The organism is Curtobacterium sp. Leaf154 (genome assembly GCF_001424595.1).
Lineage (GTDB): Bacteria > Actinomycetota > Actinomycetes > Actinomycetales > Microbacteriaceae > Curtobacterium > Curtobacterium poinsettiae.
The window spans coordinates 56619-111802 of the sequence record NZ_LMOS01000004.1; the positions used below are offsets into that span (position 1 = coordinate 56619).

The 55184-nt window shown below is 70.8% G+C and carries 60 protein-coding genes and 2 pseudogenes (2 of these 62 cut by a window edge); 19 read left to right on the plus strand and 43 right to left on the minus strand.

Annotated elements, in window-relative coordinates; all coding sequences use genetic code 11:
• Positions 1–74: the end of a hypothetical protein gene (locus ASF75_RS06740; RefSeq protein ID WP_156463815.1), read on the plus strand. It extends 388 nt beyond the left edge of the window; the window shows 74 of its 462 coding nt (coding positions 389–462); the start codon falls outside the window, past its left edge; the stop codon is at positions 72–74.
• 136 nt (positions 75–210) lie between these two features.
• Here ASF75_RS06740 and ASF75_RS06745 read toward each other — a convergent pair whose 3' ends face one another.
• From ASF75_RS06745 to ASF75_RS06760, 4 genes are all read right to left on the minus strand, one after another.
• Positions 211–1446: an acyl-CoA dehydrogenase family protein gene (locus ASF75_RS06745; protein ID WP_056069917.1), complete on the minus strand. Its 1236-nt coding sequence runs from the start codon at positions 1444–1446 to the stop codon at positions 211–213.
• Positions 1447–1865: 419 nt separating this feature from the next.
• Positions 1866–2303 carry a hypothetical protein gene (locus tag ASF75_RS06750; protein WP_156463816.1) on the minus strand — a complete coding sequence of 146 codons (438 nt, stop codon included), beginning with the start codon at positions 2301–2303 and terminating at the stop codon, positions 1866–1868.
• 235 nt (positions 2304–2538) lie between these two features.
• Positions 2539–3588: a methionine synthase gene (locus tag ASF75_RS06755; RefSeq protein ID WP_056069923.1), complete on the minus strand. Its 1050-nt coding sequence runs from the start codon at positions 3586–3588 to the stop codon at positions 2539–2541.
• A 37-nt stretch (positions 3589–3625) separates the two neighbouring features.
• The gene (locus ASF75_RS06760) at positions 3626–4582 is read right to left on the minus strand and encodes a putative oxygenase MesX (protein ID WP_056069925.1); all 957 of its coding nucleotides are present in this window, start codon (positions 4580–4582) and stop codon (positions 3626–3628) included.
• Between the two features lie 120 nt (positions 4583–4702).
• Here ASF75_RS06760 and ASF75_RS06765 point away from each other — a divergent pair, with 120 nt between their 5' ends.
• The gene (locus tag ASF75_RS06765) at positions 4703–5644 is read left to right on the plus strand and encodes a LysR family transcriptional regulator (protein ID WP_056069929.1); all 942 of its coding nucleotides are present in this window, start codon (positions 4703–4705) and stop codon (positions 5642–5644) included.
• Positions 5645–5718: 74 nt separating this feature from the next.
• On the opposite strand, the gene ASF75_RS06770 is transcribed toward ASF75_RS06765, so the two are convergent.
• Together ASF75_RS06770 and ASF75_RS06775 are read right to left on the minus strand one after the other, a co-directional pair.
• Entirely contained in the window at positions 5719–7146 is a 1428-nt protein-coding gene (locus ASF75_RS06770; RefSeq protein WP_056069931.1) for a family 20 glycosylhydrolase, read from the minus strand.
• A 224-nt stretch (positions 7147–7370) separates the two neighbouring features.
• Positions 7371–7949 carry a hypothetical protein gene (locus ASF75_RS06775; RefSeq protein WP_071251287.1) on the minus strand — a complete coding sequence of 193 codons (579 nt, stop codon included), beginning with the start codon at positions 7947–7949 and terminating at the stop codon, positions 7371–7373.
• A 207-nt stretch (positions 7950–8156) separates the two neighbouring features.
• Between ASF75_RS06775 and ASF75_RS06780 the strand changes: the two genes are divergently transcribed.
• Positions 8157–8672, plus strand: coding sequence for a GNAT family N-acetyltransferase (locus ASF75_RS06780; protein ID WP_056069936.1), 516 nt, complete (start codon positions 8157–8159; stop codon positions 8670–8672).
• Between the two features lie 94 nt (positions 8673–8766).
• Here ASF75_RS06780 and ASF75_RS17620 read toward each other — a convergent pair whose 3' ends face one another.
• Complete coding sequence (locus tag ASF75_RS17620; RefSeq protein ID WP_156463817.1) at positions 8767–8907, minus strand: hypothetical protein; 141 nt, start codon at positions 8905–8907, stop codon at positions 8767–8769.
• Positions 8908–8916: 9 nt separating this feature from the next.
• The gene (locus ASF75_RS06785) at positions 8917–9750 is read right to left on the minus strand and encodes an ornithine carbamoyltransferase (RefSeq protein ID WP_056069939.1); all 834 of its coding nucleotides are present in this window, start codon (positions 9748–9750) and stop codon (positions 8917–8919) included.
• A gap of 271 nt (positions 9751–10021) precedes the next feature.
• On the opposite strand from ASF75_RS06785, the gene ASF75_RS06790 reads away from it, so the two are divergent.
• Entirely contained in the window at positions 10022–11290 is a 1269-nt protein-coding gene (locus ASF75_RS06790) for a hypothetical protein (protein ID WP_056069942.1), read from the plus strand.
• A 16-nt stretch (positions 11291–11306) separates the two neighbouring features.
• Here the strand turns inward: ASF75_RS06790 and ASF75_RS06795 are convergent, their stop codons facing one another.
• From ASF75_RS06795 to ASF75_RS06830, 7 genes are all read right to left on the minus strand, one after another.
• Entirely contained in the window at positions 11307–13040 is a 1734-nt protein-coding gene (locus tag ASF75_RS06795) for a glycosyltransferase (protein ID WP_082509523.1), read from the minus strand.
• A gap of 3 nt (positions 13041–13043) precedes the next feature.
• Positions 13044–14231, minus strand: coding sequence for a hypothetical protein (locus ASF75_RS06800; RefSeq protein WP_056069948.1), 1188 nt, complete (start codon positions 14229–14231; stop codon positions 13044–13046).
• Positions 14232–14512: 281 nt separating this feature from the next.
• Positions 14513–15319, minus strand: a complete 807-nt coding sequence (locus ASF75_RS17625; protein ID WP_152427234.1) for a hypothetical protein — start codon at positions 15317–15319, stop codon at positions 14513–14515.
• Between the two features lie 56 nt (positions 15320–15375).
• On the minus strand, positions 15376–15690 hold the full coding sequence (locus ASF75_RS06810) for an SdpI family protein (RefSeq protein ID WP_017886875.1): 315 nt from the start codon (positions 15688–15690) through the stop codon (positions 15376–15378).
• Positions 15691–16351: 661 nt separating this feature from the next.
• A complete protein-coding gene (locus ASF75_RS06820) occupies positions 16352–16780 on the minus strand; it encodes a hypothetical protein (RefSeq protein WP_042540680.1) in 429 nt (142 codons plus the stop codon).
• Positions 16777–17439, minus strand: coding sequence for a response regulator (locus ASF75_RS06825; RefSeq protein ID WP_056069957.1), 663 nt, complete (start codon positions 17437–17439; stop codon positions 16777–16779). The genes ASF75_RS06820 and ASF75_RS06825 overlap by 4 nt, the downstream gene beginning before the upstream one ends.
• Entirely contained in the window at positions 17436–19142 is a 1707-nt protein-coding gene (locus ASF75_RS06830) for a sensor histidine kinase (protein ID WP_056069960.1), read from the minus strand. Before ASF75_RS06830 ends, ASF75_RS06825 begins: the two co-directional genes overlap by 4 nt.
• Before the next feature lie 153 nt (positions 19143–19295).
• Between ASF75_RS06830 and ASF75_RS06835 the strand changes: the two genes are divergently transcribed.
• On the plus strand, positions 19296–20789 hold the full coding sequence (locus ASF75_RS06835; protein WP_056069962.1) for a CitMHS family transporter: 1494 nt from the start codon (positions 19296–19298) through the stop codon (positions 20787–20789).
• A 33-nt stretch (positions 20790–20822) separates the two neighbouring features.
• On the opposite strand, the gene ASF75_RS06840 is transcribed toward ASF75_RS06835, so the two are convergent.
• Positions 20823–21896 carry a threonine aldolase family protein gene (locus ASF75_RS06840; protein WP_056069965.1) on the minus strand — a complete coding sequence of 358 codons (1074 nt, stop codon included), beginning with the start codon at positions 21894–21896 and terminating at the stop codon, positions 20823–20825.
• 86 nt (positions 21897–21982) lie between these two features.
• Here ASF75_RS06840 and ASF75_RS06845 point away from each other — a divergent pair, with 86 nt between their 5' ends.
• Entirely contained in the window at positions 21983–22561 is a 579-nt protein-coding gene (locus tag ASF75_RS06845) for a TetR family transcriptional regulator (protein ID WP_156463819.1), read from the plus strand.
• Between the two features lie 82 nt (positions 22562–22643).
• On the opposite strand, the gene ASF75_RS06850 is transcribed toward ASF75_RS06845, so the two are convergent.
• Positions 22644–23288 (minus strand): GntR family transcriptional regulator, encoded by a 645-nt coding sequence (locus tag ASF75_RS06850; protein WP_056069971.1) that lies wholly within the window; start codon positions 23286–23288, stop codon positions 22644–22646.
• 97 nt (positions 23289–23385) lie between these two features.
• Between ASF75_RS06850 and ASF75_RS06855 the strand changes: the two genes are divergently transcribed.
• From ASF75_RS06855 to ASF75_RS06870, 4 genes are all read left to right on the plus strand, one after another.
• The gene (locus ASF75_RS06855; RefSeq protein WP_017886865.1) at positions 23386–24093 is read left to right on the plus strand and encodes a DUF969 domain-containing protein; all 708 of its coding nucleotides are present in this window, start codon (positions 23386–23388) and stop codon (positions 24091–24093) included.
• On the plus strand, positions 24090–25172 hold the full coding sequence (locus tag ASF75_RS06860) for a DUF979 domain-containing protein (protein ID WP_056069974.1): 1083 nt from the start codon (positions 24090–24092) through the stop codon (positions 25170–25172). Before ASF75_RS06855 ends, ASF75_RS06860 begins: the two co-directional genes overlap by 4 nt.
• On the plus strand, positions 25159–26214 hold the full coding sequence (locus tag ASF75_RS06865; protein ID WP_056069977.1) for a DUF2891 family protein: 1056 nt from the start codon (positions 25159–25161) through the stop codon (positions 26212–26214). The genes ASF75_RS06860 and ASF75_RS06865 overlap by 14 nt, the downstream gene beginning before the upstream one ends.
• A gap of 61 nt (positions 26215–26275) precedes the next feature.
• Entirely contained in the window at positions 26276–26458 is a 183-nt protein-coding gene (locus ASF75_RS06870; protein WP_017886862.1) for a hypothetical protein, read from the plus strand.
• Between the two features lie 52 nt (positions 26459–26510).
• Here the strand turns inward: ASF75_RS06870 and ASF75_RS06875 are convergent, their stop codons facing one another.
• The 4 genes from ASF75_RS06875 to ASF75_RS06890 form a co-directional block, all read right to left on the minus strand.
• Positions 26511–26813, minus strand: a complete 303-nt coding sequence (locus ASF75_RS06875; protein ID WP_017886861.1) for a putative quinol monooxygenase — start codon at positions 26811–26813, stop codon at positions 26511–26513.
• Between the two features lie 63 nt (positions 26814–26876).
• Positions 26877–27761 (minus strand): biotin-dependent carboxyltransferase family protein, encoded by an 885-nt coding sequence (locus tag ASF75_RS06880; protein WP_056069979.1) that lies wholly within the window; start codon positions 27759–27761, stop codon positions 26877–26879.
• Positions 27758–28390: a 5-oxoprolinase subunit B family protein gene (locus ASF75_RS06885; RefSeq protein ID WP_056069982.1), complete on the minus strand. Its 633-nt coding sequence runs from the start codon at positions 28388–28390 to the stop codon at positions 27758–27760. The genes ASF75_RS06880 and ASF75_RS06885 overlap by 4 nt, the downstream gene beginning before the upstream one ends.
• The gene (locus tag ASF75_RS06890) at positions 28387–29166 is read right to left on the minus strand and encodes a LamB/YcsF family protein (protein ID WP_056069985.1); all 780 of its coding nucleotides are present in this window, start codon (positions 29164–29166) and stop codon (positions 28387–28389) included. The genes ASF75_RS06885 and ASF75_RS06890 overlap by 4 nt, the downstream gene beginning before the upstream one ends.
• 168 nt (positions 29167–29334) lie before the next feature.
• Between ASF75_RS06890 and ASF75_RS17975 the strand changes: the two genes are divergently transcribed.
• Both ASF75_RS17975 and ASF75_RS06895 read left to right on the plus strand, forming a co-directional pair.
• A complete protein-coding gene (locus ASF75_RS17975) occupies positions 29335–29505 on the plus strand; it encodes a hypothetical protein (protein ID WP_017886857.1) in 171 nt (56 codons plus the stop codon).
• A 211-nt stretch (positions 29506–29716) separates the two neighbouring features.
• Positions 29717–31081 (plus strand): MFS transporter, encoded by a 1365-nt coding sequence (locus ASF75_RS06895; protein WP_056069988.1) that lies wholly within the window; start codon positions 29717–29719, stop codon positions 31079–31081.
• Between the two features lie 99 nt (positions 31082–31180).
• Here ASF75_RS06895 and ASF75_RS18235 read toward each other — a convergent pair.
• The 4 genes and pseudogenes from ASF75_RS18235 to ASF75_RS06910 all read right to left on the minus strand — a co-directional run.
• A pseudogene (locus ASF75_RS18235) lies at positions 31181–31330 on the minus strand (DivIVA domain-containing protein); the annotation flags it as partial.
• A 9-nt stretch (positions 31331–31339) separates the two neighbouring features.
• Positions 31340–31435 (minus strand): annotated as a pseudogene (locus ASF75_RS18105) (DivIVA domain-containing protein); the annotation flags it as partial.
• Positions 31436–31488: 53 nt separating this feature from the next.
• Positions 31489–31833 carry a hypothetical protein gene (locus tag ASF75_RS06905; RefSeq protein ID WP_056069993.1) on the minus strand — a complete coding sequence of 115 codons (345 nt, stop codon included), beginning with the start codon at positions 31831–31833 and terminating at the stop codon, positions 31489–31491.
• A 147-nt stretch (positions 31834–31980) separates the two neighbouring features.
• A complete protein-coding gene (locus ASF75_RS06910) occupies positions 31981–32838 on the minus strand; it encodes an alpha/beta hydrolase (RefSeq protein ID WP_162243011.1) in 858 nt (285 codons plus the stop codon).
• Positions 32839–32963: 125 nt separating this feature from the next.
• On the opposite strand from ASF75_RS06910, the gene ASF75_RS06915 reads away from it, so the two are divergent.
• Positions 32964–33551, plus strand: a complete 588-nt coding sequence (locus ASF75_RS06915) for an LppP/LprE family lipoprotein (RefSeq protein ID WP_017886852.1) — start codon at positions 32964–32966, stop codon at positions 33549–33551.
• Positions 33552–33624: 73 nt separating this feature from the next.
• On the plus strand, positions 33625–34656 hold the full coding sequence (locus tag ASF75_RS06920; RefSeq protein WP_056069999.1) for a YeiH family protein: 1032 nt from the start codon (positions 33625–33627) through the stop codon (positions 34654–34656).
• A 15-nt stretch (positions 34657–34671) separates the two neighbouring features.
• Here ASF75_RS06920 and ASF75_RS17630 read toward each other — a convergent pair whose 3' ends face one another.
• Positions 34672–35370, minus strand: coding sequence for a hypothetical protein (locus ASF75_RS17630; RefSeq protein ID WP_156463820.1), 699 nt, complete (start codon positions 35368–35370; stop codon positions 34672–34674).
• Between ASF75_RS17630 and ASF75_RS06930 the strand changes: the two genes are divergently transcribed.
• Entirely contained in the window at positions 35361–35972 is a 612-nt protein-coding gene (locus ASF75_RS06930) for a hypothetical protein (RefSeq protein WP_056070005.1), read from the plus strand. The two genes, ASF75_RS17630 and ASF75_RS06930, sit on opposite strands and share 10 nt — an antisense overlap.
• Positions 35972–36202: a helix-turn-helix domain-containing protein gene (locus ASF75_RS06935; protein ID WP_056070008.1), complete on the plus strand. Its 231-nt coding sequence runs from the start codon at positions 35972–35974 to the stop codon at positions 36200–36202. Before ASF75_RS06930 ends, ASF75_RS06935 begins: the two co-directional genes overlap by 1 nt.
• Positions 36203–36219: 17 nt before the next feature.
• Here ASF75_RS06935 and ASF75_RS06940 read toward each other — a convergent pair whose 3' ends face one another.
• Genes ASF75_RS06940 through ASF75_RS06985 form a run of 10 tightly spaced genes read right to left on the minus strand, consistent with a single transcriptional unit; the run spans position 36220 to position 47430 of the window.
• Positions 36220–37038: a GntR family transcriptional regulator gene (locus ASF75_RS06940; protein ID WP_056070010.1), complete on the minus strand. Its 819-nt coding sequence runs from the start codon at positions 37036–37038 to the stop codon at positions 36220–36222.
• Positions 37035–37667 carry a TetR/AcrR family transcriptional regulator gene (locus ASF75_RS06945; RefSeq protein ID WP_056070013.1) on the minus strand — a complete coding sequence of 211 codons (633 nt, stop codon included), beginning with the start codon at positions 37665–37667 and terminating at the stop codon, positions 37035–37037. Before ASF75_RS06945 ends, ASF75_RS06940 begins: the two co-directional genes overlap by 4 nt.
• Positions 37664–38287 (minus strand): isochorismatase family protein, encoded by a 624-nt coding sequence (locus ASF75_RS06950; RefSeq protein WP_056070016.1) that lies wholly within the window; start codon positions 38285–38287, stop codon positions 37664–37666. The genes ASF75_RS06945 and ASF75_RS06950 overlap by 4 nt, the downstream gene beginning before the upstream one ends.
• 46 nt (positions 38288–38333) lie before the next feature.
• Positions 38334–39791, minus strand: a complete 1458-nt coding sequence (locus ASF75_RS06955) for an MFS transporter (RefSeq protein ID WP_017886845.1) — start codon at positions 39789–39791, stop codon at positions 38334–38336.
• A 43-nt stretch (positions 39792–39834) separates the two neighbouring features.
• Positions 39835–41478 carry an amidase gene (locus ASF75_RS06960; RefSeq protein WP_056070019.1) on the minus strand — a complete coding sequence of 548 codons (1644 nt, stop codon included), beginning with the start codon at positions 41476–41478 and terminating at the stop codon, positions 39835–39837.
• Positions 41475–42386, minus strand: coding sequence for a carbon-nitrogen hydrolase family protein (locus tag ASF75_RS06965; RefSeq protein ID WP_056070022.1), 912 nt, complete (start codon positions 42384–42386; stop codon positions 41475–41477). Before ASF75_RS06965 ends, ASF75_RS06960 begins: the two co-directional genes overlap by 4 nt.
• The gene (rutA, locus tag ASF75_RS06970) at positions 42383–43483 is read right to left on the minus strand and encodes a pyrimidine utilization protein A (RefSeq protein WP_042540642.1); all 1101 of its coding nucleotides are present in this window, start codon (positions 43481–43483) and stop codon (positions 42383–42385) included. Before rutA ends, ASF75_RS06965 begins: the two co-directional genes overlap by 4 nt.
• Positions 43484–43526: 43 nt before the next feature.
• Positions 43527–44564 (minus strand): ABC transporter permease, encoded by a 1038-nt coding sequence (locus ASF75_RS06975; RefSeq protein ID WP_017886841.1) that lies wholly within the window; start codon positions 44562–44564, stop codon positions 43527–43529.
• Positions 44564–46252, minus strand: a complete 1689-nt coding sequence (locus ASF75_RS06980) for a sugar ABC transporter ATP-binding protein (protein ID WP_017886840.1) — start codon at positions 46250–46252, stop codon at positions 44564–44566. The genes ASF75_RS06975 and ASF75_RS06980 overlap by 1 nt, the downstream gene beginning before the upstream one ends.
• A complete protein-coding gene (locus ASF75_RS06985; protein ID WP_056070025.1) occupies positions 46249–47430 on the minus strand; it encodes a sugar ABC transporter substrate-binding protein in 1182 nt (393 codons plus the stop codon). The genes ASF75_RS06980 and ASF75_RS06985 overlap by 4 nt, the downstream gene beginning before the upstream one ends.
• 659 nt (positions 47431–48089) lie before the next feature.
• Between ASF75_RS06985 and ASF75_RS06990 the strand changes: the two genes are divergently transcribed.
• Both ASF75_RS06990 and ASF75_RS06995 read left to right on the plus strand, forming a co-directional pair.
• On the plus strand, positions 48090–48602 hold the full coding sequence (locus ASF75_RS06990) for an NADPH-dependent FMN reductase (protein WP_017886838.1): 513 nt from the start codon (positions 48090–48092) through the stop codon (positions 48600–48602).
• Positions 48599–49102: a flavin reductase family protein gene (locus tag ASF75_RS06995; protein WP_017886837.1), complete on the plus strand. Its 504-nt coding sequence runs from the start codon at positions 48599–48601 to the stop codon at positions 49100–49102. Before ASF75_RS06990 ends, ASF75_RS06995 begins: the two co-directional genes overlap by 4 nt.
• A gap of 148 nt (positions 49103–49250) precedes the next feature.
• Here the strand turns inward: ASF75_RS06995 and ASF75_RS07000 are convergent, their stop codons facing one another.
• The 6 genes from ASF75_RS07000 to ASF75_RS07025 form a co-directional block, all read right to left on the minus strand.
• On the minus strand, positions 49251–50327 hold the full coding sequence (locus tag ASF75_RS07000; protein ID WP_056070027.1) for an ABC transporter permease: 1077 nt from the start codon (positions 50325–50327) through the stop codon (positions 49251–49253).
• Complete coding sequence (locus ASF75_RS07005) at positions 50324–51205, minus strand: ABC transporter ATP-binding protein (protein ID WP_056070990.1); 882 nt, start codon at positions 51203–51205, stop codon at positions 50324–50326. The genes ASF75_RS07000 and ASF75_RS07005 overlap by 4 nt, the downstream gene beginning before the upstream one ends.
• Before the next feature lie 462 nt (positions 51206–51667).
• The gene (locus ASF75_RS07010) at positions 51668–52387 is read right to left on the minus strand and encodes a response regulator (RefSeq protein WP_017886834.1); all 720 of its coding nucleotides are present in this window, start codon (positions 52385–52387) and stop codon (positions 51668–51670) included.
• Positions 52369–53643: a sensor histidine kinase gene (locus ASF75_RS07015; protein ID WP_235517568.1), complete on the minus strand. Its 1275-nt coding sequence runs from the start codon at positions 53641–53643 to the stop codon at positions 52369–52371. The genes ASF75_RS07010 and ASF75_RS07015 overlap by 19 nt, the downstream gene beginning before the upstream one ends.
• Positions 53644–53725: 82 nt before the next feature.
• Entirely contained in the window at positions 53726–54034 is a 309-nt protein-coding gene (locus ASF75_RS07020) for a transcriptional regulator (RefSeq protein ID WP_056070030.1), read from the minus strand.
• Positions 54031–54441, minus strand: a complete 411-nt coding sequence (locus tag ASF75_RS07025) for a hypothetical protein (RefSeq protein WP_156463821.1) — start codon at positions 54439–54441, stop codon at positions 54031–54033. The genes ASF75_RS07020 and ASF75_RS07025 overlap by 4 nt, the downstream gene beginning before the upstream one ends.
• A 126-nt stretch (positions 54442–54567) precedes the next feature.
• Between ASF75_RS07025 and ASF75_RS07030 the strand changes: the two genes are divergently transcribed.
• On the plus strand, positions 54568–54936 hold the full coding sequence (locus ASF75_RS07030) for a YciI family protein (protein WP_056070036.1): 369 nt from the start codon (positions 54568–54570) through the stop codon (positions 54934–54936).
• On the opposite strand, the gene ASF75_RS07035 is transcribed toward ASF75_RS07030, so the two are convergent.
• On the minus strand, positions 54842–55184 hold the 3' portion of the coding sequence (locus ASF75_RS07035; protein ID WP_056070039.1) for an MFS transporter. It continues 860 nt past the right edge of the window; 343 of the gene's 1203 nt are visible here — the last part of the coding sequence; its start codon lies off the right edge, out of view; the stop codon is at positions 54842–54844. The two genes, ASF75_RS07030 and ASF75_RS07035, sit on opposite strands and share 95 nt — an antisense overlap.

The window sequence follows — 55184 nt, forward strand, 5'->3', positions numbered from 1 at the left end:
CGGTGTTCATGCACTACGTCGAACACCAGACGGTGCCAGACGGCTACACGCTCCGTCTCATCGCCGACATGTAGAAGGTGGCGACGCCACCGTCGTGTGTTCGCGACCGTGTACCGGACGGGAGGCGCGGTGCCAGCTGGCACCGCGCCTCCCGTCCGTCGTCTGTCACGAGATCGCGTGCACTCACGCGGCCAGCTTCCGGTGCAGGCGTCACGAGGTGCGGGTCGCACCGATCGCCCAGACGCGGGGCGGTTCGGCACCGTTGACCGCGTGGTCGCCGATGATCCGCGCCTTGAACACCCACGGGTTGTGGCTGCCAGCGGTGCGGGCGTTCCGCCAGTGCCGGTCGAGGTTCTTCGTCGTGCTCACCCCGGACGCCGCGAGCGCGTCGAACAGGTGCGACGTCGCCGTCGTCGCCAGCGTGGTCAGCGCAACCTGCGCCTGCGCGGTCGCGAGTTCGGCGCGGTCGTTGCGGCGCTCGTCCTCGGCGGTGTCGAGCCCCGCTCCCTCGTACGCTTCCTGCAGGGCTGCGGCGGCCCGGTCGACGATCGCGGTGGCGGCGAACCCGGCCGCCGACACCTCACCGACGACCTGCAGGATCTGCGGGTCTGCCGCGAACGTGTCGGCGTTGCCGTGTGAGAAGACGCGGGTGCGGTTGCGGACCTCGCGCGCGATCTCCCGTTCGGCTGCGAGGACGGACCCGGCGAGGACGCTCAACAGCACGCCCTGGTAGAACGCCGTCTGGTACTTGAACCGCTCGTCGAAGGGGATCACCGCGTCGGCCTGCACGACGGCGTCGTCGAAGGTGCTGGTGCCGGAGCCGGTGGTGCGCTGCCCGAACCCGTCCCAGTCATCGGTGTGCGTGACCCCGGGCTGGTGCGCGTCGACGATCGCGATGACCCGCTCGCCGGTGTCCGTGCGCTCAGCGTAGGTGTCGATCCAGTCGGCGAAGATGCTGCCGGTCGAGTAGTACTTCTGGCCGGTGATCCGGAACGTCCCGTCCGGCTGCGGGGTCACCTTCGTGACCACATCGCCGACCTGCACTGACCCGACCTCGGTCCACGAGTTGCCGGCGATCTCACCGCGGCCGAAGCGGTCCAGCCACCCTTCGCGTTCCCCGGACCGGGCGACCAGCCGGTCTTCCACCAGCGCGAAGTGACCGCGGAGCGCCTGGGGGATGTTGCTGTCAGCAGCGGCGAGTTCGGTCAGCAGGCGGAACAGCTGGGGCAGGGTCGCCCCGGCTCCGCCGCGGGCGACGGGGACGCGGACGGCGCCGAATCCGGCGGCGGCCAGTTCGCGGATCTCGTCGAACGGGAGGCGGTGGTCGCGTTCGCGCTCAGAGGCGCCGGCAGCGATGCGGTCGAAGATCGGACGGAAGCGGGCGAGGAGCTCGTCGTCGGCGCCCTCGTCGATCGTGCGGTCGGCGGTCTGGTTGCTGATGGTCACGAGGACTCCTTCGTGCTCTGGGTTGCTACCTGTCGCGTGGTGTGGCGCCGTGTGGTGTCGATTCGTCCGGTGTGGGCGGACAGCCCGACCAGATGTGCGCCATCGCGAGACTGTGGCATCGCCGAACGCCCGCGAGAAGGGGTGTGTCGATGTGTGTCGGAGGGTGACTTCCCATGACGCGTGACCACGCTGCGACGCCGTGTGCGTTCGCAGCAGCCCCCTTCGCGGTTCCGTGCGGGTGTGATGGCTGGGGAGCCGACGTTGGACGACAACGGGCATGCTCCTCAGAGGGACCCGCCTATGCCGCCCTCAGCGCAGCGCGCATCAACGAGGGAGCAAGCACCCGTCAACGGACTGGCCACTGCCTGGCCGGGTGTGGGCGAGGGCCTCGGTCCCGGCGTCGTTCACCCCGGTGACGTTCAGGCCGGCGGTGTCGTCCCTGCGCCTTCGGTGTCGTCCGCGCCCGCAAGACCTGTCCCGGCCTGGTCGAGGTTCTCGTGTGGGTCGCCCATGTCGCCGGTCGCAGCGCCGGTGCGGGACAGCCCGAAGTGTCCGCGGACGGCGTTCGCCTCGGCGGGGGACAAGGTGCGTCCGGCTCCGAGGGACGGCGCGCCCTTGATCGCGTCCTTCGTGTACCCGACGTGCACGTCCGTGCCGTCGAACGTGGCGTCGTCGGCGGGGACGAGCGCCTGGTGACGCCCGAGCAGTCCGGTCGCGACACAGACGTAGGCCGCACTGCCGTCCTCGTCGGAGGGGAACACCTGCACGACCTTGCCCACTGATACCCCGTTGCGATCGCGGACAGTCGCACTCTCGACCTTGTGGATGACGCCCTTGGTGATCATGAACGTAGTCAACGCCCCGAGTCTGACGCTTCGCAGACGCCGTCCCCCTGGTGGGCGGTCAGGACCCGAGCGCCGATGGTGACGGAGAGACGCCCTGTCGTGGTCGGCACCCCGGTGCCAACGTGCCTCGTCGGCGCAACCGCAGCCGCGCCTCCAGGCCGGACCGAAAGCCGCCCACGCGGCGGACGCAACACGAACGGCGGCTCTCCTCCTTCCGGAAGAGAGCCGCCGTGGTGTCTCGCAGCGGTCAGCGCGCCGACGGGACCGCCGTGCCGACGAGCTCAGCCCGTACGATGTCCGCACCAGCGGACAGCGCACCGAGCTTGTCCAGCGCCGCACCCCGCGCCAGGGGCGCCATCCCGCAGTTGGAGCTCGGGATGAGCTTGTCGGCATCGACGAACTCGAGCGCTCGACGCAGGACCTCCGCGACCTCTTCCGGGGTCTCCACGGTCTCGGTCGCCACGTCGATCGCCCCGAGCATGACCTTCTTGCCGCGGATCAGCTCGACGAGTTCAAGCGGAACGTGCGAGTGGATGCACTCGAGCGAGACGATGTCGATCGACGACTGCTGCAGCAGCGGGAAGGACTGCTCGTACTGCCGCCACTCCGCGCCGAGGGTCTCCTTCCACTTGTTGTTCGCCTCGATGCCGTAGCCGTAACAGATGTGCACGACGGTCTCGGCGCGCAGGCCCTCGGCTGCGCGCTCGAGCGCGGCCACGCCCCAGTCCTGCACCTCGTCGTGGAAGACGGTGAAGGCGGGCTCGTCGAACTGGATGATGTCGACGCCGGCATCCTGCAGTTCCCGGGCCTCTTGGTTGAGGATCGTGGCGAACTCCCACGCCAGCTTCTCGCGGCTCTTGTAGTGCTGGTCGGACAGCGTGTCGATCATCGTCATCGGGCCGGGGAGCGCCCACTTGATGGGGCGATCGGTCTGAGCCCGCAGGAACTTCGCGTCCTCGACGAAGACCGGCGCCCGGCGGCTCACGGCACCGACGACGGTCGGGACGGCCGCGTCGTAGCGGTCGCGGATGCGGACGGTCTCCTTGCGCTCCAGGTCGACGCCGTCCAGGTGCTCGATGAACGTCGTGACGAAGTGCTGGCGGGTCTGCTCACCGTCGCTGACGATGTCGATGCCGCGGCGTTCCTGCTCGTGGACGGCGGACCGGAGGGCGTCCTGCTTGCCCTCGGTCAGTGCCGCACCCTGCAGCTCCCAGGGGGACCAGAGCCGTTCGGGCTCGGCGAGCCAGGACGGTTTCGGCAGGCTGCCGACGATCGAGGTGGGGAGGAGAGAACGCATGGGTGTGATGGTCCAGTCAGTCGAAGGGCAGAGGAAGTCAGTGCGCGAGGGCGAGGTCAGCCCACCGGGCGAGGAGTGCGCGGTGCGGCCGCACCAGGTGCTCCTCGGTCCACCGGCCCTGCGTGATCCCGAGGCGGCTGCGCTCCTCGCGGTCGTACGTCACCGGGGTCGGCGTGAAGTCGGTGTGGTCGAGGGTGGGGCGGTAGGTGCTGCCGGCCGGGGTGTTCGCGGCGTAGACCTCCGGGCGGTAGATCTTCTGGAACGTCTCCATGGTTGCGATCGTGCCGATGAGCTGGAGGTCCGTGTAGTCGCCGGTCAGGTCGCCGCGCGTGTAGAACGCGAGCGGAGCAGCCGCCCCGGCTGGCTGGAAGTACCGGACCCGCATGCCCATCCGGCCGAAGTAGTCGTCGGTGAGCGAGGAGTGCTCGTGCTCGTACTCGGCGCCGAGGACGGGGTGGACGTACCCGTTCCGGCGGTAGGTCTGGCTCGTCGAGACGCTGATGCAGACGACGGGCTCGGCACTGAAATTCGAGTGGAACGCGGAGGACTCCAGGAAGCGCTGGAAGAGTGCCCCGTGCAGCGCCCCGAAGTCAGACGGCAAGCCCGGGGACGACGGCAGCAGCACCGAGAAGTCGTAGTCGCGCAAGTACGACGAGAAGTTGTTGCCGAGGATCCCCTGGTGGCGCTCGCCGGTGTGCTGGTCGACGATCGTGACGTCGAGCATCTCGAGCAACGGGAACTCGGCGTCCGAACCACCGTCTGAGAACTCCAGCGCCACCGAGACGATGTCGAGCTGCAGACGGTAGCGGTCGTGCGCCGCGGCCAGCTCGTTCGCGCGCCCGTCGATCATCTCCAGCGCAGCACGGAGGTTCTGCTGACGGCGCTCGCCGCGCGCCAGGTTGGCGAAGTTCGTGGTCAGCCGGGAGCTGTCGGCGGGGGAGTAGTCCTCGTCGAACCGGGTCCGGGTGATGCTGAAGGTGAGGTCGTTCGCCATGGTCGGCAATCTGTTCGTCGAGCGGCCCGTGGGCGCGGTGGGAAGGATGCATCGATCATGGCGGGAATGGTGAGCCATCAGGTAATACCGAGACGCTATGCACCGGTATAGCCTCGGCCTATGGCCCGGGTCTCGAACGACATCACCCTGCAGCAGCTCCGGTACTTCATCGAGGTCGCGACGGAGGGCTCGATCAGCGCCGCGGCCGACCTGCTCTACGTGTCGCAGCCGACGATGTCCGCGGCGATGAAGGACCTGGAGACGCGCATCGGGCGCCCGCTGTTCACCCGGTCGGCCCGAGGGGTCGTGCTCACCGTCGACGGCGTCGAGTTCCTCGGGTACGCCCGGCAGGTCGTCGAGCAGGTCTCCCTGCTCGAGCAGCGGTACGTCGGCGGCCAGCGGTCGCGTCGGCTGCTCGGGGTGTCCGCCCAGCACTACTCGTTCGCGGTGGAGGCCTTCGTCCGGATGGTCGAAGCGGCGGCTGCGGACGAGTACGAGTTCTCGCTGCGTGAGACGCGCACCTGGGACATCATCGAGGACGTCCGCACCCTGCGCAGCGAGGTGGGCATCCTCTACCGCAACGACTTCAACAAGCAGGTGCTCGGCAAGCTGCTACGGGACGCCGGGGTCGTGTTCACGCCGCTCTTCGTCGCGCAGCCGCACATCTTCGTGGCCCGGCGGAACCCGCTCGCGTCACGGGAGCGCGCGACCCTCGAGGACCTCGCCGACCTGCCTCGGCTCACCTTCGACCAGGGTGCCAACAACTCCTTCTACCTGGCCGAGGAGATCCTGTCGACGATGTCGAGCAAGCGGGAGATCCGCGTCTCGGACCGGGCGACGATCTTCAACCTCATGATCGGCCTGGGCGGGTACACGATCTCCACCGGACTCATCAGCGACGACCTCGACCCCGAGATCGTCGCCATCCCCCTCGACGTCGACGAACGCATCGAGATCGGCTGGATCGCGCATGCCTCGGTTCCCCTCACCGTGCAGGCGCAGGCGTACCTGGACGAGTTGCGTGCGGTGGTCACCAGCTACGGCGTCGAGCCGCTCGGGTAGGCAGGCGGCGAGTCCGGCGAGTCCGGCGAGTCCGGCGGTTCCAGCGATCGGCCTGGAGGCCCGACATGCGTCCGTCAGGAGGCTGCGGTCTCGATCATCGCCGTCACGTGCGGTGCGCTCCACCGCAGGAGCGCGTCAGATGGCGGGTCTTCGAGGTCCTCACCCCAGATCGCGACGGCGGCGCCCGACATCGGAGCCGCGAGCAGCGAACCGGAGTCGCCGTCCCACGTCCGGAGTGACCAGTTCTCGCGGAGATCGGCGACGGTGTACTCGCTGTCGGCCGGGTCGAGGTCGGTCGGTACCTCGTACAGGTAGTACGAGTTGTAGTTGAGCATGTCGATCCCGGCCTGCTGCAGGTCGACCGCACTCGCCCGTCGCGCTCGCCGTTCGCGCCGCTCGGCTGCGTCCTCGGTGTCGCCGTCGAAGCTCCAGTACGTGACGTGGATGCGCGGGTCCAGTCGCCCGACCGCGACCCGATCGATCCCGTCGTTCCAGGCCCAGACCTCGCGGTTGCCGAGAGCGGCCGCCATCGCGTTCATCCACGCGACCCGTTCGGCGGCCGAGACGTCGTCGCCCCACTCATCACCGCCGATGTGCACGGTTCGGCTGGCGGGGAAGGTCCGCTGCACCTCTGCGTACAGCTTCTTCGCCAGCGCGAGGCTCCCGGGCGTCGACGTGTCGAGTTCGTTCTCGCCCGAACGGATGCGGTCGACCCACTTCGTGCCGTGCTGCGCCTCGAGCAGGTCGAATGCCGCAGTCATGTGGCCCGGAGTGTCGATCTCGGGCACGATCGCGACACCCCGCCTCGCTGCGTAGTCGGAGATGGTGCGTGCCTGCGCGGCGCTCAGGAACGGACGACGGGTCACACGGCTCGTGTACACGCCTTCGTCGAGATCAGCGTTGGCGAGGGTCTGGCCGAGCACCGTGCTCTCGATCCCGACGTTCTGGTCATCGGTGAGGTGCAGGTGCAGGAAGCGCCCACCGTCGTCGGCGAGCAGGTCGATGTACCGCTTGATCAGCGCCACGGGGTAGTAGGCGCGAGCGACGTCGAGCATCACGCCCGTCTCCGGACGCGCGCGCTTCGTCGGCTTGGTGGTGACGGTCGCGGTCGACGTGCGGCACTGCTTCGCCGAGTACGCACCGGCGCAGGCGAGGACCGAGTACTCGCCGGCCGTGGCACGGGAGGGCGTCCCGCGGACTGCGGTGACGGACGTGCTCGAACCAGCGGCGAGTGCCTTCACCGCGACCCGGCCGAGTGTGTACTTCTTCGTGCCGGCGGACAGGTACAGCCAAGCGGAGGAAGCCGGCTTCCGCACGGCGGCAGTGTTCTTGATCTTGAGGGTGGTGCGAACGGCGGTGCCGGTGGAGCTGGCGGTGGTCGTCGCGGTGACCTGGGTGACCGTCACCGTCGAGGTGGTCGACCCGGCAGCTGACCCGGCGATCACATCGATGCCGATCAGGGCTGCCGCAGACACCGCGATCGCCAGACCGGCTGCGACCATTCGTCTGACGTGGTGTGGCGCAGGCGCTGTGGACGATCGGGACGAGGTCCTGTTCTGACGTGCCATCACGCGCTCCCTCTCAGCCCTGCACGTCGTCGACCCGCGAGACGGCGCCATCTTTCTACCGCAGGTGGATCACACGGCGCAGGTTCGTATCCGAACCACGTCGAAGGCGCATCGCGGCCCACCGACATCGCGGTCAAGCGGAGCCGTGAGCCGACCCCTCAACGCACCTCCGCGCTCGACCACAGCTCACGCGCAAGACCCCGGACCCGGCGAAGAACGGATTCCAGGCTGAGGACGGCCGCGACGAGCAGTGTGCCCGCCTGCACGACCAAGAACGCCACGAGCGCCACCGGGACGAACGCAGTGACGATCCAGGCGGCGGCGAGCCCCAGGAGCATCACCGTCAGGGCTCGAACCGCGGCGAACTCCCGCTGGCTGTGGAGGGCGAGCAACCCGCCCGCGGCGAACGCCAACGGGACGAGGGCCTGCATCGCGATCGACACGGGGAGCCACATATGGCTCTCGGTCGCTGGTGACAGCGCGGCCACGAAACCGACGACGGCGACGGCGAGGAGTGCGCGTGCCCCGTCGCGAGTGAGCGCGGCGCCCGCAGCGGCTCCCACCCCGGCCGACACGGAGACCACCGCGACGGTCGTGACGAAGCCCGCCGCGATGAGGTGTGCACTGACGAATCCGAGCAGGTTGTCGATCGCGAGCAAGGCGGCACCGATGGTCGCCATCATCAGGGCGACGGTGGTGGCTCTGCGCACCGAGAGCCCGAATCGTGGCGTGCTCATCGCTCGTCCCCGTTGAGCGGCCTTCGTCATGTTCTTCCTCCACGCGTCGTCGCCGAGATCACGGCGAACCCAGCCAGAGTGCTGCATATCAATACGAAGCACAACCTTGCAGGTGCGATCTGCACCTCGAGCAACTATCGCCATCAGACCACGAGCGCGCGGCGCTTCAGCACCTCTCCGGCGAGGCCGCTCCCGTAGCGTCGTTCCATGGATCGAGACGTACTGACGGTCGAAACAGCCACGTCCGCGGATGTCTCCGCGGCTCAGGCGCTCATCGACGGCGCACGGCAGTGGCTCCGCGCGCGAGGGATCGACCAGTGGCAGGACCCAGTTCCCGACGCCGTTCTCCTGCGCGACGCAGAGCAGGGGCGTCTCTTCGTGGTGCGCCAGGACCAGGTGATCGTGGCGATGGTCACGGTGTCCGACTCCGACCCGGAGACATGGGGAGCGGACAGCAGTCCCGCGGTGTACTTGCACCGGCTGGCTGTTGCTCAGACGCACCGGGGCAGCAGGCTCGGGCAACGACTGCTGGCGTGGGTCGAGGCACGAGCTGCCGACCGTGGGGCTGCCTGCGTTCGTCTCGACTGCGCGACGGACAACGCGGGTTTGCGGCGCTTCTACGACCAGCTCGGGTTCCGGCACGTTCGCGATGTGACGGTGACCTCCCTCGACGGCGGGCGCCAACTCGCTTCCAGCCTCTACGAACGCGGGTTGGCCCGGTAGCCGATGTTGAGCCGGACGCGAGTCCGACGGCCGCACCGGCGGGTTGTCCCGCCCAACCGGCCCGATGCCGACACGGCCATGACGGCCGCGTGCATCAGTAGTCGGGGTCCTGACGGTCCTGGTCCTGCCAGGGGAGCATCCGACCGGCGACGAGCGCGAGCACGCCCCCGAACAGGTACACGAGCGCGACGGCCCAGCACGGGTTGCGTCGGACAGGCTTCGGCTTCGGCTTCACGCCGCCAACCTACGGCGTCGCGGACGGCAGTTCGAGGCAGTGTGCCATGACGGCTTGCTGGACCGGCAGCAGCGCGGCCTTGAAGGCGTGCCCGACGAAGGCAGGGTGTTCGAGCGCATCGGTGCTGAACTCCCGACCGCGCACGAAGGGTGGACACGGGTCGAGCAGCACCCCTGTCGGCGCGAGGTCGAGCAGGGCCGCGGTGATCCGGAACGGTTCGAGGGCTCGGGCGTGCTGACCGGGGCCGTCGGTGAGGACCACGTCCGCTGACCGGACGGCGGTCTCCAGGTCGTCCGTCCACACCGCACCCGGGGAAGCGAGCTCGGCGGGGCTGCACTGGACCAGATCGAGCTGCAGGACCCGAGCCGCTTCCTGCCACGCCCGAGCGATGTTGCCGTCAGCACCCACGAACAGGTACCGGAGCGACGAGATGTCGCCTCGCTGCCGCAGCGCGTACAGGTCAGACAGCACCTCGCAGGGGTGGTTCTCGTCGGTCATCGCGTTCACCACGGGCAGTGCCGCTGCTGCGGCCAGACCCTCGATGACGGCGAGGTCGTGATGGCGCACGACGAGGATGTCCGCCCACGCCGCCAGGTACTGCGCGACGTCCGTCAACGCTTCCGGCTTGTCCAGCGTGGTGTCGGGGAACACGATCGGCTGCAGGCCCATCAGGGACGCGCCCCGTTCGAACGTGACCCGGGTCCGCAGGCTCGTGGACGGGAAGAACATCACCGCGGTGCCCGCCATCGTTGGTCCTCGGCGGTCGCGGTAGTCGTCGGCCAGGTCGAAGACGGCGTCGACGTCGGACCTGCTCCAGTCATCGAGCTTGGTGAGCGATCGCACCCCACCACCCTAGGGACGCGCCGGCGCGCCCCCGACGTGACCGGATGACGGCCTGGAGGCGCGTGGCGGCGCCGCCACGCGCCTCCAGACCGCCGTGTGGTCGGTCCGACAACGCATCAGCGCCGTCGGCACCGCTTGGGTGGTTCCCTTTCCACTCCCTCATGGGAAGGCGCGAGCAGGCGTCCTACTGTCGTCTCAACCCGAGGTGCCCCAACGCCGGCTGGGACGTCGGCGGCGGCTGCGGGGCTCGGCGGAGGTGAGGAGGAGAGCGATGCCCCTGCGCGTCTTCTTCCCCCTCGTGTCGCTGACGTACGGGATCGGGAACTGGTTCACCTACCTGGCGCTGATCGTCTACGTGCAGACCCAGGCCGGGTCGACCGCGAGCGCGGGGCTGTTCCTGGCGCAGACGGTCCCGGCACTGCTCGTCGCCGGTCACATCGCTCGAGCTGTTCCGATCGAGAGCGTCCGCACGGCGTGGATCGGTTGCCAGGTCACCCTGGCCGTGATGACGGTCGGCGCGGCGTTCTTCGTCGAGCACCTGTGGGTGGTCTACGTGTACGCGGGGTCGAGCATGATCGTCCGTGCGGTTGCGAATCCGCTCCTGCTGTCGCTCGTGAGCTCGTCGGTCACTGCCACTGAGCGTCCGGTGGTGCTCCGCTCGGTGAGCGCGACGTCGGCAGTGACCCTCGCCGTCGCGCCGGCCGTGGGAGGTTCACTGCTCCCAGTGATCGGGCCGACGTGGTTGCTGCTCCTGAATGCGCTGATGTTCGTCGGCGTCGGAGCAGCCATGTGGGCTCACGGCGGTGTCGGACGTGCGTTGCGAGCGGCTCGCGATCATGGCGGGAGGACGGCGACCGAACTGCGCACGGGGAGCTGGTTCCGCTTGCCGGGGTTCGCCGCCCTCGTTCGCGTGGAAGGGTCCGATCTGTGGGCCTGGCGACAGCCCTACACACGGCTGTGGATGCTCCTGCTCATCGCGGGCGCGGTCCTCAACATCATCGAGACGCCGCTCGTGTTCGAGGTCGTGAAGCTCGGTGAAGCCGCGTACGGATGGATGCTCGCCGCCTACGGATGCGGCGGCCTCGTCGTGCTGCTCAGTAACCTGCGCCGTGGTCGCGCTCAGGACCTGTCCCCCGGGAACGACCGTGTGCCCACGTCGATCTCAGCAGTGGCGCTGGCCGCAGGCTTCCTGGCGGTTTCGGTGCTCGCCGTGGCGAGACCGTCGGACGTCACCACGGTGGTGACGGCGGTCGGCGCGTTCTTCCTCCTCGGGTACGGATCGAGCTGGCTCTCGGGAACGTCGCGGGCGTGGCTGAACTCGTCGTTCCAGGATCAGGGCGACACCGTCACGAAAGCGATGTGGACCTGGGCTTCGCAGGTCACGCTCGCGATCAACCTCGTCGTCTACCTGGCGTTCTTCGTCGTCTACTCGATGGTCCCGACCGGAGCGTGGATGCTCGTGCCTGCCCTGGTCGCCTACGGCGCGCTCCTGGTCACCCTTGCGCGGACCCGATCGCCACGAACGCTCGTCGTGGGCTGAGCCGAGGGCCTGCGCGTCAGCTCGTCGTGTCCGCCGCAGGCCCCTGTGTCGTCAGCCCGTGCTCCGTCTTCTCCCAGTAGTGCGGCCGGGTCAGGAGCTGCCAGAGCGCCTTGTAGGCGGCGATGGAGTGCAGCGTCCAGTACACGGGGTTCAGGAGCGACCAGAGGATCAGGTGGAAGGTCCCGCGCTTGAACGGGCCCATCATCGACAGGTAGATCATGATCGCGTTGCCGACCAGGAAGTTGAACAGGCACAGCCACAGCACCCACACCGGGAACAGTGCGTCCACGGTCTCCCGTGGCAGGAAGAACGTGACGGCGGTGAGCGCGTAGAACGGCAACACGCAGAGGAACGTCGCCGGGGTGCCCGCGATGAGCAGGACGAACGCCGCGAACCGGACGATTCCGATCTCACGGACGAGTGCGAGCGGCCGACGGGCGTGGACCAAGCTGGTCTGCATGTAACCCTTGATCCAGCGGGACCGCTGCCGGATGAAGTTCGGCACCGAGGTGTTGGCCTCCTCCATGGTGGTGGAGTTGATGACGCCCACGCGGTACCCGACGGCGCTCGCCCGGATGCCGAGGTCGGCATCCTCGGTCACGTTGTAGGGGTCCCAGCCGCCGAGCTCGATGAGCGATGCCGTGCGGAAGTGGTTCGACGTGCCGCCCAGGGGGATCGGCAGGGACGCGTGGTCCAGACCGGCCAGCATGTAGTCGAACCAGTACGAGTACTCCAGCGTGAACATGCGGGTGAGGACGTTCTCGCGGGCGTTGAAGTAGTTCAGCGCCGCCTGCACGCACACCGTGGCCTCGCCACCGCGCTCGAACGCGATCAGTGCCTTCTTCAGCTGGTCGGGGTCGGGGGTGTCCTCGGCGTCGTAGATCACGAGGAAGTCGCCGGTCGCGACGTAGAGCCCGACGTTGCACGCACGTGGCTTCGTCTGCGGGTGCCCCTTCGGCACGCTGATGACGCGGAAGTGCGGCGGTGGGTTCGCCGCGGCGATCGCGTCCCGTGTCTCCTGGTCCTCTTCCTCGGTCAGGATGATGACCTCGAGCTTGTGTACCGGGTAGTCCAGGCCGCCGAGGTTGTCGATCAGCTGGGCGACGATGTTCGCCTCGCGGAACACCGGGACCAGGACCGTGTAGCCGGGGAGATCTGCGTCGTCCAGAGCGGCGACCTCGGTGTCGGTGATCCGTTCGACGACGTCGTAGCGGGCTCCCTGCGTGGCGACGACGAACTTGAACCCCGTCCCCGCGAGGAACACGAGGCTCGCTGCGATCAGTGCTGCGATGGCGGTCTGGACGGGCCAGACGATCCCGCACGCCACGGCGATCACGGCGAGGACGATGCCCGAGGCCTTCTGTGACCGTGAGAAGACGACGCGGGCGGAGAGCGTCGGGTTCCGGTCGTGGAGTTCGTTCGCGGCAGCGTCGGCGACGGCGCCGTGGAACTGGCTCAGCACGGCACGGCGGAGCGTCCAGCTGTCGACCGAGACGAACGTGACCGGAGCCCCGAGCTCCTCGGACAGCGCATCGCCGAGGGTGGCGTCGTCGGCTCGGCCGGAGGTGAGGACGAGGATGCTCCCGTCCTGCAGCACGCGCACCGGCATCCAGTCCTCGGCGAGGTACCGCTGTCCGGATCCGGGGCGCTGCAACGCCGGGTCGATCCCGGAGGCCTCGAGTTCGGTGAGTTCGTCGGGTCGGGACGTGGCCATGTGCCGGCCGAGCCCGGAGTGATGCGGGGTCGTCACGCGTCACCACCACCCGAGCGATGCACCGATGGCGGCCATCCACTGCAGCGTGATCGGCCGGTTGAACGCAGCCGCCCACGCGATCACGATCTGCGCTGCGCCCACTGCGGCGATCAGGCCGCTCACCCGGGTGGTCCGGGCGGCAGGGACCACGGCGATGCCCATCATCGTCATGATGAGGAACACGTTGCCCGCGGAGTTCACCGGGATGAGGCCGCCCACGTAGCCGATGATCAGTGCCCCGAAGACGAACACCGAGATCAGGACCGAACCGGGCCGCCGGCTCAGCAGCGCCAGGGCGCAACCGCTCACGACCGGGGCGAGGATGAGCAGCCCGTTGAGTGTCGTGACGAGCTCCGGGACGAGCGCCCAGAGCGCGGGGTCGTAGTGGACGGCGTTCTGGAACACCAGCAACGGGTTCCGTCCGAACAGCGCCTCGAGGAACATCACCGCCCCGAAGACCGCGATCGTCGGGAACAGCACGATGAGCACGTTCGACCATCGCGCCCCCGACTCGCTCCGCCGGGCGACGGAGAGCAGTGGGGCGGTGATCGCCGCCGCGACCACGAGGACGAGCCCCGAAGCATCCGCCAACGCCGCGAGCATGAAGAGGATCCCGGACTCGAAGCCCGCCTTGGTGTTCCGGCTGGAGACGAAGCGGACCATGTTGATCGCGCCGATCCCGAACAGTGTGATGCCGAGGAGCGCTTCGAAGTTGCCCGTGGCGGTGTACGCGAAGAGCGGGTTCGCGCCGATCGCGACGAGGAAGACCGTGCTCTTCCACCACGGGAAGCGTCGCTGGACCATGGCCTCGAGCAACTGCTGCAGCAGGATCCCGGCGACCAGGGCCCCGGCCGCCGCGAGGCCGGCGGCGCCACCGGGGATGAGCCGCACCAGGACCGTGCCCAGCGGCGGGTACAGCTCACCGAGCCACGAGACGTCCGCCCGGTCCCAACTCAGTGTCGCGACGTGGTCCACGACGGAGCGGTTGACGGTGACGTCGGCCACGGTGGGGTCGGCGCTGACGACGGCGAGGATCAGGAACGGGACGGCGAACGCGAGCCGGAGCAGCCACCGTGCGCCCGCGCGACTCGGGAACGGTTCCAGCCGTGTGCGCGCGTGGCCGTCCGCACGGGCGGCTTCCAGCTCGCGCCGCAGGGAGCCTGCACGTTCCGCTTCCAACAAGACCACTGGGGCCACCTCACAGCAAGGCCGACTCGGTCTTGTTTGACATCGATATCCGCGCACGACACGCAAGTCGTGGACGCCGCGGCAGTGCGGACGCGAGCGAATCCTCTCACCTCCAGCCGATCGCCGACCCGGGCCTCGGTCTGTCTGACCGCACGTGACGTCGAGCACGCGGCTGTCGGGTGCTCGTACCGGCCGGTCGAGGCGGTTCGACCGCGTCGTCGAGGCGATCGACGTGTTCGCCTCCCGCCCAGAGGCCGCCCGTGCGGGCATGCGTTCCGCGGCTATCGTCGAGGTCGCCCGACGGTCGTTCCGTCAGGCCTGACGAGTTCATTCACATCGGTCACTGACGACGGCTCGGGCACCGGATCGAACATCGCCACGCGGAGCGGAACACGACCATCGCAGTTCGGGAGCCCGGCGATCGAATCGACTCGCACCACTCCGTTGCCATCACGCTCGAGCCGGTACTCGACTCCGTACCCGGCATCGAGGCTGCCGAGCGATCGCCCCGGGGTCATGGTCCAGTTGCGCGCCTTGCAGCCGCGGACAGCTGCCACGTCCTCACCGTTGTTCCCGTTGCCCAGTTCGACCTCTGTGGGTGCGAACGGCCAGGGGCCGGCGAAGAGGTCGGTGTCGTGGTTCTGGCGGAGCGTCTCCATCGCCACGCTGGCGAGGCGATCGATGTAGGAAGGCGTCGCGCTGTGAGCGAGTTCGGGGATGCTGAAGTCGTTCCGGTTGCGCGCCACAGCCTCCGCTTCGAGCTCTGCGCGGACTGCTCGTACCCAGGGGTCCTTCTCGAGCGGCCCCGATGGTGCTGCGCCAACCCACCGGACGTCTGGGTAGACGGCCGGGGGCTCGTCTTCGGCGCATCCTGCGAGCGTGAGGACTGCGCAGCCGATCGCAAGCGGCACCCACACCACACGCCGCAGCCGACGACGTCTTCCGCGGCTCGAACTCCCCGATGCCACTGCTGCGAAGCGCTGTGTCCCCGACTTCCCCCAGGTCGCCATGGAGTCGAATCTACACACCGGGGTGTCCGGCCCGACGGTGCTGCGCCCCGAGATGCCCGCGCGGGTGCAGATCGTCACGGGACCACCTGACGGTCTGGAGGCCGCTTGCGGCGCCGCCCCGTGCCTCCTGTCCGTCATCTGGTCGCGCGGCCTGCGGCGACCACGCTCCAAAGCGCCCCGCCGACGAGGGTGACGGCGCAGGCGACGAACGCGGGAACGTCGTCGGCGCGTCCGAGTCCGACGGAGACCAGGCCCACGACCACCGTCGCGCCACCGGCGATGCTCGTCGGGACGACCGCTGCGCGGTGGCCGAGGAGCCAGTTCTCGTCGCTGCGCATGGTTGCCCTGGTGCGGATGCCGGCGATCCCGTTCCTGCCGATGACGCCGCGCGCCGGCAAGGCGACTAGGACGACGGTTAGCGCGGCGGCGACGATCTCGATGGCGATCATGTGCGGTCTCCTTCCGGGGTCGTTGCGCGCTCAAGCGGACTTGCAATGCACCCGCTGCGTCGCACGAGTCCAACCTGCCGGTATCCGGTGAAATACGCAAGGGGTTGAGTCGGCGAGAATTGGGCAGCGCGGCTGTGGGGGTACTCATTGCGCTGGTGCGAGGTCGTGCGCTTCGCTTGCCGAGACCGCCGGACCGTCGGACCGTCGGCGGCAGTGTGAGGGGTGCAGGTGCGGACGAGCAGGCTGCCGGGGCGTTCGCCGCTCCTGACGCGCACCCTCGCTACGACCATCGTGGTGACAGCTGGGCTGGCGCTGATGACCGGGTGCAGCTCGCCCGACCTGCCGCCGTCGTCAGCGTCTCCGGTCGAGGTGACGAAGGCGTACCTCGCTGCGGCCGAGGCGCAACGGTGTGACGTGACGAAGGCGTTGACGCTCGACAGCACGTGGGCGTGGTGCCGGAACCCGACGCTGCGGAATACACCGTCGCGGACAAGGCGGAATCGGTGCCGTTCAACCCTGGCCACACGACAGAGTCCTGCGTCGACACGACGGTGACGAGTCGAGCGTCGGAGGAATCGGAGCCGATGAACGGGACGCGCACCTGGAGCTTCTGCTTCACGAAGACGGCGTCCGGATGGCGCCTCACGGACCAGGGACAGGGCTAGGGCGTCCGCCCCTCCCGTGTCGGCCGGAAGGGCCAGGCGTCAGCGTGCGTGTGTGGCACCGCGACGACCTGGACCGCGTCCCGGTAGACGATCCGACCCGGCGAGCGGGTCACGAGCTGCATCCACGGGATCCCGTGGCGGTCGAGGAGTTCCAGGTACGGGCCGACCATCTCGAGCAGCTCGACGGCGTCGGCGGCGAACCAGGCCCGGGCCCCGGGGTTGCGGGTCTCGTCGTAGCAGTCGGGCTGCACCGTGGTCGGGTCCGTGTACATCGCGGTCGCGTGCAGGTTCGCTTCTCGGAGCCACCTGGTCTCGGCGTCGCTGAGCCTGCCGTCCCGCTGCAGACCGTTGGCGAGGGCGAAGACCCCCGGGAACCGCCCGCGACGGTTGGGAACGGCGCTCTGGTACCGGACGAACTCGCTCACCGCCGCACGTACCGGTGCTCCGGCCGCCCCGCGGCCCCGTACCGCAACTGCATCGCCACCGTCCCGTCGGCCGTCAGCTGCGCCAGGTACCGCTGCGCCGTCGCCCGCGAGACCCCGATCGCCGCAGCGACCTCGGCGGCCGATCGTTCTTCACCGGCGACGAGCTGCTCGAGCACCAGCGCAGCAGTGGCCGCCCGGGACGGGGATGCCCCACCGCTGTCCCCGGCGTGCAGGATCCGGAACGCCCGCTCGACGGCCTCCTGGTCGAGCGTCGACCGCTCGTCGAGCACGTTCCGCGACCGCGCGTACGCCTGCAGCCGCTCGGCCAGCACCCCGGCTGCGAAGGGCTTGATCAGGTAGGCGAGCGCTCCGCTCCGCATCGCCCGGCGCACGGTGCCGGAGTCCGAGGCCGCGCTCAGCACGAAGGCGTCGGCGCCGGTGTCGATCGACCGCAGCAGGTCGAGGCCGCTGCCGTCGGGCAGGTACACGTCGACGAGCACCAGGTCCACGGCTCCGCCCGACAGCGCGGAGCGAGCACCCGCGAGGGTCCCGACGGGTTCGAGCGCCCGGAAGCCCGGTACCTGGTCGACCTGCCGCCGGTGCAGGTCTGCGACGTGGAAGTCGTCGTCGACCACCAGCACGGTGAACACGGAACTCACGACACCACTCCTTCCAGTCGGGCGCAGAACACCGCGCCGTGGTCGTCGCCGCCGGGGGAGGCGAGCCACACGTCGCCACCGTGCCGCCGGGCGATCTCCCGCGACAACGGCAGTCCGATCCCGAGCCCGTGCACCTGCGCGACGTCACCGGACGCGGCGGTCGCCGCACTTCGGACGAACAGCGAGTCCGCGGCACCGTCCGGCACCCCCGGCCCGGAGTCCATCACCGACAGGTGCAGGGTCGTGCCGTCGTCGAGCACCTCGACCTCCACCCACGGGGAGCCCCCGTCCCGCGTGCGCTCGTCCCCGCGGAGGGCCGCCGTCACCGCGTTGTCCACCAGGTTGCCGAGCACGGTCGTGACGTCGCCCGGCTCGGTGATCGTCCCCTGCACGAGCGTCTCCGCCCCGATCCGCAGCAGCACCCCGCGCTCGGCGGCCTCGACGCCCTTCGCCCCGAGGAACGCCTGCAGGTACGGCTCGGTCAACCGGTCGGCGTGCTGCACCGGGTAGCGCAGCGGCCCGCGCTCCTGCACGTCCGCCAGGTACGCCCGCGCCCGTGCGGTCTCGCCGATGTCGAGCAGCCCCGAGATCGCGTGCAGTCGGTTCGCGAACTCGTGGCGCTGCGCCCGGAGCGCTGTGCTCATCGCTCCGACGGCGTCGAGCCGCCGGGTCAGGGCTTCGACGTCGGTGCGGTCGCGCAGGACAGCGACCCGGCCAAGGTCGCGTCCGTCGCGGGACACGGTGCGGACGTCGACGAGCAGCACCCGGTGTCCGGCGACGATCGTGGCGCTCGCCGGGGCCGCGGAACCCCCGTCGAGCAACGATCCGAGCGGCGCGGGCAGGTCGAGGGAACCCACCGGCTGCCCGACCGGGTCCGCCAGCCCGAGCAACTGCACGGCTTCGGGGTTGCAGACGGTGACGGCCCCCGACGGGCCGATCGCGATGACGCCTTCACCGACCCCGCCGAGCACGGCCTGCTGGTTCTGCACGAGCGTCACGAGTTCCTCCGGCTGCAGCCCGAGCGTCAGCCGCACCAACCTGCGTCGGATCAGGACCGACGCGATCAGCGCGAGCAGGACCGCCGCCAGCCCGGCACCGATCACCGGCATGCTGTCCTCGACCAGGGTGTCGTAGACGCGTGCCCGGGTGAACCCGACGCTCACCTCGCCGACGACGGTGGACTGCCGGGAGGCGCGGCTCGTCCCCGCCCCGCCGGCTGCGGGTGCGGAGACGGGCACCTTCGCCCGCGCCGACTCGCCGAGCGTGCCGCGGGCCCAGGACACGGTCTCGCGTCCGGCGAGTGCGGCGTCGGGGGAGGTGCTCACCATCTCGCCGATGCGGTCGACGTCGGGGTGGGCCAGCCGGACACCCCGGTCGTCGGTGACCACGACGAAGAGCGCCCCGGTCCGGCGCTGGGCGGCAAGGGCAGCACGCTGGACGGGCCCGTCGGCGAGGGTCGCTCGGTCGAGGTCGGTGCCGTCGACGCTGAGCCGGGCGACCGCGGCCCGGACGTCGGACTGGGCGGCGACGCTCTGCGCGATCGCCAGTGCGGTCCCCTCGGCAGCGCGCTCGAGCCGGGTGACCTCGATCCGGACGAACACGGCACTGGTCAGGGCGACGACGGCGACGACCACGGCGAGCTGCAGGACGAGCACCTGGGTGGCGAAGCGGAGCCTGGGGCGCCGTGAACGGTCGTCGGTCACGACCCCAGCGTACGGAGGGTGCGCCGACCTGCTTGCGCACAATGCGCAGAATGCGGTCAACGCGCGATGGTGCGCCAATGTGCAGAAGCGCGCCGCGCCTCCAGGCCGGGTCGTAGCGTGCCCGGACTGCCAGACACGGACGAAGGAGTCCTGATGCTCGTCATCCTCGGGTACGCGATGGTCCTGACCTTCATGGTCCTGATCATGACCAAGCGCATGTCGCCCATGCTCGCGCTGATCATCGTGCCGACCGTGTTCGGCCTGTTCGCGGGGGCGGGCCTGGGACTCGGCGACATGGTCACCGAAGCGATCGGCACCCTGGCGCCGACGGCAGCGCTCCTGATGTTCGCGATCATGTACTTCGGGCTGATGATCGACGTCGGCCTGTTCGACCCCCTCGTCCGGTTCATCCTGCGGGTGACCGGCAACGACCCGGCGAAGATCGTGCTCGGGACGGCTCTGCTGGCGGGCGCGGTCTCGCTCGACGGGGACGGCTCGACGACGTTCATCGTGGTGACCGCGGCGATGTTGCCCATCTACCTGAAGCTCGGCATGAGCCCGGTCGTGATGACGTGCGTCGCCGGTCTGACGAACGGCACGCTCAACATCGTGCCGTGGGGTGGTCCCACCGCCCGGGCCGCCGCTGCACTGAAGATCGACCCGACGGACATCTTCGTCCCGCTCGTGCCGTCGCTCGTGGTGGGGCTGCTGCTGTGCTTCACGTTCGCCTGGACGATGGGGCTGCGGGAGCGGAAGCGCCTCGGGCTGATCGAGTTCACCGAGGCCTCGCGGGGTGCAGGGGTGCCGGAGCGCGCGAACGCCCGGGCCGGGTCGCGCGTGCTCGCGGCGGTCGGCGGGACCGGCGGCGGGATGTTCACGAGCCCCACGGTCGCGCTCGGGCTGCGCGGCGGGAAGGCCGACGGCCGACGTGCGGACGGCGACGGCGTGGACGGAACCGGTGCGACGGACGAGGGCGCGGGCACCGGCACGATGGCCGAGACGATGCTCGACCCGAACCGTCCGACCCTGCGCCCGAAGCGCATCTGGTTCAACCTGGCACTGACCGTCGCCGTGATGGTGGCGCTCGTGATGGGCCTGCTGCCGCTGCACTTCGTGTTCATGATCGGCACGGCGATCGCCCTGCTCGTGAACTTCCCGCAGCTCAAGCAGCAGACCGCGCAGATCGTCGCGCACGCCCCGAGCATCGTCGGCGTGGTGTCGATGGTGTTCGCCGCCGGGGTGCTGATCGGGGTGCTCGACGGCACCGGGATGGTCGCTGCGATGGCCGACTGGCTCGTTGCGGTCATCCCGGACTCGATGGGCCCGTACCTGGCGGGCATCACCGGCATCCTGAGCATGCCGCTGACGTTCTTCATGAGCAACGACGCGTTCTACTTCGGGATCCTGCCGGTGCTGTCCGAGAGCGCTTCGGCGTACGGGATCACACCGGCGGAGATGGCCCGCGCCTCGGTCGTCGGGCAACCCGTGCACATGCAGAGCCCGCTCGTCCCCGCGATCCTGCTGCTGGTGTCGCTCGCCAACGTGAACCTCGGCGACCACCACAAGAAGGTGCTGTGGCGGGCCGCCGTGGTCGCGATGGCGATGCTCGTTGTGGCGATCGTGGTGCGGGTCATCCCGTTCGGGTGATCTGACCGCCGCGCCGGAGTGCGCCGGGCCGGCTCAGGCGGCGTCGAGCTCGCGCGTCAGGGCTGCGACGAAGTCGTCGACGTCCTGCTCCGAGGTGTCGTACGCGCACATCCACCGCACCTCGTTGCGGCTGGCGTCCCAGTCGTAGAACCGGAAGTGCTCCCGCAGCCGGTCGGCCACGCCGGCGGGCAGGGTCGCGAAGACCCCGTTCGACTGGGTCTGCTGGCTGAAGCCGACACCTCGGATGCTGCCGTCGGCGATGCCGGCCTCCAGCGCACCGCGCAGTCGGGCGGCCATGGCGTTGGCGTGCCCGGCGGAGCGCAGGTACAGGTCGTCGCTGAGCAGGGCGATGAGCTGCGCTGAGACGAACCGCATCTTCGACGAGAGCTGCATGTTCATCTTGCGCAGGTAGTGCAACCCCTCGGACGCCGAGGGGTTGAGCACGACGATCGCCTCGCCGTAGAGCATGCCGTTCTTCGTCCCGCCGAAGCTCAGCACGTCGACGCCGGTGTCGGTGGTGAAGTCGCGCAGGGGCACCCCGAGCGATGCCGCGGCGTTCGAGATGCGGGCGCCGTCCATGTGCAGCGTCATGCCGAGCGAGTGCACGTGGTCGGCGATCGCCCGGATCTCGTCCACCGTGTAGGCGGTGCCGAGCTCGGTGGTCTGGGTGATCGACACGACGAGCGGCTGCGCACGGTGCTCGTTGCCCCAGCCCCAGGCCTGCCGGTCGATGCGCTCGGGGGTGAGCTTGCCGTCCGGTGCATCGACCGTCAGCAGCTTGATGCCCCCGATGCGCTCGGGTGCTCCGGCCTCATCGGTGTGGATGTGCGCGGTCGAGGTGCACACCACCGCACCCCAACGCGGCAGCATCGACTGCAGGCCGACGACGTTCGCGCCGGTCCCGTTGAACACCGGGAACGCTTCGGCCTGCGACCCGAAGTGCTCCCGGACCACCTCGTGGAGACGCGCCGTGTAGACGTCCTCGCCGTACGCGGTCTGGTGGCCGTCGTTGGCCTCGGCGATGGCCGCGAGGATCTCGGGGTGCACGCCGGCGTAGTTGTCCGAGGCGAAGCCCCGCAGGTCCAGGTCGTGGAGTCGGAGGGTCACTCGCTCATCCTAGGTTCGGGGGATCAGGTGCCCTGAGCGACGGTCGCACCCGCGTCGCGGGCCGCGTGATCGGTACGGTGGTCGCCATGGCCCGATTCACGCCCCCTGCTGCCGACGCGATGCGCGCACGACTCCTGCTCGCCGCGCGGGACGAGTTCGCCGCGGTCGGACTGGCCGCCGGCAGGGTCGAACGGATCGGCGCGGCGGCGTCGAGCAACAAGGCGCAGGTCTTCCACTACTTCGGCAGCAAGGAGGGCCTGTTCGACGCCCTCGTCGCGGAGACCATGACCGAGACGTTCGCCGACGCCCCGCTCGACACCGCCGACCTGGCCGCCTGGGCCGGCGGGGTGCACGACTCGTACGTCCGTCGCCCCTGGGCCCAGCGGCTCGCGACGTGGCACCGGCTCGAGCGTGCCGACATCCCGCTCGAGTCCGTCGCGACGAGCTACGCCGACGCGGTGGCCGAGGTCGAGCACGCCCAGCGCGCCGGGGTCCTGCCGCGGGCGTTCCGTCCCGCGGTGCTGCTCGGGCTCGTCCTGCACACCGCGGCGTTCTGGAGCGCGACCGCTCCGGAGTACGAGCCGCTGGTGCAGGCCGTGACGCCGCCGCGGCGTCGCCAGGTCGTGGTCGACGCGGTGACGGCGCTGCTCGGCGGGAAGTCCTGACCGAGGGCTCGACCGGCACCAGCGCGACCGCGATCGGACCGGGCGGGCGGGACGGAGCCGCGCCGGGCCTCCTGGCCGTCCCTCAGCCGGCTGCGCCGGCGGCGACCCGCAGCGTCCGCTCCGCGTCGTCGAGGTAGTCCGCGAGCAGTGCCGAGGCGGCGTCCTGGTCGCCACCGCGCAACGCGGACACGATCGCGTCGTTGCGTTCGACGAAGTCGGCGTGGAACGACGCCGGGTCCGCGGTGGTCAGGAACGCGAGTCGCATCTCGGCGAGCAGGCCGTCCATCAGGGCGTGGATCCGCTCGCTCGGCACCGCGCGCACGAGTTCGGTGTGGAACCGGATGTCGGCGGTGCCGACGGCGCCCCAGTCGCCCGCGGCTGCTGCGGCCCGGGCGTCCGCGACCGCTGCGGCGGCCGCGGCGAAGGCTGGCGAGTCGGGGGAGCAGGCACGCACGGCGGCTTCTTCGAGAACCCGCCGGGCCGCGTAGAGATCGGTGACGTCGGCGGCGGAGAGGCGTCTGACGAACACCCCGCGGTTGAACACGTGCTCGACCAGTCGGTCGCGGGCGAGCAGCCGGAAGGCCTCGCGCAGGGTGTTCCGCGACACCCCGAGCTGATCGCTCAACCGCTCCTCGGACAGCTGCGCCCCGGGGGAGAAGTCGCCCGACGCGATCATGGTGCGCAACCGCGTGGCCGTGGAGTCAGCGCCGCCGACGGTTCGGGTCATGGCACCGATCCTGGCACGGGCGGCGTTTGTGAAGGGCGTGTTACAGAGCAGAACCGGCTCTTGCGATTGTTGAACAATGCGGTCCAGACTGTCCCGCATGTTCGTCCTCATCGGCGTCGCCGTCGTCATCGTCGGCTTCGCGCTGCGCGTCAACGCGCTCCTCGTCGTCACGGTCGCGGGCATCGTGACCGCGGCCATCGGCGGGATCGGTCCCGTCGGCATCCTCGACGCGTTCGGCAACGGGTTCGCCTCGAGCCGGTCCGTCACGACCTTCGCGCTCGTCCTGCCCGTCATCGGCCTGATCGAGCGCTACGGCCTGCAGGACCAGGCGAAGCGTCTGATCGCGAAGCTCGACAAGCTCACGACGGGTCGTCTGCTCGCCGGCTACCTGGTGATCCGGCAGGTCACCGCGGCGGTCGGCCTGACCAGCATCGGTGGCCCGGCGCAGACCGTCCGCCCGCTGGTCTACCCGATGGCCGAGGGCGCGGCGACGAAGAAGTACGGGCGGATCGACGACCGCATGCGCGAGAAGATCAAGGGCTACTCGGCCTCGTCCGACACCGTCGGGGTGTTCTTCGGCGAGGACGTCTTCGTCGCGGTGGGCTCCATCCTGCTCATCACGACGTTCGTCGACGCGACCTACGGGCTGTCGCTGGAACCGATCGACCTGGCCCTGTGGGCGATCCCGACGGGCATCGCGGCGCTGATCGTCCACGGCGGACGCCTGCTGCTGTTCGACCGCCGACTCGACAAGATGGCGGCGGACGCCCGTGCCGACGCTCCGACCCTGGGGGCCGCAGCGTGATCACCAGCGAATGGCTCTACTGGCTCATCGGCGCGTTCTTCATCGCCGTCGCCGTCCTGATCGTCACCGACACCGCGCACGCGAAGCGCCTGGGCAACGCCGCGTTCTGGGGCATCCTCGGCCTGTCGTTCTTCGCCGGCACGTTCGTCGCCGCTGGCAGCATCCCGGCGTGGACGCTCGGCATCGCCGTCCTCGTGATGGTCGCGCTCGCCGGACTCGGCTTCACCGGCACGACCAGCCGCACCCGGGTCGCGAGCATCCCCGGCGCCGGTACCGGTGCGGAGACCGGCCCCGCCGAACCAACCGGCGTGACGCAGAAGATCACGAGCGCGGGCAGCGGCAGCACGAGTGTGCTCGCCACCACCAGCCCGGACGAGCGTGCCGCGTTCGCGACGAAGTACGGCAACCGGCTCTTCATCCCGGCCTTGGTGGTGCCCGTGGTCGCCGTGCTGGTCGCGACGCTCGGCCCGCTCGTCTCGTTCGGCGGCGAACCGCTGCTGGCCGAGGGGAGCGCGACCCTGACCGGCTTGGGCATCGGCTCGGTCCTCGCCGTGGTCGTGGCCGTGTTCGTCCTGCGCCCGCCGAAGATCGCCACCCCGATCCGCGAGGGCGGTCGGCTCCTGCAGGCGATCGGCTGGGCGGCGCTGCTGCCGCAGATGCTCTCGACCCTCGGCATCGTCTTCACCCAGGCGGGGGTCGGCGACGCGGTCGGCACGATCATCAAGTCGGTCCTCCCCAACGGCTCACTGCTCGCCGCAGTGGTCATCTACTGCCTGGGCATGGCCCTGTTCACGATCATCATGGGCAACGCGTTCGCCGCGTTCCCGATCATGACGGCCGCGATCGGCTGGCCCGTCCTGGTGCAGGGCTTCGACGGCAACCCGGCCGCGATCTTCGCGATCGGCATGCTCGCCGGCTTCTGCGGCACGCTCGTCACCCCGATGGCCGCGAACTTCAACCTGGTGCCGGCCGCCCTGCTCGAGATGCGGGACAAGTACGGCCCGATCAAGGCGCAGATCCCCACCGCCGCCATCCTGCTCGTCGTCAACATGGGAGTCATGTACCTTGTCGCATTCTGATGCCGCCCCGATCGACCTGACCCGGGCGGCCTGGGCCGACCGCTTCGCGGCCGTCGCCGCGGACAACACGACCCGTGAGTACCCGTACGCCGCGCACCACGCGACGTCCGGGCCGGACGACCGGGCACTGCCCGTCGAGCTCCACCCCGCCTTCGCCACGTCGTACGACTGGCACTCGTCGGTGCACATGCACTGGCTCGCGGCGCGCCTGGTCGCGCACGGTCTGCCCACCGACCTGGAGGCCCGGCTCACCTCGATCCTGCAGGCGCACCTCACGACGGATCACCTGGCGACCGAGGCCGCTTACCTGCGCGAGACACCGCACTTCGAGCGCCCCTACGGCTGGGCCTGGCTCGCACGGCTCGCCGCCGAGGTGTCGGCATCCGAGGCGCCCGCCGTCCGGGCACTCGCACCGGGGTTCGCGCCCGTCGTCGACGTCCTCGAAGACCTGGTCGTCCGGTGGATCGACGGCGCCGCGCACCCGGTCCGGCACGGCGTGCACTCGAACTCGGCGTTCGGGCTGCTGCTCGTGCTCGAGGCCGCCCGGTCACTCGACCGTCCGGCCCTGGCGGCAGCGGTCGAGGGGGCAGCACGGGACTGGTTCGGCGCGGACGCCGGGTGGCCGTTCGCCTGGGAGCGGAGTGGGCACGACTTCCTGTCCGCCGGTCTCGCCGAAGCCGACCTGATGCGTGCGGTGCTGCCCGCTGCGGAGTTCGCGACGTGGGCCCGTGGCTTCTTCGCCGCGGTGCAGCCGGGCGACGCGATCCTGCGGTCGACGGTGGTGCGCGACGAGAACGACCCCCAGCAGGTGCACCTGTTCGGGCTCGACCTGTCGCGGGCGGGATCGGCCCGGCGCATCGCGGACGCACTCCGTGCCGGCAGCTCGGACGACACCGGCATCGCGGACCTGCTCGACGACGCGGCCGACCGGCTGCTGACCTCCGGGCTCGCGGCGAGCGTGGGCGAGGAGTACTACTCCACCCACTGGCTGGCGAGCTTCGCCTGGGACGCCATGGAGGCCCGGGAGCACGCCGCTCGATGAGCGGCTTCGGGGTGGTGATCGTCTGCGGACACACTGAGGATCCGGAGGTACCTTCGGGGCCATGAGCGATCCGAAGGACGACGAGACCCTCGACGACTTCCGCGAGGCGCAGGAGACCGACTACGAACCGGAGCCGACCGTGCTCGACCCCGACGACCTCCCGGTGGTCGACGACGCGGACGACGAAGTGCTCCCCGACGACGAACGGCCGGTGCCGCTCGACACCGACGACGACGTGGTCTGACCGACCGCGGCCGACGCCGACCCATGCGCCGTGGGGCGGCGCCGGTGTCGGCTCAGTGGAGCGGGATGGTCCGCGCGAAGGTGCGGGTGACCGGTGTCGCTTCGAGGAACGGTGCCATCGCCGGAGCACCCTCGGGCGTCGCACGCCAGGCCACGTACGTGTCGTGGTCCGCGGCGGTCGTCCACGACTCGACGACGACCATGCGCGCCGGGTCCTCGTCGTCGACCAGGACCTCGAGCGACTCCAGGCCGTGGAACGACGCGGTCTGTTCGAGCGTCTCGCGGATCGCACCCTGGAGCGCGTCTTCGGGGGCGTCGCTCTGGAACTGGACCTCGAGCAGGACGGTGATCGACATGGGGAACCTTTCGTCAGCGGTGTCCAAGCCAACTCCGGACCCCCTGCGCTTGTTCCGGGTCGGTCAGTCGAGGATGCGGAACCGGAGCGGATCACCAGGCCGGAGCTGCGCGGCACGGTCGACCGACCGGGGCGTCAGGACCGCGACGACCGGGTAGCCGCCGGTGACCGGGTGGTCGGCGAGGAACAGCACGGGGAACCCCTCGGGCGGCACCTGCAGCGATCCCGTCTCGACACCCTCGCTCGGCAGCTCGCGTGTCACGGAGCGGGCGAGCGGCGTCGCAGCCGTGGTGCGTACCCCCACGCGGTCGCTGTCCGCACTGACGGTGAAGTCCTGACCGGTCAGGGTCGATCGCCACTCCGGGGTGAACCAGTCGTCGCGCGGCCCGGGCACCACGTCGAGCACGACCGGCTCGTCCGGCCACCGCGGTTCGGGCTGCGGCACCGCGTCGACGACCGGCCACGAGACCCGGGCTCCGCCGACCGGCAGGAGGTCGCCGGCCGACAGCGGCGGCGGACCGAGGCGCGCCAGGGAGTCCCACGAGCGGCTGCCGAGCACCGGTTCCACCGCGAAGCCCCCGAGGACCGCGATGTAGGCGCGCAGGCCCACGGTCGCGGTGCCGATGCGGAGCGTGTCGCCCGGGGCCAGCAGCAGCACCTCGTGCGAGGCCGCCCCGCGGACCGATCCGTCCGCCCGCTCGACCTCGACCGGGCAGGCCGCGCCGGTGGCGGCCGCCACCACGTACGCGTCGGTGCGGAGCGTGACGGAGCCGAGCACGGCCTCCAGGACGGCCGCGTCGGCACGGTTGCCGACCAGTCGGTTGGCGAGTGCTGCGGACCCGCGGTCGGCCGCGCCGGCCGCCCCGAGGCCCATGTCGCTGAAGCCCGGGCGACCGAGGTCCTGCGTGGTCACGCCGTAGCCGACCTGCACGACGGTGAGCGCGCTCATGCCGCACCCGCCACGACGAAGCGGACGAGGGTGCCGGCTGGCGCGAGCGCCGGGGGCGTGCGCTCGAGCGACCACATCGGCACGTCGGTGCGGCCGATGAGCTGCCAGCCGCCGGGCGATGTCCGCGGGTAGACGGCGCTGAACTCTCCGGCCACCGCGACGGCACCGCTCGGGACGGCCGTGCGGGCGGTGCTGCGGCGGGGCAGGTCGAGCGGTCGATCGCTGCCGGTCAGGTAGCTGAAGCCCGGGGCGAAGCCGCAGAAGGCGCTCGTCCAGAGCTGCCCGGTGTGCCACGCCACGAGTTCGTCGCGCCGCATGCCGGTCAGTTCGGTGACGGTGTCGAGGTCATCGCCGTCGTAGGTGACGGGGATGACGAGCGGTTCGGTGTCGTGCGCTTCGAGCGTGGCGCTGACCGGGATGACGTGCGCCAGCTCCGAGCGGAGCCGACCGGTGTCCGTCGTCGCGGGGTCGAACCGGAACAGCAGCGTCCGGGCGCCGGAGACGACCTCGGTCAGGCCGGGCAGGGAGGCCTCGTCGAGCCCGGCGCGGAAGGCGACGACCTCGGCGAGCGACTCGAACGTGGCGAGGAGTGCGGTGCCGCCAGCGGAGCGGACGTCGGGACCCGTCACGGCGCGAGCGGTGCGGGCAACACGAACGGCGCGATCGTCACGCCGTGCTCGGTCAGGAGTGCTCGGATCGCACGGGCCATCGCGACGGCGTCGGGGGAGTCGCCGTGCACGCACACCGAGTCGGCACGCACCGCGATCTCGGACCCGTCGACGGCGATCGCGACGCCGTCGGTGACCATGCGGAGCACCCTCGCCGCGACCTCGTCCGGGTCGTGCAGCACCGACCCCGGCTGCTTCCGGGACACCAGCGAGCCGTCGGGTTCGTAGGCACGGTCGGCGAAGGACTCGCTCACGGCGCGGAGCCCGTGACGTTCGGCCGCCAGCAGCAGTTCCGACCCGGGCAACGCCAGCACGGCGAGCGACGGGTCGACGTCGGCGACGGCGCGGACGACCGCCTCGGCCTGCACCGGGTCGGCGCAGGCGGTGTTGTACAGGGCGCCGTGCGGCTTGACGTAGGTGACGGCCGCGCCGGCGACGTGCGCGGTGGCCGCCATCGCCCCGAGCTGGTGGACGACGTCGGCGTACAGCTCGTCCGGTGTGACGTGCACGGGGCGGCGGCCGAAGCCGATCAGGTCGCGGTAGGCCACGTGGGCGCCGATCGCCACACCGCGTTCCGCGGCGGCGCGGGCGGTGGTGAGCATGATCGTCGGGTCGCCGGCGTGGAACCCGCACGCGACGTTGGCGCTCGAGACGACGTCGAGCATCGCGGTGTCGTCGCCCATGGCCCAGGCGCCGAAGCCCTCGCCGAGGTCGCTGTTCAGGTCGATCGTCGTCACGGGTGCTCCCTGTCGTCGCGGGTTGTTGAACAATCTACCGAGCGCCCCGGCCCGTGTCATCCGCTTCCCCCGCTCGGACGGTGGATTCCGAGGCGGGGCACGTACTGTCCGAGTCCTCAGTACCCCGGTGGCGGTGCCGCCGGGTCGATCCCTGCACTGGAGCAGCTCATGACCGACAGCAGCAACACGCACGACGCCCCGAAGAACGACCCCGAGGGCACCGAGAAGCCGGGCGGCCTCGGCGACGACAACACCATCCCGAACAACCCCGACGGCCTGGCCGCGGGCCACTCGGGCGACGACTCGCACTTCAACCCGGAAGAGGACGGCGAGCAGTAGCGGCTCCTTTCCGGCCTGCGGGTCGATGCAGAACGACACCGTCGTTGTCCTCCGACAACGGCGGTGTCGTTCTTCGTCGGCACGCATCCGCACCGACGAAACAATCAGAGCAAAACCTTCCGGCCTGCGGTTTCCGGTGCTACAGTCCCGATCACCTAGCAGCGCTAGGTATTCGAGGGCCCCGAAGCCCCCTATGACTCGAGGAGGAGTCATGTCGACACCGTCGTCGAAGGAAGAACCCACCCGCGGCATCGCCGGGACCGCGTCCCCCGCGGTCACCGCAGCCGCCGGAGCCACCGCCACGGACGCTGCTGCGTCCCGAGCGTTCTCGGTCGAGGGCATCACACAGTCCGTCAGCACCGTCCGGGTGGGTCGCGGGTACCTCTGGGGCCTGAGCTTCGCCCAGTTCGGCCTGTTCGTCGCCCTGCTCACCCCCGTCTTCGTGAGCATGTCGATCAAGGCCACGGAGCTGAACCCGACGAGCCCCGAGACCGTCGTCGGCTCGGTCCTGCCGTTCGGAGCGCTCGGTGCCCTGTTCGCCAACCCGCTGTTCGGTGCGCTCTCCGACCGCACCCGAACGCGGTGGGGTCGTCGTCGCCCGTGGATGGTCGGCGGCGTCGTGGTCTTCGTCGGATCCCTCGCCTGGCTCGCGTTCTCGCCCGACGTGCTGCAGCTCACCCTGGCCTGGGTGCTCGCGCAGGTCTCCGCCAACGCGGTGCTCTCGACCCTGACGGCGAGCTTCGCCGACAACGTGCCGGAGTTCCAGCGCGGCAAGGCCTCGAGCGTCATCGCGCTGGCGCAGAACATCGCGATCCTCGCCGGGCTCTACCTGGCCGTGTACCTGGTCGGCAACCTGCCGGTCCTGTTCATCGCACCGGGTGTCCTGGCGATCGTCGCGGTCCTCGTCTACTCGTTCGTCGCCCGTGACGACCTGCCGACGACTCCGGTCAAGCCCTTCAGCTGGGTCAACCTGATCAGCTCGTTCTGGACGAACCCGATCAAGCACCGCGACTTCGGGCTCGCCTGGTGGGGCCGCTTCCTCATCACCTTCGGCACGTTCATGTTCACGACGTACCGACTCCTGTACATGCAGGACCGCATCGGGCTCCCGCAGGGCGAGGCGGTCGGGGTCGTCGCGTTCGGCGTGCTCCTGTACACGATCGCCCTGCTCGTCAGCGCAGCGGTCTCCGGCTGGGTGTCCGACCGGATCCAACGTCGCAAGGTCTTCGTCTGGGGCTCGACGGCCATGACCGCCGTCGGTCTGGTGATCCTGGCCCACGTCGAAACGGTCGGCGGGTTCTACTTCGCCGAGATCGTCCTGGGCTTCGCCTTCGGCATCTACGCCGCCATCGACACGGCCCTGGTCGTCGACGTGCTGCCCGACCCGGAGCGCCCTGGCAAGGACCTCGGCGTCATCAACATCGCGAACGCGTTGCCGCAGTCACTCGCCCCCGCCGTCGGCCTGTTCCTGCTCGGCATCGGTGGCGGCCAGAACTACACGCTCATGCTCTGGGGTGCCGGCGTCGCCGTCATCCTGGGTGCCCTGGTGATCCTGCCCATCAAGTCGGTCCGCTGACCGACGCGACCGCCTGGAGGCGCGACCTGCGTCCGTGACGCACGCCGCGCCTCCAGGCGGTCACCTGCACCGCCGGTGACCGTTTCAGCGGGCGCCGTGCTGGCGCAGTGCGACGACGACCTCGTCGAGGAAGTCGTCGACCTGCCCCTGGTCGTACCCCTCGCGGAACTTCGTCGGCTGGAACCGCACATCCATGACCTGTTCCGGCGTGAGCGGGTCGACGGGCCGCCGCTGCTCGTACCCGGTCAGGGTGGCCTGGATCCGGTCGAGGAACGCATCGACCTGGCGCTGGTCGTACCCGTCGCGGAACTTGGTCGGCCGGAACCGCTTCTCGGACACCTCTCGTGCGAGCATGTGCTCCCCCTTCTGTCTGTCCGGCAATGCTCCCACGGGCCGGTTGCCGAGGGTCAGCGCTGCGGCGTCCGCTTGCCGAACAGTGCGTCGAGGAACCGCGAGAACCGGGACTCCGGCTCGTGGATCGTCTCGATCGAGCGGGTCGGCGACCGGAACGCCAGGTCGTGCAGCATGTTCCGCTTCGAGCCGTCCCAGTTCGCGAACAGGTAGGTCCCGCCGATGAACGACATGCTCCGGACCGGCGCGCGCTTCCACGAGTCGGCAGCCACGTAGTACCCCGCGTGGCCGGCGCGGATGTGCTGGATCACGGTGTCCACGTCGATGACACCGGTCGGTGTCACGACGGCGGTGATGCCCGTGCGGTCGCGGGCGACGTACTCGATGAGGTGTTCGGTCACGATGGAACTCTTCGTCACGGTGGTGAGGCGCCACGGGGGGGAAGCGTGGCGAAGGGGATTCGGAACCGCCGTTGCTTCCGTTTCCAGAGTACGTCCGCCTCGGGCGCGGCGTTCCCCGATGTCCGCCGTTCGTCCGTGGAAGAGCGCTCAGCGGATGGGCGTGTGGTGGTCGGGCGTCCGGTGGTCGGGTGTCCGATCCGCCCACGCGGCGATGCGGTCGATCGCGTCGTCGAAGTCCCGCGTGCCGGGTCGGTTGAGGAACGCGTGACGGCTGTCCGGCAGGACGTGGCGTTCGACGGGGACGCCCGCGTGCTCGAGCTCGCCCGCGAAGCGTTCACCCGACACACGCATGACGTCCCGCTCGGCGTCGACCATCAGGGTGCGAGGGAACCGGGTGAGGCCGTCGGACGCCGGGTAGACCGCAGCGGGGTGGCCGCCCGCGTACGCCCGGTTGCTCAGGTCCAACAGCACCGGGGCGTGCGTGAACCACCGGTGTCCGCGGACGAGTCGCCGCACCGCCCGGTCGCGGGGGAGTCGAGCGTGGAAGAACCCGTAGGTCAGCACGAGGCCGACCAGTGCCGGGGCGGTCGCGACCGCGGAGGCCGCCAAGCACGCACCGGCGCTCGCCCCGCCGAGCAGCAGGCCCGAGGGTGCCTCGTCGCGCAGGTGGTGGAGGACGGCGACGATCTCGTCCCGCGCGTGGGGTGCCCGCCGTCGCCCACGTGGTCCACCCCGGCCGAGCCAGGGCAGCCCGGGCAGCGGTCCGAGGCGGTAGCCGACGGTCACGGCCGGCAGGCCGCGCTCCGTGAGTGCCCGTGCGACGGCGTCGGACTCGGGCAGGTCGAGGTCGCCTCGGAAGAACCCGCCACCGTGGACCCAGACCAGGGTCCGGGCTCCCGTGCTGGCGCTCGGATCGGCCGGTCGGTACCGACGGACGGGGACCGGCCCGTGTGGTCCGTCGATCTGGTCGTCCCGGACCTCGACCCGGACGGTCCCCTGGTGCATCCCCCGCATGGGAGCAGTGTGGCAGCACGCCGGCGGACGACACAGTCGCACCGCTGCAGCGTCCGGAGGGACACATCCCGGTAACGATGCGGGCGACCGTTCGGCGGCGCAGGCAGCGTGGAGGGATGCGCCTGACGAGAACCGCCCTGATCCTGACCACTGCGACCCTGGCCGCACTGCTGACGGGGTGCTCCGGCGCGGACGGGGCGGACGGCAGCGCGGCGACCCCGACCGTGACCGAGACCGTCACCGCCCCGCCCTCCGTCGCCGCGAGCACGCCGACGCCGACCCCGACCCCGACCTGCGGGCCGACGAGCGGCGCCGAGGCTGCTGCCGCGGGCATCGCGGCCCTGCCGCTGCCCGCCGGACTGGAGGACGCGAAGTGGGACGCCGCGAACGCCGACTACTCCGGCTACGACGCCTGCGCGCCGCTGTCCTGGTCCGTGGTCGAACCCGAGTTCGCCACGGCCGGCTCCCCGTACGCGATCCTGCTGTTCCACGAAGGCCGGTACCTCGGCACCGCCACTGCCGAGCAGTACGCCTTCGAGCCGACCATCGAACGACGGAGCGAGTCGGCCGTGACGGTGACCTACAAGTTCGCGAAGGCGGGCGAACCGAACGCAGCACCCTCCGGCCGGACCACGGCCACCTTCACCTGGAACGACGAGACCGGCCGCGTCGACATGACGGGTGACACCCCGCCCGCTCAGTGACGATCGGGCGCTGCCCGTCGCGGTGACGCCCGTTCCGCGAGCGCGGCATCTGCCGGCACGACATGCTGTCCTCATGCAGTCCGTCCGTGCAGCCGCCCCCGGTGTCGCCCTCGCCGTCGCGATCGGCATCGTCGCCACCCTGGTCGGCCGGGTCGTCCCGGTGGTCGGCGGCCCCGTCCCCGCCGTCCTGATCGGTGCCGTGGTGGGGTGGCTCGTCCGGCGTCGCACCGGTGGCACACTCGCGGTGCTCGCCCCCGGGGTGAAGTTCTCGTCCAGCCGGGTGCTGCAGTTCGCGGTGGTCCTGCTCGGCGCGCAGCTGTCCATCGGCGAGGTGCTGCGCATCGGCGGTGAGACCCTGCCGGTGATGCTCGCGACGCTCGTGGTCTGCCTGGTGGCCGCGTGGGGGATCGGTCGACTGCTCCGGGTGTCGGGCGCGCTCCGCACCCTGATCGGTGTCGGGACCGGCATCTGCGGTGCCTCGGCGATCGCCGCCGTCACGCCGGTCATCGGCGCGGTGAGCGCCGACGTCGCCTACGCGATGTCCACGATCTTCCTCTGCAACATCGCCGCCGTCTTCGCCTTCCCGCTGCTCGGGCACGCCCTCGGCCTCAGCCAGCACGCCTTCGGCGTCTTCGCGGGCACCGCCGTGAACGACACGTCGTCCGTCGTCGCCACCGCGACCGTCTACGGTCGCCAGGCGACCGACACCGCGGTCGTCGTGAAGCTGGTGCGCACCCTGATGATCATCCCGATCGTCATCGGGCTGGCCGGACTGGAGGCCCGCCGCGCCTCCCGCGAGCAACTCGCCCCCGCCTCGGGGTCGGGCCGCGGATTCCGCGTGTTCCGCTTGGTGCCGTGGTTCCTGATCGGGTTCCTCGTGGTGGTGCTGCTCCGGACGGTCGGGGTCCTGCCCGCGTCCGTGGCACCGGGGTTCGCGACGGCCGCCTCGTTCCTCATCACGGTGGCGCTCGCCGCGATCGGCTGCTCGACGGACTTCGCGGCGCTGCGACGTGCCGGGTTCCGTCCGATGCTGCTCGGCATCGCGCTCTGGGTCCTGGTGGCGGGGACGAGCCTCGGCGTGCAGGCGGCGTTCGGGCTGCGCTGAGCCGACCTGCTCGGATCAGGCGAAGCCGCGAGATCGTGCGATGTCGTGCACGGATCGCCAGACGGTCTGCGTGCTCTGCTCGAACGTGCTGTCGATGCCGATGAGCGAGGTCCGGATGCTCTTCGCGCCCAGGTAGATCGCCTCTTCGTTCCACTTCAGGTACTCGCTCGGACCCTTGCCCTTCTCGCTCGTCAGCCACATGCCCCGCACGTTCGCGACGTACTCGATCGTCCAGCACAGGGTGTAGAAGGCATTCGTCAGGTCGGGCTGTTTCGCGTGAGCGAACGACGGTCGCTCCTCATGGGACTTCGCCTCGAGCGTGCCGGCGAGATGGCGGGCGGCAGCGACCTCGCCTGATGTCATCTGGAGGTGCGCGTCGGTCATGGCGGTCCGGCGCCCGCGGTCGTGCTGACCTTGGAGGAGCTGTTCGTCACGCTTCTTGTTCTCCCGCGCCATCCGGAAGCTCAAGAGAGCAACGATTGCGGAGGCGCTAGCTGCGATCGCGGAGAAGGCTGGAGCGAACACTGCGAGATCGAGCTCGCCTGCGACTGAAAACGACACAGGCTCATCATGGCAGAGCATGTTCCAGGTGCGCCAGGCGGCTGGTTGCGGATGAGGGCTCTCTGGGGTTGCGGCGAAGTAGACATATCGTTTATCGTTCCATCGAAATTCGATGGTATCGATGATCGACAGGGGAAGCAGCCATGACCACACCCGTCTACGAACCGCCCCGCGGGCGGAACTCCTACTTGGCCTACGTCGTTTCGTGCGCCATCGGCATCGTGTTCGTCGTCTGGCGGTACGTCGAACAGCTCGTCCAGTCGATCACCTCGGGCACGGTGGCGGTGCCGATCCGGATGCGTGAGACGAGGGCCATCCCGCAGCCCCCGGGTGGCGCGACGGTGACGTCCGACCAGCTCGTGCTCCGGGCGCCGGTCGCCGACGTGCCGGGTGGTGCGATCGGGTGCATCCGCGTCGGCGACGCCCTCGAGGTCCTGCTCGTCAGCGTCCTGATCGCCCTGGTGGCGGCGGTGGCCTGGAAGATCTCGCGCGGCGGGCTCTTCGACCGCTCGACCACCCGGATCCTCGACTGGCTCGCCGGCGCGGTGCTGGCCGCCGGGTTCCTGCCGTCGTTCGTCCGCCGGATGGGGTGGAACTGGGTCGTGTCCGGGCTCGGCTGGGACGGGTACCTGCCCACGCCGGTGGTCGATCACCAGTTCCTGCCCGTGTACCTCGGCCTGCTCGTCGTCGTCTGCTTCCGGTTCGCGCTCACCGCCTCGCAGCGGATGGTGCGGGACCAGGCCGGGCTGGTCTGATGCCCCCGGAACAGGAGGACGGCCACGCGGTCGTCTGTCACCTCGACGATCTGCTGGCCGCGCAGGGGATGACCCTGACCGAGCTCGCCGACCGCGTCGGTGTGACCGTCGTCAACCTCTCGGTGCTCAAGAACAACCGGGCCCGCGCGATCCGGTTCTCCACCCTCACCCGACTGTGCGAGGTGCTCGGCTGCCAGCCGGGCGACGTCTTCTCGGTGCGCACGGACTGAGGATCCCCGCCCGTGCCTCACGTGATCCGGGAGTCGATCACCGCCCGGTCGCCGCGGTACCGCGAGAACCCGTACTCGACGGGTGTCCCGTCGGCCAGGCACATCAACCGTTCGATGTGGAAGATCGCCTGGCCGGGATCGATGTCGAGCAGGTCGGCCGTCCACTGGTCGGCGTTCACGGTGCTCAGGAGCAACCGTCGTGCCTCCGGCCGCGCGCCGGCCTTCCTGACGAGCACGTCCGGCACGTACTCGGTGAGCGGTTCGGCGACCAGGTCGGGGAAGCGCTCGTGTGGGACCCAGCTCGTCCGGACCCGGCTCGGTTCGCCGTCGAACGAGATGAGGCTCTCGACGAAGAAGGCGCTGCTGCCGGTCATCTCCAGGTTGCGCCGGACGGTCTCCGGCGCGGTCACCTGCTGCACGCACAGGTGCACGATGCTGAGCCGGGGCGACTCGAACACGCTGCCCCCTGCCGTCTCGCCGTAGATCGTGACCTCGTCGGACGTGCGGGCCAGGCTCACCGAGGCGACGGGCCGCACACCGAACGTGCCCGATCGCGGCGCACGGGTGAGCAGCCGTTGTTCCTTGAGCAACGCGAGGGCAGCCCGCAGGACGTTCCGCGTCGTGCCGTACAGGTCGAGCAACTCCCACTCGTACGGCAGCGGACCGGTGAACCGCCCCGCGACGATGTCGGCCCGGATCAGGTCGGACACCTGGCGGGCCGCGTCGGAGCGTCGGTTGAACCCGATCCAGTGACCCGGTGCCGACGGAGTCGTCCCGACCCCCATGTCGGTCCAGGCAGCGGACGCGGCGAACCCCTCCGGCACGGTCCCGGTCACGAGGCCACCCCCACCGTCGACAGGTCGCCGGTCCAACCGGCCCACCGCAGGAACTCCCGGGCCAGCCGCACCGGGTAGTCGGGCGCCCGGATGTCGAGCGAGACGAACACGCGTCGGTAGAACGTCGGCCCGCCGAGCAGGTCCACTGCGATGCCGAGGTCGACGTCCGGTCGCAGATCGCCCGCGTCCATCGCCCGCTGCAGCATCGCGTTCACCCGGAGCCGCCGGTCCAGGTGCCACTCGGCCACGGCCTCGGCGACCCGCGGCTCGTGCGACGCGGTCTCCACGATGAGCGGGAGCGCCCGACCGACCGGCGTCGCGACGAGGGCGTGCACCCATCCCCGGGTGAGGCCCAGGACACCCGCGGCGATGGGGGCGTCCTGGATCGTCGGGATGTGCTCCTCCATCAGACGGATCACGGTCTCGGTGAGCAGGACCTCCTTGCTCGACCACCGCCGGTAGATCGTCGCCGCACCCACGCCGGCCGCGTCGGCGACGGCCCGGATCGTGAACGCCCGGGGGTCGCCCTCGGCCAGGATCTCGACACAGGCGGTGTACACGGACTCGCCGACGGCAGCGCTGCGCGGCCGGCCCCGGACCGGCGCCTCGATGCGCGTCGTGGTGCTCATGCCGCGTCCCAGTGCTCGAGCACCTGTTCCATCGGCCAGACCTCGCCGATCTTGGCGGCGATGTCGAACAGGTTCGCCTCGTGCACGCTCGGCAACCGGTCGCCGACGGCTTCGCGCACGACGATCGGGACGAAGCCGTGCTGCATGGCGTCCGTGGCGGTCGCGCGGATGCACCCGCTCGTCGACAGCCCCGCGATGAAGAGCGTGTCGACGCCGCGGGCGACGAGGTCGGCGGCCAGCGACGTGCCGAAGAACGCGCTCGGGTACTGCTTGGGCACCACGGTGTCGCCGTCGAGGGGTTCGAGCCCGTCGACGAACGCTCCCGTGGACGCGCCGGGTAGGTACGCGGCGAGTGCCGGCACCTTGCGGAAGAACACGCCGGCGTTGGAACCGTCGGCCGAGAGCGCCATCGTCGTGATCGCCACGTGCACCCCGGCTGCCCGAGCGGCGGTCGTGAGCTCCCGCATCCGTTCGACGGGTTCCTCGACGCCGGCGTAGAGCCCGCAGTCGGGGTCCACGTACGCGCGGACCGGGTCGACGACGACGAGCGCAGCGCGTCGTCCTGGCTGCAGCGTGCCGGTGAAGCCGGCTGCCGCGTAGTCCTGGTGGTCGTCGGTCATGGTGTCCTGCTTCCGTCGTGGGTGGTCGTTGCCAGGGTGAGGACGGTCACGTGGACGCCCCCGGCTCGGGGAGGGGACCCGACCTGTCGGGTCGGAGTGGCGCCTCCCGGTCGGGAGGCCCGAACGGACCGAACGCGACGATGAGCGCCCCCAGGGCCGCGCAGCCGGCGAACGTCAGCGCCGCGGCGCGGACGCCGTCGACGAACACCTGGACGTCGCCGGACGGCAGGCTGAGCAGGCTGCCGTCGTAGGCCGCGGCCGCCTGCGCCGCGGACAGGCCGCCCGTCGCGATCGCGAGGCCGAGTGCCGTCGAGAACAGGAAGCCGGCGTTCTGCAGGGCCGACCGGATGGCGTTCGCGATGCCGCGTCGGTGCTCCGGGACGCGGGTCATCAGTGCCGACGTGCTCGGCGTCATGAACACGCCCGTGCCGACCCCGACGGCGCCGAGGCCGGTGGCGGTGACGGCGTAGGCGTCGCCGTCGGCGAGGGACACCGCGAGCACCGCGGCGCCGAGCGCGATCAGGAGCATGCCGATGGTCGACAGCGTCCGCGCGGCGACCCGGCGGGCGAGGAACCCGGCGCTCACCGCCGCGACCGTCGTGCCGATCGGCGTGGGCAGCACCCAGAGGGCGGCGTCGACGGCGTCCTTGCCGTCGACCGCCTGGAACGACAGGGAAGCCAGCAGGACCAGTGCGTAGCTGGACAGGGCGCACAGCCCGGCGGCGGAGAACAGGGTGATGGTGGTGCGGTCGCGGAAGATCGCCGGGTCGACCAGGGGGTGCGCGACCCGGCGTTGGGTCCACACGAACACTCCGCCGAGCACGACCGCGCCGGCGGTCATCGCGACGACGGGGACGGCCGACCAGCCGACCGAGCCGCCGGTCGAGACCGCACCGACGAGCAGTCCGACGGCGGCGACGGACAGGACTGACCCCGGCACGTCGAGGCGCTCGCCGGAAGGGGGACGCGTGCTGTGCGGGATCAGCCGGAGCGACCAGATGAGTCCGGCCAGTGAGATCGGCACGCCGGCGAGGAAGATCCACCGCCACCCGAACGACTCGGCGACCAGCCCGCCCACGACGGGCCCGATGACCTGGCCCACCGCGGCGACCGTGGCGTTCAGGCCGAGGCCGAGCGACAGGATCGACTCCGGGAAGACATCGGTGAGCAGCGCGGTCGTGTTGGTGACGATCGCTGCCGCCCCCACGCCCTGCACGAGTCGGGCACCGAGCAGCACCGCGGCGTCCGGGGCGAAGCCGCAGGCGAGGGAGGCGAGCAGGAAGACGAGGATGCCGGCGATGTACAGACGGCGCCGACCGACGAGGTCGGCGATGCGCCCGAAGACCAGGATGAGGGTGGTCGTGGTGAGCATGTAGCTGAGGAGCACCCAGCTGGACTGCACGGCGCTGGCGTCGAGGTCACGGCTGACGTCGGGGAGCGCGATGAGGAGCGCGCTCGAGGAGATGAAGACGAGGACGACGCTCAGGCTCGACGCGCAGAGCACCTGCCAGGCGCGTCGCCGGGCGGCGCCCTCGTCGATGGTGCGGCTACCGATCGGTCGGCCCTCGCACGGCGGACGACGGCGGCACCAGGCGGTGGTGCGTCGTGACCCGCTGGAAGGCGGCGGCCGCGGACAGCACGAGGCGGTCGTCCCACGGCCGCGCGACGAGCTGCACACCGACGGGCAGGCCGTCCGGCGCGGTGCCCGCCGGCATCATCAGCGCGGGGAACCCGACGTAGTCGAACAGCCGGGTGTTCCGGGGGATGACGTCGTGCAGGTTGAACCGCTCGCCGTCGACCGACATCGTCAGGTCGTCGAGCCGCGGGGCGGTGGCGCCGATCCCGGGGGTGAGCACCACGTCCACGCCGGCTTCGTCCATCCGCGCGACCATCGCGGCCTGCACGAGCGGGCGACGGCGGAGTGCCCGGAGGTAGTCCGCCGCGGTCGGCAGGAATGACACGTCGAACCGGGCGCGGGTGCCGGCGTCGAACAGGTCGGCCGTGTCGGCGTTGGCCTCCTGGTTCGCGGCGAGCTCCCCGTAGAACACCGTCCAGCACTCGGAGTCGATCGACTCCAGGTCGTCGAACTCGATCGGCACGAGTGTCGCGCCGAGCTCGCGGAAGCGCTCGACCGCCGCGGCGTGTGCGTCGAGCACCGCGCGGTCGACGCGTTCGGTGAACCAGTCGAGCGGGACCCCGATCCGGAGCCCCTCGACCCGTTCGGGCGCGGCCTCGATGAGCGGCACGGTGGGGAACGTCGTCGGGTCCTCGCCGTCGGAACCGGCGATGACCGCCAGGACGAGGGCGAGGTCCTCGGCCGAGCGTGCCATCGGGCCGACGTGGTCGAGCGTCCACGACAGGCTCGCGACCCCGGTGCGCGGCACGAGGCCGTACGTCGGCTTGATCCCCGTGGTCCCGCAGAGGGCGGACGGGACGCGGATCGATCCGCCGGTGTCGGACCCGAGCGCGAGCGGGATGATCCGGGCTGCGAGCGCCGAACCCGACCCGGTCGAGGAGCCACCGGTCCAGCGCTCGGGGTCCCACGGGTTCCGCACGGCGCCGTACCGGGCGTTGTGCGGCCCGCCGCAGGCGAACTCGGTGGTGGCCGCCGTGAACACCGGGATCGCGCCGGCGGAGCGGAGCCGAGCCACGACGGTGGCGTCCTTCGGGGCCACACGGTCACCGGTCTGGAGCGAGCCGCTCGTGACGATCGTCCCCGCGACGTCGATGATGTCCTTCACCGCGAACGGGATGCCCTCGAGCGGTCGGGCCTCGCCGTCCGCCCAGCGGCGGGTGGACTCGGCGGCGGCTTCCTCGGCCCCCTGCACCAGGCGCAGGACGGCGTCCGACCAGACGTCGTCGCTCGTCCAGTGCGGGGCGAGTGCGGCGAGGACCTCGGAAGGGGTCGTGGTGCCGGACCGGTACGCGGCGAGGAGTTCGACGACCGAGGCGCCAGCGGGGTCGGTGGCAGCCCGGGACGCCGCCAGGTCGTCGTCCGGACCGGCAGCGGTCGGCGCCGGGGCCCCGTCGATCGCCGCGCCGAGGAGCCGGCCGAACAGCTGCGCGCTGTGGGCCGGTTCCGCGGGCAGCGCCGACGGGGCGGCGGGCAACGGGTTCGCGCGGCTCGCGGCCAGCGCGCGGTCGAGCTGCGGTGCGATGGTGCCGCGGACCAGGGCGGCGACGTCCGTCACGCGGGGACCGCCGCCGCTGCGTGGGCGTCGGCGAGGTACCGGAACACCCCGGGCTGCCGGTCACGTCCGAGCGGGAAGTCCCGGCGGGCTGCCGCGACCTCGCCGACGTCGATGGTGGCCCGGATGATCGGCCCCGCCTGGTGGGCGGGGGCCGAGACGACCAGGTCACCCCGTGGTGAGACGACCGAGGACCGACCGAAGTAGCTGACGGTCTTGCCGTCGACGGTCTCTTCGCCGCCGCGGTTCGGGGCGAGGACCCACGTCTGCGTCTCGAGCGCGCGGACCTGCAGTTCCTGGGTGAACAGGGTCTCGCGGAAGCCCATCGACGACACGAGCACGAGCATCACCTCGGCCCCGGCGGCACGTGACGCGAGCCAGTACTCGGGGAAGCTCCGGTCGTAGCAGATGAGCATGCCGAAGCGGGTGCCGAGCGCGTCGAACACGACCGGTCCGGCACCGGCGGCGAAGTAGTGCTTCTCGTCGACGTCGGAGATCGCGTTCGTCGGGATCGACGTCTTGCGGTACGACGCCACGCGGTCGCCGTGCACGTCGGTGCCGTGCACGAGCGTGCCGTCGGCGTCGATGAGCACCGCGCTGTTGTACTGCGCGTCGCCCGCGTCCTCGTAGAGACCGAAGGCGACGGCGGTGCCCAGCCGCTTCGCCGCGCTCGCGAAGCGGGCGGTCGCCGGACCGGGGACGGGTTGTGCCCAGGACTTCCGGCTGTCGTTGACCACGCCGCAGAAGTAGGGCGTGGTGCAGAGCTCGGGGAACACGACCAGGTCGGCACCCTCCGCGGCCTGCTCGAACAGGGCGATGAGTTCGTCGAGTGCGGTGTCGCCGTCAGCGGGGGTCTCGCCGGCCTGGACGACCGCGACCTCGATGACCGGTCGGCTCGCGGCGGCGCTCATGCGGTGACCGCGCTCGGAGCAGCGGACGCGACGCCCTCGCGGGTGCGCATCAGCGGCTGGATGCGGGTGCCGAAGTCGTCCATCCCCTGCAGGAAGTCGTCGAACACCAACATGATGCCCTTGGTGCCCTCGACGGCGGCGGCTTCGTCGAGCATCGCGGCGACGTGCTCGTAGGAGCCGACGAGCGTGCCCATGTTCATGTTCACGGCCCCCTCGGGCAGCGAGATCCGCTTGGCCGTGTTGCCGTCCTCGCCCTCGGCGTCGGTGAGCGCCTGGCCGGTCATCCAGGCGATGGCCTCGACGTCGACCCCGTCGCTGTACCGCTCCCACTTCGCCTGGGCGGCCTCGTCGGTCTCGTCGGCGATCACCATGAAGAGCACGTAGGAGCCGACGTCACGGCCGGTCTTCTCGCGTGCCTCGAGCAGGGCCTGGTTCTGTTCGGCGTAGGCGGTCGGGGTGTTCACGCCGACGCCCATCGAGAAGTTGTAGTCCGAGTACTCCGCGGCGAACGCCATGCCCTGGGACGACTGACCGGCCGAGACGATCGGGATGTGCGACGTCGGTCGCGGCAGCATCCGGCAGTCGTCCATCTGGAAGTACTCGCCGTGGAAGTCGCTCCGGCCGGTCTCCCACAGCTCCTTCATCACCTGCATGTACTCGGTCTGGTACGCGTAGCGGCGCTTGAAGTGCACCTCGTCGCCCGGCCACAGGCCCATCTGGTCGTACTCCGCCTTCTGCCACCCGGCGACCAGGTTCAGCCCGAAGCGGCCGTGCGAGATCGAGTCGACGGTCGCCGCCATGCGTGCCGCGATCGCCGGCGGGATGGTCAGGACGGCGGTCGTCGCGAACAGGCGGATCCGTTCGGTGCGGGCAGCGAGACCGGCCATCAGGGTGAAGGACTCGAGGTTCTCGTCCCAGAAGCCGCTCGGGCCACCGAAGCCGCGCAGCTTGATCATCGACAGGGCGAAGTCGAAGCCGTACGCCTCGGCCTTCTGCACGATCTCGAGGTTCAGGTCGAACGACGGCTTGTACTGGGGCGACGTGGTGGAGATGAGCCAGCCGTTGCTGCCGATCGGGATGAAGACTCCGATGTCCATGGGGAACTCGCTTTCTGTGGTGGGTGTCGAAGGGGGAGCAGGGTCAGGGACGCTTCGCGGCGGCCTTGGCGGCGGTCGCGACGGAGTGCCGCCGGATGGTCTGCGAGACGGCGACGGCGACGATGAGGGCGCCGCCGTAGAAGAGCTGCTGCACGAAGTTGTCGGCGCCGAGCATCTGCAGACCGACCACGCCGGAGAACAGGAAGTACACGGCGATGAACGTGCCGATCGCGTTGAAGCGCCCCGGGACGATCGCGGTCGCACCGAGGTAGCAGGCGGCGAACGCGGGGAGCAGGAACGACTGTCCGCTCGACGGGTCGGCGCCGCCGAGGGTGCCGGCGTAGACGACCCCGGCCACCGCGGCGGTGAAGCCGGCGCCCACGAACGCACCGACCCGGAGCCGTCGGACGTTCAGCCCGGAGAGTTCCGCGACGGTGCGGCCGGTACCGACGAACAGCAGCCGTCGGCCGACCGGGGTGGCGCTCAGGACGACCAGGACGACGACCGTGGCGATCAGGCCGTAGACGAACGCGAGCGGCAGGCCTGCGAGCCCGCGCCACCCGACCGTGGCCTGCACGAGCGCCGGGTCGATGCCCGTCACCGAGGACGACACGCTCATCCACTGGATGATCCCGATCATGAAGGTCGACGTGCCGAGGGTGACGATGAACGAGTCGATGCGGAACCCGACGGTCAGCAGCCCGTTGACCAGGCCCACGACGACGCCGATGACCAGACCGGCGGCGATCGCGGGCACGAGCGGGACGTCCATCTTCGCGTTGAGCACGGCGATGGTCATCGCGGAGAGCGACATCGTCGAGGCGCCGGACAGGTCGAACTCACCGGCGGTGAGCGGGAACAGGAACCCGAGCGCCAGGATGAGCAGCACCGACTGGGACCCGAGGATGTTCTGCAGGTTGCCGAGGGTCGGGTACGTGTCGGGCAGCGCGATGCTGAACGCGATGACGATGACGAGCCAGGCGCCGAGCAGCGCGTACCGCTCGGTGTGTCCCCACGAGAAGCGCGGGCGGGTCGGACGGACGATCGAGGTCTCGAGGACGGGGTCGGCGGTGGTGGACATCAGGCGTTCTCCTTGACTGCGGAGGAGGCATCGGGGGAGGACGAGCCCGCGGGGGACGGGGACCCGGTGGGTGACGCCTGGGCATCTCGGTCGACGAGGCTCGCCACGACCGCGGCCGCGATGACGTCGCGGTCGACGCGGTCGTCGGTCAGCACGTCGTGCACGCGACCCTGGGCGAGGACGACGACGCGGTCGCAGACCTGCGCGAGCTGGTCGTAGTCGGTGGAGGCGCAGACGATGGTCACGCCCTGCTCGGCGCTCCGGCGGAGCATCGAGAAGATCGCGGCGCGTGCCCCGACGTCGATGCCCTGGGTCGGCTCCTGCAGCAGCACGAGCCTCGGGGCGTCCTGCATCCACTTGGCCAGGACGGCCTTCTGCTGGTTGCCGCCGGACAGCGTGCCGAACAGGGCGGCCGGGTCGGCTGGTCGGACGTCGTAGTCGCGGACGAGTCCCGCGACGTGGGCGCGTTCCCGCGCGGGCGAGAGGCCGAGCAGCCCGCGGAGCTTCCCGAGGACGGGGAGCGTGACGTTCTGCTCGACGGACAGGGTGAGCGCCCCGCCCTCGCGCTTGCGGTCGGCGGGGACGTAGACGACGCCGCGGGCGATCGAGGAACCGGGCGTCACCCGCGTCAGGTCGACCGGAGCGGGTGTCGCCCCGTCGTGCCGCACGGTGAGCGAGCCCGTCGCGGGGCGTGCCCCGTACAGGCCGGGCAGCACGTCCTCGACACCGGAGCCGGCGAGCCCGGTGATGCCGACGACCTCGCCGTCCGCCACGTCGAACGACAGACCGTCGACGACGCCGACCCGCAGGTCCCGCACCGTCACGACGGCGTCGCCGGTGGTCGCCGGGCGCGGAGTCCTGGCGGCGGGACCGTCCAGTCCGCGTCCGACGATGAGGGAGACGAGCTCGTCCGCCGTCGTCGTGGCGGTGTCCCGGTGCGCCTGGACCCGGCCGGCCCGCAGGACGGTGACACGGTCGGCGTGTTCGAGGACCTCGGACATGTCGTGCGACACCAGCAGCGCCGAGGTGCGGCCGTCCGCGACCAGGTCCTGCACGACCCGGAAGAGCAGGTCGGCGTCCTCCTTCGGCAGGAAGACCGTCGGCTCGTCGAGCACGATGAGCGCCCGGTCGTCGCCCAGCTCGGCGACGGCCCGCAGGATCGCGACGAGCGCCTTCTGGGTGTCGGTGAGTTCGTCGATCCGGGCCCGTGGGTCGATGTCGACCCCGTACCGCGCGAACAGCTCGGCCGCGGCACGGTGCTCGGCGCCCCAGCGGACGAAGGGTCCACGCCCGGCCACCACGGTCGCGAGCCGCAGGTTCTCGGTCACACCGAGCGAGGGCACGAGTGCGAGGTCCTGGTGGACGAAGCTGATCCCCACACGGCGGAAGTACCCGGGAGGCACCGGTAGTGGCAGCCGGGCGCCACGGACCTCGATCGTCGCGCCCGGTTCCGGCGCGTAGGTGCCGGACAGGACCTTGATGAGGGTCGACTTGCCGGAGCCGTTCTCGCCGAGCAGCGCGTGCACCTGGCCCGGCAGGACCTCGAGGTCGACGTCGTCCAGTGCGGTCAGCCCGCCGAAGCGCTTCGTGAGCCCGCTGATCCGCAGGACCGGCGCTGTGTCCGCACCCGTGCCGACGACCGCAGCCGACGATGCGGAGCCGAGCCGTGCCTCCCGGGTGGCGGTCACTCGGCCGCGCCCCAGATCGCTTCGTACCCGGTCTTGTACGCGTCGCCGTAGCCCTTGCTCGGCGCCGGCGGCGTGCCGGTCGCGTCGACGTTGTCCTTCGTGAAGACCTTGAGCGGGGTCTTCTCGTCGCCGTCCTCGATGATCGGCGTGCCGGTCAGGACACGGCCGGCCTGGTCGAGCGTCGCGTAGGCGAGCCACTCCATGTTCTCGCCGATGTCCATCGTGAGGACGCTGCCCTCCTGCAGGATCTTCAGCACCGCGGGGGTGCCGTTGTACGAGGAGGTGAAGACCTGGCCGGTCTTGCCGGCAGCGGTCACGCCGGCCTCGACGTAGAGCGTCATCGAGTCGTAGACCGGCAGGACGTAGTCGAGGTTCGGGTCGGACTGCACGGCGGACTGCACGGTCGACGAGATCTTCGTCGCCCAGTCGGCGACGGGGACGTTGGTCACCTTCACCTTGCAGCCGTCGCACTGCGCCTCGAACTCGTCCTGCATCGCCGTGACGATGCCGTCGGACGGGGGCACCTCGGACGACGTGATGATGAGGACGTCGCCCTGACCCTTGGTCTCCTTGATGGCCCAGTCGGCGTTGAGCTTCGCGGCTTCGTGGAACGGGGCGGTCACCTGTGCCGCCACGAGCCCCTGCAGCTGGTCCGGCAGCGCTTGCCCGGTCTGGTAGGTGTGGCTGATCAGCACGGGGATCCCCGCTGCCTTCGCACGCTTCAGTGCCGGGACGATCAGTTCGCCGTTGACACCCTGCGCCAGCACGATGATGTCGGCTCCGCGGCTGATCGCCTGGTCGATGCCGGCGGAGTGCTCGGTGGGTGTGCCCTGGTTCGTGTACTCGATCCACTCGGCGCCGTACTGCTCGGCGACCTTCTCGCCGGCCTCGTCGACCGCGGTGATGAACGGGACGGCTGACGAGTTCGGGATGTTGAAGATCGTCTTGCCGGCGATCCCCGACATGTCGAAGCGCGCGCCCTCGAAGGTGAACGCCGGGTCGACGCTGGCGGCCTCGATCTGGCTCGTGGCGTGCTCGACGCCGGCGGTGACGTCACCGGAGCTCGTCGACGCGGTCGAGGTGGCGGAGCATGCGGACAGGAAGAGCACGCCGGAGATCGCGGCGGCGAGGAGCACGGGACGCGACGGACGCGTTCGGGACGGAGCGGGGGACGACATCGGTCGGGGACCTCCTGGACGGGTGGAGCAGGGAAGGTGCGGGGGGCGGGGGAGCCGGCGCGGGGACGGGCGGCGGGGACGCCGAAGGCCCCGCGGCGCGGGGTGGAGCGTGCAAGGGAGCCGGGGACGGGCGGCGGGGCATCGGATCGGGGCGGGGCCGACGGTGTGGCGGATCGCCGGTGACGCCGGCCGCTGCAGTGGGGCTGATGCGAATGTAACGGCCAGGGCGTGCCGACAGAGGGTCGCCCGGTAACGGTCCTGTTAGGCGTTTGTTTCGCTGGTGTTAGGCCACCTGCGGCGCCCGACGCGGAGGGGCGTTCGACCCACGGATCCGGGGCGGACGACTGCGCCACCGACCCGCGTGCAGGGGCGGATCCGGGCGGTCACGGGCCGGCGACGGCGGGGCGAAACACGCCGGACCCATCCGAGGCGACTTCCGGAAACGCCGCTCTCACAATTCGGCGCGGTCAGTGGGGACCGTGCCTGGCGGAATGGCCGGGAGACCCGGACGCGCAGCCCCGCTGACCGGGACATTCGGGTGCCGCGGGGCAGGGACAGCTGGCGTAACCCAGCCGATACGGACGCGGTACGGCGGCGAAACGAACGAGCGGTGGACTGCACCAAGCACCCACCACCCGCCCATCGACAGGAGCACCCCGATGATCACCACCGTCGTCGCCGGCAACCCCAAGCCGGCCTCACGGACACTCGACGCCGCGACGGTCGTGCTCGAGCGGCTCACCGGCCGGGCCCCGGACCACGTCGTCGACGTCATCGACCTCGGTGCCGGACTGCTCGGCTGGGGCGACCCCGCCGTCTCGGACGCCGTCCGGACCGTCGCCGGCTCCGACCTCGTCGTCGTCGCGTCGCCGACGTTCAAGGCGACGTACACCGGCGTGCTCAAGCTGTTCCTCGACCAGTTCGGCACCGGCGACGGACTCGCCGGCGTCGTCGCGGTGCCGCTCATGCTCGGTGCCGGTCCGGCGCACGCCCTCGCTCCGGAGGTCTTCCTCAAACCGGTGCTGGTCGAACTCGGCGCGACCGTCGTCGCCCCAGCCCTGTACCTGAACGACAAGCACTACTCGGACCCCGCATCGACCGACGTGTGGCTCGCCCGCTGGCAGGACGTCGTCCTCGCCGCCGCCGCTCACCAGGAAGGAACCGCGTCATGATCAGCCCCTACTCCACCGAGGCCCCGGACCGCTCCGCGCTCAAGCAGGCGTTCTCCGGGTTCCCGTGCGGTGTCGCCGCGCTCTCCGCCGTCGTCGACGGCGAACCGACCGTGCTCGTCGCGTCCTCGTTCACGGTCGGCGTCTCACAGGACCCACCGCTCGTGATGTTCGCCGTGCAGCACACGTCGACCACGTGGCCGGTACTCCGCGACGCCGGCACGATCGGGGTCTCGATCCTCGGTGAGGGGCACGCGCAGGTCACCCGGCAGCTCGCATCGCGGGACAAGTCGATCCGGTTCGTCGGTGTCGACACGACGGTCGCCGAGACGGGCGCGGTGTTCCTGCAGGGGGCGCCGATCTGGCTGGAGTGCTCGGTCGAGCACACCTACCCGGCCGGCGACCACGACATCGTGGTGCTCCGGGTGCTCGGACTCATGTCCGACTTCGCGCACAATCCGCTGGTCTGGCACCGGTCCGCCTTCGCGACGCTGACCGCCTGACCGGCGCCGGGCAACGGACGGGAGGCCCGCCCCACGTGAGCAGGTCTGCTCACGCTGGGCGGGCCTCCCGTCCGGGGCAGCCGGGTGCGCCGGGTGCGCTGGGTGCGCCGGGTGCGCCGGGTGCGCTGGGCCTGCCGGTCCTGCGGCGTCAGCCGCGCAGCGCCTCCGACAGCTTCACGCGACTGCCGGTGCGGAGCAGCGCGTTCTCGTAGACGCGGGCACCGATGACCACGACCGCGACCACCGAAGCGGCGACGATGACGAGCGACAGGATCGGCTCCCACCACTCGGCCGTCCCCAGGAAGATCCGCATCGGCATGCCGATCGGGGCGCTGAACGGCACGTACGACATGATGCCGAGGATCGTCGGGTTGTCGTACGCGACGATGATCAGGAAGTACGGGATCATCACGAGCATCATCACCGGGGTGGTGACGCTGCCGACGTCCTCCTGCCGGGACACCAGCACGGCGGCGGCCGCGAACAGGGACGCCAGCAGCACGAACCCGATCGCGAAGAAGCCGATGAACCACAGGATGCTCGGGCCGAGCATCGCGAACGTGTTGTCCTGCCCGGTCACCGCCAGGGTGACGATGGCGGCGACGGCCACCGCGACGATCTGGGCGAACGCCATGATGCTGTTGCCGAGCACCTTGCCGGCGAGCAGCGCCCGGGCCGGGATCGCGGACATCAGGATCTCGACCACCCGCGTCGACTTCTCCTCGACCACGCTCTGCGCGATCGACTGGCCGAACGTCACCGCCGACGCGAAGTACACGACGCCGAACGCGATCGCGATGAGGTAGACCAGCCCACCCGGCAGCGCGTCCGGGTCGAGCAGCTCGATGCGCGGGGTGACGCTCAACGCCGAGACGACCTCGGACGGGGCCTCGTCGAGCCCGACGACCTTGTAGCCGAGCGGGTCGTCCGACGGCACGATCGCGGCGTCGACGTCGCCCTTCGTGACGAGCCGTTCGGCGTCGTCGACCGATGCCGACTTCGTGACGTCGAGCCCACTGGTGGTCGGCAGCGAGACGCCGTCGACGACCGCGACCGCGGTGGTGTCGTCGGCGGTGGCCTTGCTCACGATCCCGCCGACGACGATCGAGGCGACCACCATGCCGATCAGGATGAGTGCCGAGACCACGAAGGCCTTGCTGCGGATGCGTGCCTGGATCTCGCGAGCGGAGACGAGCCGCACGGCCTGCACGAAGGAGCTGTTCATCGGACGACCTCCCGGAAGACCTCGCTGAGCCGCGGCACCCGCGGCGAGAACGACCCGACGGAGCCGTGCTGGACGGCACGCTGCAGGACGCGCTGGGCGGTGGCTGCGTCGGCCTCGAAGACCGCGTAGCCGCCGTCGAACTCCCGCACGGCCACACCCGGCTCGTCGCGGAGCCAGGCGACGTCGCCGTCGACCAGCAGCTCCCACGCGGCGGGGCCGGCCTGCTTGCGGAGTTCCTCCTGCGGACCGGCGGCGCGGATCGTGCCACCGGCGATGACCACGACGTCGTCGCACAGCCGTTCGACCACGTCGAGCTGGTGGCTCGAGAACAGCACCGGGACGCCACGGGCGGCGGTCTCGCGCAGGACACCGAGCACCGTGTCGACGGCCATCGGGTCGAGGCCCGAGAACGGCTCGTCGAGCACGAGCACCTCGGGGTCGTGGGCCAGCGCCGCCGCGATCTGCACGCGCTGCTGGTTGCCGAGCGAGAGCTTCTCGACGGCGTCGCCGGCGTGCTGCGTGAGCTCGAGTCGTTCGAGCAGTTCGCCGGTGCGGGTCGTCGCGGTGCGCTTGTCGACGCCGTGCAGCCGGGCCAGGTAGGTGATCTGCTCGGCCACCGGCATCTTCGGGTACAGGCCGCGTTCCTCGGGCATGTAGCCGAAGCGGCGGCGGTCGGCGGGACGGACCGCGGTGCCGTCGATCGAGACCGTGCCCGCGTCGGCCTGGAGCACGCCGAGCATGATGCGCATGGTGGTGGTCTTGCCGGCGCCGTTGCCGCCGACGAAGCCGGTGAGGCGGCCGCTGCCGACCGTGAACCCCACGTCGTCGAGCACCCGGCGGTCACCGAAGTGCTTGGTCACCCCTTCGATGGTGAGCATGTCGTTCCCCTTCGTCACGACGCTGGTCGTCGCTGCGCTCGACGCTATTGGCCGGGAGGCACGCCCCGCCTCCGCCGCCAGGCGGGACTTGGGTGGGGGCCGGCTCCACCGCGTGGGGGAGGAGCGTGCGGGGTGGGTGCGGGGTGCGTGCGTCGAGTCGGCACGGTGCGGGCTTGTTCGGCTCGTGCGGGTTTGGTTGCTCGGTGCGTCGTGCTGGCGGGGCACGGTGCGGTCAACGCTGCACGGGTTGAACGATGGCGCACGGTGCGGGCGTGGGGTGCGGTGGTGGGCACGGTGCGGGCTTGTTGGGCTGGTGCGGGTTTGGTTGCTCGGTGCGTTGTGGTGGCGGGGCACGGTGCGGTCAAGGCCGCACGGGTTGAACGATGGCGCACGGTGCGGCGATGTCTGCGAACTCGGCACCGTGCGGACTTGTCCCGCCGGTGCCGGATCGGTCGGGCTCGGTCAGCCGGCGACGCCGTGCTCGAACGCCCAGACGACCGCCTGGATCCGGTCGCGCAGTGCGAGCTTCTGCAGCACGTTCGACACGTGGGTCTTCACGGTGGCGTCCCCGACGTAGAGCTCGGCGGCGATCTCCGCGTTGCTCAGGCCCCGGGCGAGGAGCCGCAGCACCTCGGTCTCCCGCTCGGTGAGCCCGGCGGCGGTGAGCGCATCCCGGCCGGACGTCGCTGCCGTCGCGGTGGTCGCCGGCTCGGGCCGGGTCTCCGGCAGCGTCGTCGCCGTCGCCCGGCTGATCACCCGCCGCGTGACGTCCGGCGCGAGCAGGGCGTCCCCGGCGGCGACGGTCCGCACCGCGTCGATCAGCCGCTCGGGGGAGGCGTTCTTCAGCAGGAACCCGCTCGCTCCCGCCTCGAGCGCCTGGAACAGTGCGTCGTCGCTGTCGAACGTCGTGAGGATGAGCACCGCCGGCGGGTCCGGCAGCGCCGCGATCCGCCGCGCGGCCTCGAGCCCGTCGACGCCGGGCATCTGCACGTCGAGGCAGACCACGTCGGGGCGAAGCGCCTGCACGGCCTCGACCGCCCGCGCTCCGTCCGAGGCCTCTCCGACCACCCGGAAGCCCGGCTCGGACTCCAGGATCACGCGGAACCCGGCACGGACGAGTTCCTGGTCGTCGGCCAGCACGATGGTCAGGTCGGCCGTCCCGTTCACGTCGTCGGCAGCCATGCACGCACCAGGTAGCCTCCCCGGGCGCGTGGCCCGATCTCGATCCGTCCGTCCGCGGCGTCGACGCGTTCCCGCATCCCGACGTGTCCGAGCCCGCTGCCGGAGGTGCTCCGGGCTGCACGGGCACCGAGTCCATCGTCCGCGACCTCGACCTCGACGCTGTCGTCCAGGTACCGCAGCCGGACGTCGGCGCGGGCGGTCGGTCCGGCGTGCTTCAGGATGTTCGTGACCGCTTCCTGCACGATCCGGTACGCCACGGCGGCCACCGTCGGTGGCACCGGGCGCTCGGTACCCACGACGACGTACTCGGCGGGGTGGCCGGCCACCCGGGCCGACTCGGCCAGTTCGGCAATCCGCGTGATGCCCTCGGTGCTCGGCCCGTCGCCACCGGTCGTCCCGCCGCCGGCCGCATCGTCGTCGGAGCGCAGGGTACCGAGCATCCGCCGCAGCTCCTCCACCGCGGTACGGGCGTTCTCCTCCACCACCTCGAGCGATGCGGACGCCTGCCCCGGGTCGCGGTCGAGCACGCGCCGTGCCGCACCCGCCTGCACACCCATCAGCGACACGTGGTGGGCGACGACGTCGTGCAGCTCGCGGGCGATCCGCACCCGCTCGATCGTGACCGCTTGCGCGGCCGACCGTTCCCGCTCCGCGGCGAGTTCGGCGGTGCGCTCGGCGAGCTGGTGCCGCGCGACGGCGGAGGCCCAGGCGCGGTTGCCGGCGTACCAGGCGGCGCCGAAGTAGATCACGTTGATGAAGATGTTGAGCAGCGAGAACGCCACGTACGGCGCCACGGGCGAGTCCGTGTCGTTCGGCAGGGAGTTCGGTGACGCCCACCCGAACGAGATCGCGATGAACAGCCACGCGAACATGCCACCGATGACGACCCAGCGCACCGCTTCCGACCGGACCCGGTCCGAGCACCACGCTCCGACCGTGTACAGCGCGATGAAGAGCGTGAAGTTGACGAGGAAGACCTCGGGGACACGGAGCAGCTGCGTCGCGGCGAACGCCACCGCCGACACCAACGCCACCGACATGGGGAACCTTCGGCGGAACGCGATCGGTGCCGCGTTCGCGACGATCATCAGGGCCGAGACCCACCAGGCGGCCTGGTCGTCGCCGTACGTGCCGGCCGACCCGTACAGGAACGTCGTGAGCGCGAGCCCACCGGCCAGCACCACGGCGAGCACCGTGTCCTGTCGGTACTCGTGCCGCCCCACCGGCAGTCGCGACCACTCCGCCGTCGTCCCCACTCGCGAAACGCTAGCGGAATCCCGGTGCGATGTCGCCATCGCGCTGGACTGCTCGGCGTCCGCTCGCTTCACGGTGCTCTGGTCACCCGTCGGGTTCGGCGATCGCCAGGAGGACGGCGACGTGCCGCTCGAACGCATCCCGTCCTGCGTCGGTGAGGGCGAGCCAGCTCCTCGTGCTCCGCCCCACGCGAAGCCTGCGGACGCGGAGGAACCCCGCCTCGCCCAGAACCGCCGCTGCTTGGGACAGTGTTGAGTCGCTGACCTCGAGTGCGTCCCGGACGACACCGAACTCCGCTTCGTCCACCGTCCTGAGCAGGGCGAGCAGTGAGAACCGCACCGGCGAGTGGATCCGGTCGTCGAGTTCGTGCCGAGGGTGGGCGCCGCTCGTCATCGGCGCCGCGGCCGAGCCTGCGCTGCCGCCACGATGAGTGGAGCTGCGACGACGAGCGAGGTCGCTCCCCATGCCATCAGCGACGTCGACCCGTCGAGTCCTCGGAGCACCGCGGCGTCGAGCGGAGCAACGGCGAGGACGTAGAGGACGCCGGTTGCGACCCAGGCGACGGTCATCAGTCGGTTGCCTCCGCGGGGGACGACCCGCCGGGTACTCGCGACGAGCCACAGTGCGGTGACGGCGACAGCGGCAATCGCGAGGACGGGCAGCCGCGGGGCACCCAGCCCCTCGGCCACGAACACGAAGGACGCGACCAGGGCGGCACTGCACAGGAACACCGGCGTCTGCCAGCCGCGCCCTTGCCTGAGGCGAGTCCCGGCTGCAGCTCCTCGAGTGGAAGTGTTCATGTTCACAGATGGTAAACGTGAAACTGCCGCATCCGCGGATGTCCCAGTGGAACCGCAGCTTCGGGGCGAAGGGGTCGGTCGGTGCGCGGCGAGAGTAGCCTCCCGCCAACGAGCAGGGGAGACGCCATGCAGTTCCTCGTCAACGTCATCGACGACGGCCAGGCCGCCGCCGTCGGCAACACGTACTCCGCGACCGACGCCGAAGCCGCCGCGGTCGACGCCTTCAACCAACGGATGGCCGACGCGATCGTGTTCGCGGCCGGGGTCTCCGCACCGGCCGACGCCACCCTGGTCGACGCCCGTGCAGGTGCGGGCGACGCGGCCACCGGCCCCGCGACGGCCGGGCGCGCCACGACCGGACCCGCGACCGGCACCGACGAGTACGTCGCCGGCTTCTGGGTCATGGAGCTCCCGGACGCCGAGACGGCGGCCCGGGTGGCGCACCAGGCGTCGCAGGCGTGCAACCGGAAGATCGAGCTCCGCCCGCTGCTCTGACGGCACGCAGGTCGCCCGGCCGACGGACCACCCCAGGGACGGCGCTCGCCGCGGTCACGACGGCCCCGACCACGAACGTCGCGACGAACCCGATCGCACCGACGAGCGCTCCGGCACCCGCCGCGCCGACGGCCTGCCCGAGCACGAGTGCGACGAACAGCATCGACGTGCCGGCCGACGACCGCTCGGAGTCGATCTCGGTCGTCCACGCGATCAGCGCCCCGGTCGCCGCCGTGTAGCCCCAACCG

Excerpts from the sequence above, each read along its gene's own strand:
- ASF75_RS06755 (WP_056069923.1), bottom strand. The coding sequence starts at position 3,588 with ATGCGTTCTCTCCTCCCCACCTCGATCGTCGGCAGCCTGCCGAAACCG.
- ASF75_RS06760 (WP_056069925.1), bottom strand. The coding sequence starts at position 4,582 with ATGGCGAACGACCTCACCTTCAGCATCACCCGGACCCGGTTCGACGAG.
- ASF75_RS06765 (WP_056069929.1), top strand. The coding sequence starts at position 4,703 with ATGGCCCGGGTCTCGAACGACATCACCCTGCAGCAGCTCCGGTACTTC.
- ASF75_RS06770 (WP_056069931.1), bottom strand. The coding sequence starts at position 7,146 with ATGGTCGCAGCCGGTCTGGCGATCGCGGTGTCTGCGGCAGCCCTGATC.
- ASF75_RS06775 (WP_071251287.1), bottom strand. The coding sequence starts at position 7,949 with ATGAGCACGCCACGATTCGGGCTCTCGGTGCGCAGAGCCACCACCGTC.
- ASF75_RS06780 (WP_056069936.1), top strand. The coding sequence starts at position 8,157 with ATGGATCGAGACGTACTGACGGTCGAAACAGCCACGTCCGCGGATGTC.
- ASF75_RS06790 (WP_056069942.1), top strand. The coding sequence starts at position 10,022 with ATGCCCCTGCGCGTCTTCTTCCCCCTCGTGTCGCTGACGTACGGGATC.
- ASF75_RS06810 (WP_017886875.1), bottom strand. The coding sequence starts at position 15,690 with ATGATCGCCATCGAGATCGTCGCCGCCGCGCTAACCGTCGTCCTAGTC.
- ASF75_RS06835 (WP_056069962.1), top strand. The coding sequence starts at position 19,296 with ATGCTCGTCATCCTCGGGTACGCGATGGTCCTGACCTTCATGGTCCTG.
- ASF75_RS06845 (WP_156463819.1), top strand. The coding sequence starts at position 21,983 with ATGGCCCGATTCACGCCCCCTGCTGCCGACGCGATGCGCGCACGACTC.
- ASF75_RS06850 (WP_056069971.1), bottom strand. The coding sequence starts at position 23,288 with ATGACCCGAACCGTCGGCGGCGCTGACTCCACGGCCACGCGGTTGCGC.
- ASF75_RS06855 (WP_017886865.1), top strand. The coding sequence starts at position 23,386 with ATGTTCGTCCTCATCGGCGTCGCCGTCGTCATCGTCGGCTTCGCGCTG.
- ASF75_RS06870 (WP_017886862.1), top strand. The coding sequence starts at position 26,276 with ATGAGCGATCCGAAGGACGACGAGACCCTCGACGACTTCCGCGAGGCG.
- ASF75_RS06875 (WP_017886861.1), bottom strand. The coding sequence starts at position 26,813 with ATGTCGATCACCGTCCTGCTCGAGGTCCAGTTCCAGAGCGACGCCCCC.
- ASF75_RS06880 (WP_056069979.1), bottom strand. The coding sequence starts at position 27,761 with ATGAGCGCGCTCACCGTCGTGCAGGTCGGCTACGGCGTGACCACGCAG.
- ASF75_RS17975 (WP_017886857.1), top strand. The coding sequence starts at position 29,335 with ATGACCGACAGCAGCAACACGCACGACGCCCCGAAGAACGACCCCGAG.
- ASF75_RS06895 (WP_056069988.1), top strand. The coding sequence starts at position 29,717 with ATGTCGACACCGTCGTCGAAGGAAGAACCCACCCGCGGCATCGCCGGG.
- ASF75_RS06910 (WP_162243011.1), bottom strand. The coding sequence starts at position 32,838 with ATGCACCAGGGGACCGTCCGGGTCGAGGTCCGGGACGACCAGATCGAC.
- ASF75_RS06915 (WP_017886852.1), top strand. The coding sequence starts at position 32,964 with ATGCGCCTGACGAGAACCGCCCTGATCCTGACCACTGCGACCCTGGCC.
- ASF75_RS06920 (WP_056069999.1), top strand. The coding sequence starts at position 33,625 with ATGCAGTCCGTCCGTGCAGCCGCCCCCGGTGTCGCCCTCGCCGTCGCG.
- ASF75_RS06930 (WP_056070005.1), top strand. The coding sequence starts at position 35,361 with ATGACCACACCCGTCTACGAACCGCCCCGCGGGCGGAACTCCTACTTG.
- ASF75_RS06935 (WP_056070008.1), top strand. The coding sequence starts at position 35,972 with ATGCCCCCGGAACAGGAGGACGGCCACGCGGTCGTCTGTCACCTCGAC.
- ASF75_RS06945 (WP_056070013.1), bottom strand. The coding sequence starts at position 37,667 with ATGAGCACCACGACGCGCATCGAGGCGCCGGTCCGGGGCCGGCCGCGC.
- ASF75_RS06950 (WP_056070016.1), bottom strand. The coding sequence starts at position 38,287 with ATGACCGACGACCACCAGGACTACGCGGCAGCCGGCTTCACCGGCACG.
- ASF75_RS06965 (WP_056070022.1), bottom strand. The coding sequence starts at position 42,386 with ATGAGCGCCGCCGCGAGCCGACCGGTCATCGAGGTCGCGGTCGTCCAG.
- rutA (WP_042540642.1), bottom strand. The coding sequence starts at position 43,483 with ATGGACATCGGAGTCTTCATCCCGATCGGCAGCAACGGCTGGCTCATC.
- ASF75_RS06975 (WP_017886841.1), bottom strand. The coding sequence starts at position 44,564 with ATGTCCACCACCGCCGACCCCGTCCTCGAGACCTCGATCGTCCGTCCG.
- ASF75_RS06985 (WP_056070025.1), bottom strand. The coding sequence starts at position 47,430 with ATGTCGTCCCCCGCTCCGTCCCGAACGCGTCCGTCGCGTCCCGTGCTC.
- ASF75_RS06990 (WP_017886838.1), top strand. The coding sequence starts at position 48,090 with ATGATCACCACCGTCGTCGCCGGCAACCCCAAGCCGGCCTCACGGACA.
- ASF75_RS06995 (WP_017886837.1), top strand. The coding sequence starts at position 48,599 with ATGATCAGCCCCTACTCCACCGAGGCCCCGGACCGCTCCGCGCTCAAG.
- ASF75_RS07000 (WP_056070027.1), bottom strand. The coding sequence starts at position 50,327 with ATGAACAGCTCCTTCGTGCAGGCCGTGCGGCTCGTCTCCGCTCGCGAG.
- ASF75_RS07005 (WP_056070990.1), bottom strand. The coding sequence starts at position 51,205 with ATGCTCACCATCGAAGGGGTGACCAAGCACTTCGGTGACCGCCGGGTG.
- ASF75_RS07010 (WP_017886834.1), bottom strand. The coding sequence starts at position 52,387 with ATGGCTGCCGACGACGTGAACGGGACGGCCGACCTGACCATCGTGCTG.
- ASF75_RS07020 (WP_056070030.1), bottom strand. The coding sequence starts at position 54,034 with ATGACGAGCGGCGCCCACCCTCGGCACGAACTCGACGACCGGATCCAC.
- ASF75_RS07025 (WP_156463821.1), bottom strand. The coding sequence starts at position 54,441 with ATGAACACTTCCACTCGAGGAGCTGCAGCCGGGACTCGCCTCAGGCAA.
- ASF75_RS07030 (WP_056070036.1), top strand. The coding sequence starts at position 54,568 with ATGCAGTTCCTCGTCAACGTCATCGACGACGGCCAGGCCGCCGCCGTC.